66 protein-coding genes and 1 pseudogene (1 of these 67 running past the window's edge) are annotated in these 54,186 nt (G+C 71.3%); 42 read left to right on the forward strand and 25 right to left on the reverse strand.

All coding sequences use genetic code 11. The features are described 5' to 3' along the window. The first annotated feature begins 47 nt into the window (after positions 1-47). The 17 genes from ACH34T_RS30075 to ACH34T_RS30155 all read left to right on the forward strand — a co-directional run bounded on the left by ACH34T_RS30075 (position 48) and on the right by ACH34T_RS30155 (position 11,695). Complete coding sequence (locus ACH34T_RS30075; RefSeq protein ID WP_396024302.1) at positions 48-389, forward strand: hypothetical protein; 342 nt, start codon at positions 48-50, stop codon at positions 387-389. A gap of 3 nt (positions 390-392) precedes the next feature. Then, positions 393-968 (forward strand): head-tail connector protein, encoded by a 576-nt coding sequence (locus ACH34T_RS30080; protein WP_396024303.1) that lies wholly within the window; start codon positions 393-395, stop codon positions 966-968. After that, a complete protein-coding gene (locus ACH34T_RS30085) occupies positions 965-1,435 on the forward strand; it encodes a hypothetical protein (protein WP_396024304.1) in 471 nt (156 codons plus the stop codon). Before ACH34T_RS30080 ends, ACH34T_RS30085 begins: the two co-directional genes overlap by 4 nt. A 9-nt stretch (positions 1,436-1,444) precedes the next feature. Further along, a complete protein-coding gene (locus tag ACH34T_RS30090) occupies positions 1,445-1,690 on the forward strand; it encodes a hypothetical protein (protein WP_396024305.1) in 246 nt (81 codons plus the stop codon). Next, positions 1,690-2,718 carry a phage tail tube protein gene (locus tag ACH34T_RS30095; RefSeq protein WP_396024306.1) on the forward strand — a complete coding sequence of 343 codons (1,029 nt, stop codon included), beginning with the start codon at positions 1,690-1,692 and terminating at the stop codon, positions 2,716-2,718. The genes ACH34T_RS30090 and ACH34T_RS30095 overlap by 1 nt, the downstream gene beginning before the upstream one ends. A gap of 3 nt (positions 2,719-2,721) precedes the next feature. Further along, positions 2,722-3,228: a hypothetical protein gene (locus ACH34T_RS30100; RefSeq protein ID WP_396024307.1), complete on the forward strand. Its 507-nt coding sequence runs from the start codon at positions 2,722-2,724 to the stop codon at positions 3,226-3,228. Continuing rightward, entirely contained in the window at positions 3,225-3,719 is a 495-nt protein-coding gene (locus tag ACH34T_RS30105) for a hypothetical protein (protein WP_396024308.1), read from the forward strand. Before ACH34T_RS30100 ends, ACH34T_RS30105 begins: the two co-directional genes overlap by 4 nt. A gap of 93 nt (positions 3,720-3,812) precedes the next feature. After that, a complete protein-coding gene (locus ACH34T_RS30110) occupies positions 3,813-6,773 on the forward strand; it encodes a phage tail tape measure protein (protein WP_396024309.1) in 2,961 nt (986 codons plus the stop codon). Further along, a complete protein-coding gene (locus ACH34T_RS30115; protein ID WP_396024310.1) occupies positions 6,770-8,557 on the forward strand; it encodes a carbohydrate binding domain-containing protein in 1,788 nt (595 codons plus the stop codon). Before ACH34T_RS30110 ends, ACH34T_RS30115 begins: the two co-directional genes overlap by 4 nt. A gap of 9 nt (positions 8,558-8,566) precedes the next feature. After that, positions 8,567-9,199, forward strand: a complete 633-nt coding sequence (locus ACH34T_RS30120) for a hypothetical protein (protein WP_396024311.1) — start codon at positions 8,567-8,569, stop codon at positions 9,197-9,199. Positions 9,200-9,208: 9 nt separating this feature from the next. Continuing rightward, positions 9,209-9,703, forward strand: coding sequence for a hypothetical protein (locus tag ACH34T_RS30125; protein ID WP_396024312.1), 495 nt, complete (start codon positions 9,209-9,211; stop codon positions 9,701-9,703). A gap of 26 nt (positions 9,704-9,729) precedes the next feature. Then, positions 9,730-10,020: a hypothetical protein gene (locus ACH34T_RS30130; protein ID WP_396024313.1), complete on the forward strand. Its 291-nt coding sequence runs from the start codon at positions 9,730-9,732 to the stop codon at positions 10,018-10,020. Then, positions 10,017-10,217, forward strand: coding sequence for a hypothetical protein (locus ACH34T_RS30135; protein ID WP_396024314.1), 201 nt, complete (start codon positions 10,017-10,019; stop codon positions 10,215-10,217). Before ACH34T_RS30130 ends, ACH34T_RS30135 begins: the two co-directional genes overlap by 4 nt. After that, positions 10,214-10,537 carry a hypothetical protein gene (locus ACH34T_RS30140; protein WP_396024315.1) on the forward strand — a complete coding sequence of 108 codons (324 nt, stop codon included), beginning with the start codon at positions 10,214-10,216 and terminating at the stop codon, positions 10,535-10,537. The genes ACH34T_RS30135 and ACH34T_RS30140 overlap by 4 nt, the downstream gene beginning before the upstream one ends. Then, positions 10,534-10,674 (forward strand): hypothetical protein, encoded by a 141-nt coding sequence (locus ACH34T_RS30145; protein WP_396024316.1) that lies wholly within the window; start codon positions 10,534-10,536, stop codon positions 10,672-10,674. The genes ACH34T_RS30140 and ACH34T_RS30145 overlap by 4 nt, the downstream gene beginning before the upstream one ends. Then, positions 10,674-11,444 carry a CHAP domain-containing protein gene (locus ACH34T_RS30150; protein WP_396024317.1) on the forward strand — a complete coding sequence of 257 codons (771 nt, stop codon included), beginning with the start codon at positions 10,674-10,676 and terminating at the stop codon, positions 11,442-11,444. The genes ACH34T_RS30145 and ACH34T_RS30150 overlap by 1 nt, the downstream gene beginning before the upstream one ends. 2 nt (positions 11,445-11,446) lie before the next feature. Next, on the forward strand, positions 11,447-11,695 hold the full coding sequence (locus ACH34T_RS30155; protein ID WP_396024318.1) for a hypothetical protein: 249 nt from the start codon (positions 11,447-11,449) through the stop codon (positions 11,693-11,695). An 87-nt stretch (positions 11,696-11,782) separates the two neighbouring features. On the opposite strand, the gene ACH34T_RS30160 is transcribed toward ACH34T_RS30155, so the two are convergent. The 5 genes from ACH34T_RS30160 to ACH34T_RS30180 all read right to left on the reverse strand — a co-directional run bounded on the left by ACH34T_RS30160 (position 11,783) and on the right by ACH34T_RS30180 (position 13,939). Then, positions 11,783-12,151, reverse strand: coding sequence for a hypothetical protein (locus ACH34T_RS30160; RefSeq protein WP_396024319.1), 369 nt, complete (start codon positions 12,149-12,151; stop codon positions 11,783-11,785). Between the two features lie 465 nt (positions 12,152-12,616). Next, positions 12,617-12,916 carry a hypothetical protein gene (locus ACH34T_RS30165; RefSeq protein ID WP_396024320.1) on the reverse strand — a complete coding sequence of 100 codons (300 nt, stop codon included), beginning with the start codon at positions 12,914-12,916 and terminating at the stop codon, positions 12,617-12,619. Positions 12,917-13,245: 329 nt separating this feature from the next. Then, on the reverse strand, positions 13,246-13,458 hold the full coding sequence (locus ACH34T_RS30170) for a hypothetical protein (RefSeq protein ID WP_396024321.1): 213 nt from the start codon (positions 13,456-13,458) through the stop codon (positions 13,246-13,248). Next, on the reverse strand, positions 13,455-13,715 hold the full coding sequence (locus tag ACH34T_RS30175; RefSeq protein ID WP_396024322.1) for a hypothetical protein: 261 nt from the start codon (positions 13,713-13,715) through the stop codon (positions 13,455-13,457). The genes ACH34T_RS30170 and ACH34T_RS30175 overlap by 4 nt, the downstream gene beginning before the upstream one ends. Further along, on the reverse strand, positions 13,712-13,939 hold the full coding sequence (locus ACH34T_RS30180; RefSeq protein ID WP_396024323.1) for a hypothetical protein: 228 nt from the start codon (positions 13,937-13,939) through the stop codon (positions 13,712-13,714). The genes ACH34T_RS30175 and ACH34T_RS30180 overlap by 4 nt, the downstream gene beginning before the upstream one ends. 188 nt (positions 13,940-14,127) lie before the next feature. Here ACH34T_RS30180 and ACH34T_RS30185 point away from each other — a divergent pair, with 188 nt between their 5' ends. Together ACH34T_RS30185 and ACH34T_RS30190 are read left to right on the forward strand one after the other, a co-directional pair. Continuing rightward, positions 14,128-15,456 carry a transcriptional regulator gene (locus ACH34T_RS30185; protein ID WP_396024324.1) on the forward strand — a complete coding sequence of 443 codons (1,329 nt, stop codon included), beginning with the start codon at positions 14,128-14,130 and terminating at the stop codon, positions 15,454-15,456. 44 nt (positions 15,457-15,500) lie between these two features. Then, positions 15,501-16,025, forward strand: coding sequence for an NUDIX domain-containing protein (locus ACH34T_RS30190; RefSeq protein ID WP_396024325.1), 525 nt, complete (start codon positions 15,501-15,503; stop codon positions 16,023-16,025). 45 nt (positions 16,026-16,070) lie between these two features. Here ACH34T_RS30190 and ACH34T_RS30195 read toward each other — a convergent pair whose 3' ends face one another. From ACH34T_RS30195 to ACH34T_RS30225, 7 genes are all read right to left on the reverse strand, one after another. After that, a complete protein-coding gene (locus tag ACH34T_RS30195) occupies positions 16,071-16,493 on the reverse strand; it encodes a hypothetical protein (protein WP_396024326.1) in 423 nt (140 codons plus the stop codon). A 279-nt stretch (positions 16,494-16,772) separates the two neighbouring features. Then, positions 16,773-18,866, reverse strand: a complete 2,094-nt coding sequence (locus ACH34T_RS30200; RefSeq protein WP_396024327.1) for an AAA family ATPase — start codon at positions 18,864-18,866, stop codon at positions 16,773-16,775. Continuing rightward, positions 18,863-19,549: a DUF2637 domain-containing protein gene (locus tag ACH34T_RS30205; protein WP_396024328.1), complete on the reverse strand. Its 687-nt coding sequence runs from the start codon at positions 19,547-19,549 to the stop codon at positions 18,863-18,865. Before ACH34T_RS30205 ends, ACH34T_RS30200 begins: the two co-directional genes overlap by 4 nt. After that, positions 19,546-20,019 (reverse strand): DUF1707 domain-containing protein, encoded by a 474-nt coding sequence (locus ACH34T_RS30210; RefSeq protein WP_396024329.1) that lies wholly within the window; start codon positions 20,017-20,019, stop codon positions 19,546-19,548. Before ACH34T_RS30210 ends, ACH34T_RS30205 begins: the two co-directional genes overlap by 4 nt. After that, positions 20,016-20,342, reverse strand: a complete 327-nt coding sequence (locus tag ACH34T_RS30215) for a hypothetical protein (protein ID WP_396024330.1) — start codon at positions 20,340-20,342, stop codon at positions 20,016-20,018. Before ACH34T_RS30215 ends, ACH34T_RS30210 begins: the two co-directional genes overlap by 4 nt. Positions 20,343-20,424: 82 nt before the next feature. Next, positions 20,425-20,592, reverse strand: a complete 168-nt coding sequence (locus ACH34T_RS30220; protein ID WP_396024331.1) for a hypothetical protein — start codon at positions 20,590-20,592, stop codon at positions 20,425-20,427. After that, positions 20,589-20,891, reverse strand: a complete 303-nt coding sequence (locus ACH34T_RS30225; RefSeq protein WP_396024332.1) for a hypothetical protein — start codon at positions 20,889-20,891, stop codon at positions 20,589-20,591. The genes ACH34T_RS30220 and ACH34T_RS30225 overlap by 4 nt, the downstream gene beginning before the upstream one ends. Before the next feature lie 202 nt (positions 20,892-21,093). Between ACH34T_RS30225 and ACH34T_RS30230 the strand changes: the two genes are divergently transcribed. From ACH34T_RS30230 to ACH34T_RS30260, 7 genes and pseudogenes are all read left to right on the forward strand, one after another. Further along, positions 21,094-21,339, forward strand: coding sequence for a hypothetical protein (locus ACH34T_RS30230; RefSeq protein WP_396024333.1), 246 nt, complete (start codon positions 21,094-21,096; stop codon positions 21,337-21,339). A 694-nt stretch (positions 21,340-22,033) separates the two neighbouring features. Beyond that, a complete protein-coding gene (locus ACH34T_RS30235; RefSeq protein ID WP_396024334.1) occupies positions 22,034-22,483 on the forward strand; it encodes a hypothetical protein in 450 nt (149 codons plus the stop codon). A 114-nt stretch (positions 22,484-22,597) separates the two neighbouring features. Beyond that, the gene (locus tag ACH34T_RS30240; protein WP_396024335.1) at positions 22,598-22,735 is read left to right on the forward strand and encodes a hypothetical protein; all 138 of its coding nucleotides are present in this window, start codon (positions 22,598-22,600) and stop codon (positions 22,733-22,735) included. 63 nt (positions 22,736-22,798) lie between these two features. Further along, the gene (locus ACH34T_RS30245; RefSeq protein ID WP_396024336.1) at positions 22,799-23,005 is read left to right on the forward strand and encodes a helix-turn-helix domain-containing protein; all 207 of its coding nucleotides are present in this window, start codon (positions 22,799-22,801) and stop codon (positions 23,003-23,005) included. Positions 23,006-23,134: 129 nt separating this feature from the next. Next, a pseudogene (locus ACH34T_RS30250) lies at positions 23,135-23,422 on the forward strand (peptidoglycan-binding protein); the annotation flags it as partial. A gap of 106 nt (positions 23,423-23,528) precedes the next feature. Further along, positions 23,529-23,666 (forward strand): peptidoglycan-binding protein, encoded by a 138-nt coding sequence (locus ACH34T_RS30255; protein ID WP_396024337.1) that lies wholly within the window; start codon positions 23,529-23,531, stop codon positions 23,664-23,666. 444 nt (positions 23,667-24,110) lie between these two features. Further along, complete coding sequence (locus tag ACH34T_RS30260) at positions 24,111-24,359, forward strand: SCO4226 family nickel-binding protein (protein WP_396024338.1); 249 nt, start codon at positions 24,111-24,113, stop codon at positions 24,357-24,359. Between the two features lie 68 nt (positions 24,360-24,427). Here ACH34T_RS30260 and ACH34T_RS30265 read toward each other — a convergent pair whose 3' ends face one another. Next, positions 24,428-24,763: a hypothetical protein gene (locus ACH34T_RS30265; protein WP_396024339.1), complete on the reverse strand. Its 336-nt coding sequence runs from the start codon at positions 24,761-24,763 to the stop codon at positions 24,428-24,430. 257 nt (positions 24,764-25,020) lie between these two features. Beyond that, positions 25,021-25,638 carry a TetR/AcrR family transcriptional regulator gene (locus ACH34T_RS30270; protein ID WP_396024340.1) on the reverse strand — a complete coding sequence of 206 codons (618 nt, stop codon included), beginning with the start codon at positions 25,636-25,638 and terminating at the stop codon, positions 25,021-25,023. A 55-nt stretch (positions 25,639-25,693) separates the two neighbouring features. On the opposite strand from ACH34T_RS30270, the gene ACH34T_RS30275 reads away from it, so the two are divergent. Next, entirely contained in the window at positions 25,694-27,166 is a 1,473-nt protein-coding gene (locus ACH34T_RS30275; protein ID WP_396024341.1) for an amidohydrolase family protein, read from the forward strand. Between the two features lie 187 nt (positions 27,167-27,353). Here the strand turns inward: ACH34T_RS30275 and ACH34T_RS30280 are convergent, their stop codons facing one another. The 4 genes from ACH34T_RS30280 to ACH34T_RS30295 all read right to left on the reverse strand — a co-directional run bounded on the left by ACH34T_RS30280 (position 27,354) and on the right by ACH34T_RS30295 (position 29,687). Continuing rightward, positions 27,354-28,064 carry a phosphotransferase gene (locus ACH34T_RS30280; protein ID WP_396024342.1) on the reverse strand — a complete coding sequence of 237 codons (711 nt, stop codon included), beginning with the start codon at positions 28,062-28,064 and terminating at the stop codon, positions 27,354-27,356. 69 nt (positions 28,065-28,133) lie between these two features. Then, the gene (locus tag ACH34T_RS30285; protein WP_396024343.1) at positions 28,134-28,301 is read right to left on the reverse strand and encodes a hypothetical protein; all 168 of its coding nucleotides are present in this window, start codon (positions 28,299-28,301) and stop codon (positions 28,134-28,136) included. Positions 28,302-28,439: 138 nt separating this feature from the next. Next, positions 28,440-28,688 (reverse strand): DUF4873 domain-containing protein, encoded by a 249-nt coding sequence (locus ACH34T_RS30290; RefSeq protein ID WP_396024344.1) that lies wholly within the window; start codon positions 28,686-28,688, stop codon positions 28,440-28,442. A gap of 12 nt (positions 28,689-28,700) precedes the next feature. Then, the gene (locus ACH34T_RS30295; protein ID WP_396024345.1) at positions 28,701-29,687 is read right to left on the reverse strand and encodes an SDR family NAD(P)-dependent oxidoreductase; all 987 of its coding nucleotides are present in this window, start codon (positions 29,685-29,687) and stop codon (positions 28,701-28,703) included. 270 nt (positions 29,688-29,957) lie between these two features. On the opposite strand from ACH34T_RS30295, the gene ACH34T_RS30300 reads away from it, so the two are divergent. Beyond that, the gene (locus ACH34T_RS30300) at positions 29,958-30,767 is read left to right on the forward strand and encodes an IclR family transcriptional regulator (RefSeq protein WP_396024346.1); all 810 of its coding nucleotides are present in this window, start codon (positions 29,958-29,960) and stop codon (positions 30,765-30,767) included. Positions 30,768-30,812: 45 nt separating this feature from the next. Further along, on the forward strand, positions 30,813-31,430 hold the full coding sequence (locus tag ACH34T_RS30305; protein WP_396024347.1) for a TetR family transcriptional regulator: 618 nt from the start codon (positions 30,813-30,815) through the stop codon (positions 31,428-31,430). 63 nt (positions 31,431-31,493) lie between these two features. Here ACH34T_RS30305 and ACH34T_RS30310 read toward each other — a convergent pair whose 3' ends face one another. Then, on the reverse strand, positions 31,494-33,146 hold the full coding sequence (locus ACH34T_RS30310) for a class I adenylate-forming enzyme family protein (protein WP_396024348.1): 1,653 nt from the start codon (positions 33,144-33,146) through the stop codon (positions 31,494-31,496). A 240-nt stretch (positions 33,147-33,386) separates the two neighbouring features. Here ACH34T_RS30310 and ACH34T_RS30315 point away from each other — a divergent pair, with 240 nt between their 5' ends. The 10 genes from ACH34T_RS30315 to ACH34T_RS30360 all read left to right on the forward strand — a co-directional run bounded on the left by ACH34T_RS30315 (position 33,387) and on the right by ACH34T_RS30360 (position 43,882). Further along, positions 33,387-34,256, forward strand: a complete 870-nt coding sequence (locus ACH34T_RS30315; protein ID WP_396024349.1) for a MaoC/PaaZ C-terminal domain-containing protein — start codon at positions 33,387-33,389, stop codon at positions 34,254-34,256. Positions 34,257-34,293: 37 nt separating this feature from the next. After that, positions 34,294-34,881, forward strand: a complete 588-nt coding sequence (locus ACH34T_RS30320) for a MaoC family dehydratase N-terminal domain-containing protein (protein WP_396024350.1) — start codon at positions 34,294-34,296, stop codon at positions 34,879-34,881. Further along, positions 34,878-35,303 carry a Zn-ribbon domain-containing OB-fold protein gene (locus ACH34T_RS30325; RefSeq protein ID WP_396024351.1) on the forward strand — a complete coding sequence of 142 codons (426 nt, stop codon included), beginning with the start codon at positions 34,878-34,880 and terminating at the stop codon, positions 35,301-35,303. Before ACH34T_RS30320 ends, ACH34T_RS30325 begins: the two co-directional genes overlap by 4 nt. Beyond that, a complete protein-coding gene (locus ACH34T_RS30330; RefSeq protein ID WP_396024352.1) occupies positions 35,300-35,710 on the forward strand; it encodes a hypothetical protein in 411 nt (136 codons plus the stop codon). Before ACH34T_RS30325 ends, ACH34T_RS30330 begins: the two co-directional genes overlap by 4 nt. Next, positions 35,707-36,888: a lipid-transfer protein gene (locus tag ACH34T_RS30335; RefSeq protein WP_396024353.1), complete on the forward strand. Its 1,182-nt coding sequence runs from the start codon at positions 35,707-35,709 to the stop codon at positions 36,886-36,888. The genes ACH34T_RS30330 and ACH34T_RS30335 overlap by 4 nt, the downstream gene beginning before the upstream one ends. Before the next feature lie 63 nt (positions 36,889-36,951). After that, positions 36,952-38,166: a DegT/DnrJ/EryC1/StrS family aminotransferase gene (locus ACH34T_RS30340; protein ID WP_396024354.1), complete on the forward strand. Its 1,215-nt coding sequence runs from the start codon at positions 36,952-36,954 to the stop codon at positions 38,164-38,166. After that, positions 38,163-39,308: a steroid 3-ketoacyl-CoA thiolase gene (locus ACH34T_RS30345; RefSeq protein ID WP_396024355.1), complete on the forward strand. Its 1,146-nt coding sequence runs from the start codon at positions 38,163-38,165 to the stop codon at positions 39,306-39,308. Before ACH34T_RS30340 ends, ACH34T_RS30345 begins: the two co-directional genes overlap by 4 nt. Positions 39,309-39,319: 11 nt before the next feature. Next, entirely contained in the window at positions 39,320-41,539 is a 2,220-nt protein-coding gene (locus ACH34T_RS30350; protein WP_396024356.1) for an acyl-CoA dehydrogenase family protein, read from the forward strand. Between the two features lie 11 nt (positions 41,540-41,550). After that, positions 41,551-42,762 (forward strand): acyl-CoA dehydrogenase family protein, encoded by a 1,212-nt coding sequence (locus ACH34T_RS30355; RefSeq protein WP_396024357.1) that lies wholly within the window; start codon positions 41,551-41,553, stop codon positions 42,760-42,762. A gap of 1 nt (position 42,763) precedes the next feature. Further along, a complete protein-coding gene (locus ACH34T_RS30360) occupies positions 42,764-43,882 on the forward strand; it encodes an acyl-CoA dehydrogenase family protein (protein WP_396024358.1) in 1,119 nt (372 codons plus the stop codon). Between the two features lie 114 nt (positions 43,883-43,996). Here ACH34T_RS30360 and ACH34T_RS30365 read toward each other — a convergent pair whose 3' ends face one another. Genes ACH34T_RS30365 through ACH34T_RS30375 form a run of 3 tightly spaced genes read right to left on the reverse strand, consistent with a single transcriptional unit; the run spans position 43,997 to position 45,856 of the window. Beyond that, positions 43,997-45,292 (reverse strand): FAD-binding oxidoreductase, encoded by a 1,296-nt coding sequence (locus ACH34T_RS30365; RefSeq protein ID WP_396024359.1) that lies wholly within the window; start codon positions 45,290-45,292, stop codon positions 43,997-43,999. A gap of 38 nt (positions 45,293-45,330) precedes the next feature. Beyond that, positions 45,331-45,675, reverse strand: coding sequence for a VOC family protein (locus ACH34T_RS30370; protein ID WP_396024360.1), 345 nt, complete (start codon positions 45,673-45,675; stop codon positions 45,331-45,333). A 1-nt stretch (position 45,676) separates the two neighbouring features. Further along, positions 45,677-45,856: a ribbon-helix-helix domain-containing protein gene (locus ACH34T_RS30375; RefSeq protein WP_396024361.1), complete on the reverse strand. Its 180-nt coding sequence runs from the start codon at positions 45,854-45,856 to the stop codon at positions 45,677-45,679. A gap of 91 nt (positions 45,857-45,947) precedes the next feature. Here ACH34T_RS30375 and ACH34T_RS30380 point away from each other — a divergent pair, with 91 nt between their 5' ends. Next, positions 45,948-47,303, forward strand: a complete 1,356-nt coding sequence (locus tag ACH34T_RS30380; protein WP_396024362.1) for a HEAT repeat domain-containing protein — start codon at positions 45,948-45,950, stop codon at positions 47,301-47,303. A 15-nt stretch (positions 47,304-47,318) separates the two neighbouring features. Here the strand turns inward: ACH34T_RS30380 and ACH34T_RS30385 are convergent, their stop codons facing one another. Genes ACH34T_RS30385 through ACH34T_RS30395 form a run of 3 tightly spaced genes read right to left on the reverse strand, consistent with a single transcriptional unit; the run spans position 47,319 to position 49,509 of the window. Continuing rightward, positions 47,319-48,683, reverse strand: a complete 1,365-nt coding sequence (locus tag ACH34T_RS30385; RefSeq protein ID WP_396024363.1) for a hypothetical protein — start codon at positions 48,681-48,683, stop codon at positions 47,319-47,321. Continuing rightward, positions 48,680-49,108, reverse strand: coding sequence for a hypothetical protein (locus tag ACH34T_RS30390; protein WP_396024364.1), 429 nt, complete (start codon positions 49,106-49,108; stop codon positions 48,680-48,682). Before ACH34T_RS30390 ends, ACH34T_RS30385 begins: the two co-directional genes overlap by 4 nt. A 2-nt stretch (positions 49,109-49,110) precedes the next feature. Further along, complete coding sequence (locus ACH34T_RS30395; RefSeq protein ID WP_396024365.1) at positions 49,111-49,509, reverse strand: rhodanese-like domain-containing protein; 399 nt, start codon at positions 49,507-49,509, stop codon at positions 49,111-49,113. A 129-nt stretch (positions 49,510-49,638) separates the two neighbouring features. On the opposite strand from ACH34T_RS30395, the gene ACH34T_RS30400 reads away from it, so the two are divergent. Next, positions 49,639-52,212, forward strand: a complete 2,574-nt coding sequence (locus tag ACH34T_RS30400; RefSeq protein WP_396024366.1) for an ATP-binding protein — start codon at positions 49,639-49,641, stop codon at positions 52,210-52,212. Positions 52,213-52,391: 179 nt separating this feature from the next. Then, positions 52,392-54,186, forward strand: the 5' portion of a protein-coding gene (locus ACH34T_RS30405; RefSeq protein ID WP_396024367.1) for a DUF4132 domain-containing protein. The gene runs 854 nt beyond the window's last position; the window shows 1,795 of its 2,649 coding nt (coding positions 1-1,795); its start codon is at positions 52,392-52,394; the stop codon falls past the right edge of the window.

The raw sequence follows: 54,186 nt of genomic DNA on the forward strand, positions 1-54,186 counted from the left end.
CCCCGTCGCCCCCGATCGGGGGCCGTCCTCATGGAAGGAGGGACGAGATGGCGGATCACGACCTGGCGGCCGAGCTGGCCGGGTATCGCGCGGAGCTGGCGCACTGCGAGAAGTACGAGAAGACCGAGCGTGCCGAGCTGGTGAACGGCGAGATCGAGCGGGTCGAGGGTGAGGTTCGAGGCGTGGCCGAGTCGCTGGAGCGCGCGGCCGCCGACCACGAGGACGCCGGCCGCGACGTGCTGGCGGCACAGGCGCGTGTGGAAGCTCGCCGTTACCGGGAGCTTCTCGACGACGGCGAGGCCAAGCCCGCGTCCCGGCCGGTCAAGCGCGGCCCGGGTCGTCCCCGCAAGGAGACGGCCGAGGACAAGACGCCGCGAGAGAAGGCGTAACCGGTGGCCGCGACCGACCTCTTCACGCTCGCCGACGCCAAGGCGCAGCTGAACATCACCGACTCCGCTTCGGATGCGGAGCTGGCCGGGTTCGTCAGCGGTGTCACGCGCGTGGTCGAGCGGTACGTCGGCGCGGTCGTCAACCGGACCGTGACCGAGGTGTTCGACGGCGGCCGCTGCGAGCTGCTGCTGTCGAACATCCCGGTCGCCTCCATCACCTCGGTCACCGACAGCGGCACCGTCCTGGACGCCGGCGCGTACAAGGTGTCGAAGTCGGGGGTGCTGGCCCGGGTGGCGGGGACGGCTCGGACGCCGTTCCTGCCGGGGATCCAATCGGTGTCGGTCGCGTACGTAGCCGGGAAGGTCGCCAACACGGCGGCCGTGGCGACGGACCTGCCGGACGTCCGGCTCGCCGGGCTGATCATCGTTCAGCACATGTGGGAGACGCAGCGACCCGCCGCCCGCGGCCCCTTCTCGCAGGAGTCCGACGACTTCGACCCGCGGTACGCCTACTCGGTGCCGCGCCGCGCGCAGGAGCTCCTCGGCGTGGAGATGGGCGAGCAGGTGGGGTTCGCATGAGCACGCAGATCCCCGACGCGATCGACAAGCTCGTCGCTCTCTTCGAGGCCGCGCTGCCGGTCGGGACCGTCGTCGCCGATGGCCCGCAGGTGTCCTTCCCCACCGGGGAGTGGGCGGTGGTCGGCGGCGACGGCCCGGTCGACGAGGAGGAGGACGCGGCCCGCTCCACTCAGGCGTGGAAGGGGCTGGGCGCGATGGTGCGGGACGAGGCGATCGACGTCACGTGCGCGGTCGGGTCCTCGACGGGCAACGCTGAGACGACGCTACGGCCCCGCCGGGAGGCCGCCACGGCGCTGCTGCAGGCGATCGAGGACGGGCTGCGCGCCGACCCGGGCCTGGGCGGATTCACCACCGGCGGCGCCGCCGCGGTGACCGACGTGGCGCTGCGGTACCCGACCAACTCCCAGGGCCTGGCCGCGGTCCTGGTGTTCACGATCAATATCCCGGTCCGGTCCCGGATCACCTAGGAGAAGTCGATGCGCAAGAGGTTCATCGGCCCGGCGAACCCGGGCCGCGACGAGGCCGGGAAGCCGGTGCCCGACCTCGGTCACGAGATCAACGTCCGGGGCCGGTACCTGGGCAACGTCAAGGCGGGCGAGGTCCTGGACGTCCCCGACGAGCTGTGCGCCGGGACGAAGGACGATCCGGCGCCGGTGTGGCCGCAGCAGCTGTGGGAGGACGTCACCGGCGCCCCCGCCAAGACCAAGAAGGGTGAGGACTGATGACGACCCGGAGCGGTCTGGACGCGCAGCTGGGGTTCGCGGCCGAGTCGACGTTCGGGACCGGCGTCACCGTGACGCGGTTCCTGGAGTTCGACAACGAGGACATGAAGTTCATGCCCACGTGGCTGGAAGGTGAGGGGCTGCGCGCGGGCGGGAAGTTCAAGCGGTCCTCCCGGGTGTCGGTCAGCCGGAAGGACGTGAACGGCAAGTTCGACATCAAGGTCCCCAACAAGGGCCTGGGGCTCCTGCTCAAGCACATGATCGGCAGTTCGGGGACGGCGACGCAGATCGGCGCGACCACCGCCTACGAGCAGGTCCACACGCCCGGCGACATGTACGGCAAGAGCATGACCGTGCAGGTCGGCCGTCCCGAGCCGGGCACCGGCACGGTGCGTCCGTTCGGCTATACCGGCTGCAAGATCACTCAGTGGGAGATGACCGTCCAGGACGGCGATCACCTGAAGCTCAGCGTGACGCTGGACGGCCGCAACGAGGACACCACGACCGGGCTGGCCACCGCGTCCTACGCCAGTGGGGCGGAGCTGTACAACTTCTCGCACGCCACCCTGAAGCTCGGCGGCACCCCCGCCACCGCGAGCGGGAAGACCTCGATCACCGGCGGGGTCGCCGTCGCGACCGTCGTCAACCAGGTGCAGCTGAAGGGCGAGTCGCCGATGGCGGTCGACCGGTACGGCGTCGGGAACGCCGGGCTGAAGGCCGAGCCGATCGAGAACGACTACCCGACCGTGACCGGCACCCTCGACGCGGAGTTCGCCAAGACCGAGCTGTACGACGTGTACAAGGCGTTCAACGCGCTGGCGCTGGAGCTGACGCTGGAGTTCGGTGCGGCCGACACCGGGCAGCCGTTCCACCTGTCGTTCATCGCCCCGGCGATCAAGTTCAAGGAGTCCAGTCCCTCGGTGGACGGGCCGGGGATCGTCAAGGCGCAGATGGAGTTCGAGGTCTACGACAACGGCGTCGACCCGGCGTACCAGTTCCGCTACATCTCCACGGACACGGCGATCTGACCGGTGAACGTCTCCGTCTCGTCCCATGACCTGGCCCGCCTGGGCCGGGACCTTCAGCGTGCGGGCCGCAAGGACCTGAAGAAGGAAGCGCTGATGCGGATGCGGCGCGCGGTGCAGCCGATCGTGCCGGAGATCCAGCGGGCGGTGCGGGGAACGCCGGGCGGCACGTCGGATCTGCGGTCGGCGCAGGCCAGGGCGGCGCGGCCCCGGCGGCTCCGGGATGCCACGGCGCGCGGCGTTCAGGCCAAGGCCAGCCTGACGGGCAAGTACGCCGGGGTCCGGCTGCGGGTCGACCCCCGGCACTTCCCGGACGGGGAGAAGCACCTGTCCAAGTACTTGGAGGGGACCCTCCCACGGTGGCGGTCGCCGAGCTGGGGCCACGACCCGTGGAAGACGCAGCGGGCGCACCCCTACTTCTTCGTGACCATCCGGCCGCACATCCCTGCCGTGCAGGCCGAGGTCGCGAAGGTGATCAAAGAAGCGATGGATGAACTAGGCGGCGGCGGATGATCATCACGTTGAAGGACTGCCTTGTCCCCGAGTGTGCGGGCAAGGAGCACCGCTGGGAGTTCGAGCGGCCCACCCTGCGGGAGCTGGAGCGCATCGAGCACACCACCGGCATGGACGTCGGGGACTTCTTTCAGGGCCTGGTCGACGTCGAGGAGAAGGGCGTCACCGGCCTGGCGATCAAGACGCTGCTCGCGATGGTCGACGTCCTGCATCGCCGGGAGGGGATCCGCCCGCCGTTCGAGGACATCGACGTCGACTTCGTGAACTTGTCCTTCGAGTTCATGCCGGGCGAGACCGAGGGCGAGGGCGAGGCTGGCGAGGCGGAGGGCGGCGAGGGAAAAGACCCCGCCCCGGCGGCGCCCTCCCACCCCCAAGAGGAACCGGCGACGCCGGCGGCCGAGCCGGGATCTGGGCCCGAAGCCGCGGAGGCGTCCGAGCCCAGGTCATCCACTACGCCGACGGGCTCTGGCGGTGGTTCGGCCTCACCGTGATCACCGTCTGGGACCTGGCCCCCGACGAGTTCGTGGGCTTCGTCCAGTACATCGACCAGCGCAGACGCGACGAGGAGCGGGAGGAGGCGAACCGTGAGCAGCACTGAAACCCGGCGGATCCAGTTCGATTTCGTCGCCCGGGACCGGGGCGTGCAGCGCACCACCCAGGAGACCGGCGAAGCGATCGAGGACATGAACGAATCGACCGAGCAGGGCGCCGGGAAAATGGGCAAGCTCGGCGCGGTCGCCGCCAAGCTCGGCCCGATCCTCGGCGTGGTCGCCGGTGCCGCCGCGTTGATCGCGCCCGCGGTCGCCAAGGGGCTGGACGCGCAGGCCGCCACGGCGAAGTTCCAGGCGCAGCTCGGCCTGTCGGCCAAGGAGTCGCAGCGGATCGGCGGCGTCGCCGGGAAGCTGTACAGCTCCGCGTATGGCGAGTCGATGGACGAGGTCCGTACCGCGATCACGGCGGTGATCCGGAACATGGACGGGATGCGGACCGCCAGCAGCGCGGATCTGCAGGCGACCAGCGCCCGGGCGATGGACCTGGCCCAGGTGATGGGTGAGGACGTCGGCCCGGTCACCGTCGCGGTCGGGCAGATGATGAAGACCGGCCTGGCCAAGAACTCCAAAGAGGCGTTCGACATCCTGACGCGCGGCGCGCAGATGGGCGCGAACAAGGCCGAGGACCTGCTCGACACCTTCAATGAGTACTCGACGCAGTTCCGGGACCTGGGTCTGAACGGCGCGCAGGCGATGGGCATCATCCAGCAGGGCCTGCAAGGCGGCGCCCGGGACGCCGACATCGTCGCCGACGGCCTCAAGGAACTGAACATCCGGGTGCAGGACATGTCCGCGGCGCCCGGGCTGGAGAAGCTCGGCCTGAACGCCAAGGAGATGGCGGCCGCGTTCGGGAAGGGCGGCCCGACCGCGACCAAGGCCCTGGACCAGATCACCGACCGGCTCCGGAAGGTGAAGGACCCCACCCAGCGGTACGCGATCGCGCAGCAGATCCTCGGCACCCAGTCCGAGGACATGAGCAAGGCGCTGCTGAAGATCGACCCGTCCGAGGCGACCCGCAAGCTCGGCAAGTTCGGCGGTGCCGCCGACGCCGCGGGCAAGGCGATGGGGTCGACGTTCAAGGCGCGCCTCACCGGGTTCAAGCGGACGGTGGAGACGCAGGTCACCGACGTCGCGACCCGGGCCATGACGTCGGTGGTGAAGTTCGGCGGGCAGATCAAGAAGGGGTTCCAGCTCCCCAAGACCGGCAAGGCCGCGGGTGACTGGCAGAAGTTCGGCGTCGAACTGCGGAAGATCGCGGACTGGACGCGGACCAAGCTGATCCCGGCGCTGCGGGACCTGGGCGACTGGGTTGCCAAGAAGATCGCCCCGCAGATCGCCAAGTTCTACAAGACGGTGCTGAAGGAGCTGTTCGCCCAGCTCCGCCGGATCTACAAGGAGATCGACTCTGGCGACGTCCCGTGGAAGAAGATCCTGAACGTCCTGAAGAAGATCTACGAGTTCGCCGCGAAGTTCTTCCTGAAGCTGTGGTCGACGGAACTGAAGATCGCGTTGAAGATCGCGGGCACCTGGATCGTGTACGCGATCAAGAGTTTCAAGCTGCTGTGGCAGGAGGGCGAGCGGGTCTGGAAGAACCTCCGCAAGGGCGGCAAGGTCGTCCAGGACTGGTCCAAGACCGCACGGTCCGCGTTCGGCGGGTTCAAGACCGTCGCGATCAAGGTCTTGGCGGACGTGCTGCGGTTCTTCCTGGCGTTCGCGGCGCACCTGGTCAAGGGCGCGGCGAAGGCGTTCGGGTGGGTGCCCGGCCTGGGCGGCAAGCTCAAGTCGGCGGCGCGGGCGGTGGAGAAGTTCCGCAAGGACGTCAACGACGAGCTGAACAAGATCACGTCCAAGCGGAACGTGAGCGTGAAGGTCAACGCGGTCGGGAAGTGGACCGCACATGACCCCGGCCGCCGGATCCCCGGCCTGGCTTCCGGTGGCCCAGTTCCGGCGATGTGGGCGGGCGCGACCCGTTCCTACGACTCCCAGCCCGCGCTGCTGCGGGTGGACGAGCACGTGTGGACGCCCGAGGAGGTCGACGACGTCGGCGGGCACGGCTCGATGCTCCGGCTCCGCGCCGCCGCCCGCCGGGGCCTGCTGAAGGGCTACGCCGCCGGCGGGCAAGTGGCGCGCGGGATGGGCCTGACGGTGGACACCCCCGGCGCGAGGGCGCTGCGGCACGACTTCGCGCCGATCTCCGCCGGGATGCTGCGCATGTACCTGCAGATCGCCAAGGCGCTGGCGAAGATGTTCGGCGGTGCGAACGGGGTGGTCGGCGCCGCCCGGTCGATGATCGGGTACCCCTACAGCTGGGGCGGCGGCGGGAAGGGCGGCCCCAGCTTCGGGATCGGCCGCGGGTCGGGGACCTTCGGGTTCGACTGCTCCGGCCTCACCGAGTACGCGTGGTGGAAGGGCGCTCGGACGTCCATCGGCGGCGTCACCGGCCCCCAGTGGGCCAACTCGCACCCATCGTCACGACGGCCAGGCGCTCTCGGGTTCCCGCACATGGGACACGTGGTGCTCGCCAGCGACCGGCCGGGCTACATCATCCAGGCACCGTTCACCGGGTCCCACGTGCAGGAGATCCCCTCCAGCCGCGGCTACTCGTGGCGGTGGCCGGACGGCGCCCGGTTCTACACCGGTGGCCCCGTCGGGCAGGGCGCCGCCGCGGCGATGGGCGGCGCGGACTGGCAGCGCCGCAACGCTCAGGCGCTCGGGATGCTCGGCGACCCGGGACGGCGCCGGGCGGCCGGTGGGCGGGTCGCGTTCGGCGCCCCGTACCTGGTCGGTGAGAACGGCCCCGAGGTGATGGTGCCGGGCGGCGCCGGGCGGGTGCACAGCGCCGGGACGAAGGTCGTGCACGTCACGCAGAACGTCAACGTGACCGTGCAGGTGCCGCCGACCGCGAACAAGGGCGCCGTCGGCAAGGAAATCAACGACTGCCTGCTGGAGTACAAGCACCGCGGTGGCCGACTCGCTACGGCAGGTCGGCCATGACGGCGCAATTCCCCGAGCTGTCCATCCAGGCCGCGTTCCGTGTCGGCGCCTCCACCAGCACGCTACTGACCCTCGACGACCCCACCCGCGGGCGGCTGGACACCGGCACTTTGGGCGACGGGTCCGAACAGGACCCGGTCTGGGTAGAGCTCGCCGACCGGGCCACCGAAGGCAAGGGCATCGTGTCCCGCGGGTCACAGCGCATCGACTCCCCGATCGTGCAATACGAGCCCGGCACGCTCAGCGTGCCGCTGGCCAACCACGACAGGGACCTTGACCCCTCCAACCTGAACGGGCCCTACACCCAGGCCGCCGGGGCGCAGGACGGCACCACGTACGTCCTGAACGACAACCCCGGCTTCGAGGACGGACTGACCAGCTGGACGGGCATCGGAGGCGCCCTGTCCCAGGACACGACCGTGACCCATGCCGGTACCGCGTCGGGCAAAATCGTCCCCGATGGAGTGTCAGCCCTGGTCCGGATCGACTCGGACCCGGTGCCGGTGGAGGCGAGCCAGACCTACCGGGCGCAGGGCTGGGTACGGTGCGCCGCCGCCCGCAACGTCAGCCTGAACATCAACTGGTTCGACGCCAGTGGCGGCTACCTGGACACCAGCGTGAACGCGCAGGCGGTCGCCGCCGACACGTGGACGATCATGTCCGCAGATATGATGGCCCCGGCCGGAGCCGCCCAGGCCAACATCATCCCCACCCTGGACGGCACACCACCGCCGTCCGCCGTGCTGTGGGTCGACGAGGTCGAGCTGTCGCAGCAGCGAGCGACGCAGGTCACGGCGATGCGCGCCGTGCGAGTCCTGGCCACCTGGGCCAACGTGGTGTACGAGCTCTTCCAGGGAACCGCCGACGCTTGGGACGTCCACTACGAGGACCCGGGCCAGGCGATCACCACCCTCGCCGCCACCGACGGATTCAAGGTGCTGGCGGGGATCTCCCGCGCCGCCGCACCCGCCGCCGGCGAAGGGGAAACGACCGGGGCCCGCATCACCCGGATCCTTGACAGCGCGGGATGGAGCACCCAGGCCCGCGACATCGACGACGGTGACACCATCGTGCAGGCGACCACCCTGGACGGTGAGGTCCTCGCCGAACTCCAGATCACCGCCGACTCCGAGATCGGCGAACTGTACATCGACGGCGGCGGCCGGGTCCGGTTCCGGGCCCGGAACGCACTGCTCACCGACGCGCGATCCAACACGGCGCAGGCGGTGTTCGGCGACGACGGCGACGAACTGCCCTACAAGGACCTCGGTGTGTCCAGCGACGACGCGACGTTCTACAACGAGGTCCGGGTCACCCGCGCCGCCCGCGCCGACGAGGATCCGCCCGATGAACCGGTGGAACAGGTCGCCGACGACACCACCAGTCAGGCGCTGTTCTACAAGCGGACCTTCACCCCGCCGTCCGCGCCGATCCTGGACGCCGACCAAGACGCCTTGGCCTATGCCCAGTGGCTGGCCGCCGTGGCGTCCTACCCGGAGCTGCGGTTCACCGAACTGACCCTCGAACCCGCCGTCGCGGCGAACGAGCTGTGGCCGCACGCGCTCGGCCGGCAGATCGGCGACCGGATCACCATCATCCGCCGGCCGCCCGGCGGCGGCGACCCCATCGAAATGGACTGCTTCATCCGCGGGATCACGCACGAGTTCGGCGACGAGGAATGGATCACCAAATGGGCCCTGCAATCGGCGACCCGGTACGGCGGATTCCTCGTCCTCGATGACGCGCTACTCGGCCGCCTCGATGAGAACCGGCTGGCCTACTAGGAGGATCTGATGGGTTCGGGCTTTAAGGACTTCGCGGTCGGGGAGGTGCTCGGCTCCGCCGACGTCGACAACTACCTGATGAAGCAGTCGGTCATGTCGTTCGCCTCGGCGGCCGCGCGGGCCGCCGCGGTCACCTCCCCCGAGGAGGGCATGGTCGCCTACCTGCGCGACGTCGACGCCCTCACCGTCTACACCGGCGCCGCCTGGGTCATCGGCGCCTACCTCGGGGATGCGGCGACCTACACACCGGCGTGGACGGCGGTGTCCTCCAACCCCTCCCTGGGGAACGGGGCGGTCGTCGGCCGGTACAAGCAGTGGGGCAAAAGCGTGCAGGTGTACGCGCGGCTCACCACCGGCTCGACGTCCAGCTACGGGTCGGGCGGGTACCGGCTGTCGCTGCCGTCGGCCGCCGGGACGCCGTCCCTGACCACCGACCACCGCGTCCACACGCAGTACTTCGACGCCAGCGCCGGCGTCTACTACCCCGGGCACTGCCAGGTGTCGGACCTGGGCCACGTCAACCTGCAGTACTTCGGCGTCGCGGGCAGCCTCGTCCGGCTCAACAACGTCGACCCGACCGGCCCGTTCACCTGGGCGACCGGAGACATCATCTACGTCTTCGGCATGTACGAAGTCGCGTAAGGGGACCCGATGAGCACCGTTCAAACAACCCCCGGACAGGCGCCGACCGCGGTCATCGCCGACGACGGCGTGGTCACCGGCGCGATCCCGGTCGACCTGTCAGCGAACACGCCTGTCCGGGTGATGCGCGTCGTGGTCCCGGTCGCCGCCGGAGACTTCCTCGACATCACCGCCGAGGCCCGCGTCACCAACGACTGCGGGTACACGATCGGCGTCGGGTGGCGGCTCCAGTGGTACGACGTCGACGACGGGGTGCCGTGGCCGCACGTGACGCCCTGGCCCCAGATCGGCACTCCGTCAGGCGACAACGTCCCCGCGTCGCGGCACCACATGCCGCTGACGCTGACGCGCGCCTATCAGGTCCCTGCGAACTGGCCGGTGGATCACCGCATGGTGATCAACCTGATGGTCGACGCGCACTCCACGGCGTGGGAGGCGGGCGACTCATTGACGGTGGACGCGTACGGCCAGATGGTCGTGCGCCGCTGGAGCGCGACCTCCTAACCCGAGGCCAGAGAGGACGTGAGGTAGTGACGGCTGCGCTGGCCGCGACGCCGTGGCCAACGCTCATCGCGGGAGGCGTCGCGCTGCTGCTGGTGGCGGTGGTGGGTCTGACGATCCGTTCCATCATCCGGGGCGACCTGGTGCCCCGCCAGTACCTGAAGGACGTGCAGGCCGAACGCGATACCTGGAGGGAAGCGTGGACCGTACAGCAGGCCACTATCGCCGAGTTCCGGGGCCAGTTGGAGGCCAACACCGAGGCGCTGCGGTTCACGCAGCAGCTGGTGGAGGCGCTGGCGGCGAAGGGTCCGGCGCGGTGAGGGTCCCGTGGCGGCGTCGCGCCAATGGCGACCGGCGGTCGGCAGCCGACGAGGCGCTGGAGATCAGCAAGCGGCAGCGCGAGCACGCGCGTGAGCGCCGCCACGAGTTCGAGCACCTGACCCATCGGATACGGGAGATCCGCAAGGTGAACCACCTGGCCGAGGCGTTCGACAGGGCCTTCGGGGAGGGCCGGTGATTCAGGCGATCGGTACCGCGCTCGTGGTCGTCAGCGCGGTGCTGGCGTGGGCGGTGTGCGCGCTGTACCACCTGTCGGCGCGGTGGTGGGAGTCGGAGGCCGGCCGCCACCTGATGACGTTCACGGCCGTGCTGGCGCTGGTCCTGACGCTGTGGACGGTGGGCGCGCTGACGGCCGCTGCGCATGGCCGCTGGTGGGAGATCGTCCGGCTGGTGGCGTTCACGGGCGTGCCGGCCTCCCTGGCGTGGCGGCTGTGGATGGTGTTCCGGCTGCAGATCCGGCCGGGTCTGCGACGCAACGGAGAGCGAGAGAGGCGATGACGGAGAACGAGGAGCGGATGGTGGACGTGGACGTCCACCCGGACGCGCACCGCCCGACGGAGGGCGACGAGGAGCAGGTGCTCAAGGAGTTGTACGGCGAGCCCGATCAGTACGGCGTCTACAAGGGGGTGCACTGATGGGCTCCGCGGCCGCGATGTTGGCCGAAGCCCGCCGGTCCCTGGGCGTGCGCGGCCGGCCGAACTACATCACCAAGGACTACGCCAACCGGCACGGCAACGTCTTCCTGGATGCCGCGTGGTGCGACATGGCGATCACCTACTGGGCGCGGGCGTCCGGCAATGCCGCCGCGGTCCTGCCGGGCGGGGATCGCGCCTACACGGTCTGGCACGCCCAGGACTTCCAGAAGGCGGGACGCTGGCACACCGGCACCACGGCCGAGGTCGACCGCGCGGAGCCTGGAGACATCGTGTTCTTCGACTGGGGCGCGACCAACAGCGTCGGGGCGATCGACCACGTCGGCATCGTCGAGGTCGCGCTCGGCGGCGGACGGGTGCAAACCATCGAGGCCAACACCTCGGACGCGTGCCTGCGCCGCGTCCGGAGCGCCAGCGTCATCGCCGGGTACGGACGCCCGGCCTATTCCGGCTCGCTGAGTGGCGAGCCCGCGAGCGAGGAGGATCCCTTGATCGGACTGAAGAAGGGCGACTCCGGGCAGGCCGTCAAGGCCCTCCAGGAGATGATCCGCAACGCCGGCCAGGGCAACGCGCTCGGCGAGACGGACGGCGAGTACGGGCCGAAGACCGCCGAGGCGCTGCGGCTGGTGCGCAAGTCCGTGGGCTCGTCGGCCGGTAAGGGCTACGGCGACCAGGTGGACAGCTGGGCGTACGCCCAGCTGCATGCCGCCGTCGCCCGCCATCAGGGCAAGCTGACCTTGAAGAAGGTGTGACCATGTACGCCTATCTGATCCGAACCCTCGTCCCCCTGCTGGTCGGCGTCGTCGTCGGCCAGGCCGCCCGGCTCGGGCTGGACTTGGACGAGGCCGCCGTGTACGCGATCGTCACCCCGGCCGCGACGCTGCTGTACGGCGTTGCGTCCCACTGGGTCGAGACGCACTACCCGCAGGCCGGCCGGTTCCTGCTCGCGCTCGGCCTGACGTCCAAGACCCCCGAGTACAAGCCGCTAGCCCCACGGCAGTAGCCCGGCCTGGCAGGCGGGAGGGGAAGCCCGTCGCCATGCGAACGCCCTCGCCCCTTCTCGCGGAGGGACGAGGGCGTTCTAGTGCCCCTAGCCGATCACCCACTGCAGTGACCGCGCCGGCGTGTCCGTGTTCGTCGGCGTGTACGTGGTCCGGACTGGCCGCTTCCCCTTCGCTACCTCGAAGACGACCCACCCGCGCACGCAGTCCCCGACTCCGACCGACTTGTCGAGCTGCGGATACAGCGGCACCGAGAACGACTCGGCCACCGTGGTCGCGGGCTCGACCCTCGTGTCGTCGGCGTACGCGAGCGACCACGGATCGATCGATATCCCGGCCGGGGCACCGTCGGGGGTCTTCTTGAGGCACACGCCGGCGTCCAAGCCTGCGAATTCGTATCCGGGCCGGCTCGGTTCGTCCTGGCTGGCGAGAGGCTGCCGGTACCGATACGCGGTCACGGCGATCGTGTATCCCTGCACGGTGTGGGTCTGCGCCTTCCCAGGCCGTGCGGCGGCCTCTGCTGCCCGAGATGCCGTCGGGCTAGCCGCTGTGGTGGGCGCTTCACCCGGGACGGTGGGCGCGGAGTTCGGCGTTTGGGCGCCGGAACATCCGGTGATGAGCGCGGCAGCGGCAGTCGCGGCGAGCAGGCGAGATAGGCGCATGGATGGCTCCAGGGCTGGGGAAGTGCACGTGTGACGCGCACCTACGGCGTGTCCGTTCACCGGTGGCGCGAACCGGCCAGCCGTCCCGGCTACCCGTTCAATGCGGGGCGGGGGCGGCCGGGTGCCCCGCGCTAGGGTCCGGCCACCCCCTGATGAACGTCCGGTCGACGAGCCCGCCCCCCTTGTGGTCGGGCCGCGTCCAGACGCCCACTCTCTTGCAGGACGGCGAAGCCCCTGACCGGGTAGTCCTCGCCGTCCCGGTCACGCAGTTCCCGGCGGCTCATCCGTGGTGCTGGTCCCCGCGCCGAGCTCCTCGGCGAGCGCGTTCGCAGCTTCCTCGGCGTCGGCGGGCAGCGCCTTCCACAGGCCGTCCCCGCGCCGGTAGTGGTAGCACGCGCTATGCCACCTCGCCTCCAGCGGCCCGTCATGCCGGTAGGTGACGCGGACATGGCGCAGGCCGGTCTCCTCGTCGGGCACGATCGAGGCGGCGAGCTGCGGGGCGCGGCGGCGGATGGTCGCGACCAGCTGCTCCACCGGTCCCCAGTCGTCGAGATTCAACATCGGTCCTCCGGCTACTTGGACGGCTTGGGCGGGCGGCAGGCGAGGCACATGCCGCACCCGCGGCCGTCGGGTCCGGCGTTCGTGCACATGGCACCCATGGATCTCCTCTCGCGAAGGGGGGATGGGCCGCGGCCCCGGGCTCCCGCGCGTTCCTAGCCCGGGGCCGCGGCGTCTGGGCGTGCCAGCCGCGACGTGACCTGTTTGGGGACAGCACATCCACGACCGGCACGTGTCTAGAAGGGGTGGCGCGCCCGAGCCTCGGGGTTCACCCGGGCACGCCGCCCCGCCCGCAGCCCTGGCCGCCGCGTTGCCCCAGGGCCGCGGGAGTCTCATCGCCGCCGCCGCGCGGACTCGATCCGCTCGCCGAGCGCCTGCGGGGTCGTGGCCGCAACGAGTTGCTGCTTGCTGACCATCGCCCAGTACAGACCGGTGAAGGCACCGAACCAGGTCAGGACGCCGAAGCGGCGCTGCATCTCGGCGGCCGCGGCGGCACGGATCTGCTCCGGGGTGCGGAGGTCCCGCACGTACTCCGACGCGCTCACCGCACGCACCCCCCGCCGTCCACTGGGGCGTCGGCTCGCTTCCGCGCGGCCTCGATCTCCCCGGCCGCGGTGAGCATCTCGCGAAGCCGTTCCGCCGACTCGGCGCGGATCCAGGCGAAACACCCGCTGGGCGAGTACCGGTAGGGCCGCCGGTGCGCCTCCCAGCGCAGCTCGAACAGCGGCTCGTACCGGCACACCCACTCGGGAAAGTCGGCGCGGAGTCGGGCGAGCAATGCGGAGGTGTCGGGCGGGGTCACGTCGTCGCTCCGGTCTTAGTCGCGGGGGTGACAGGGGACTGCGCCACCAAAAGCGCGCTGAGTCCGGCTTCGGTCTCGGCGCGGAGGGTGTGGACCAGGCCCTCCCGGATCTCCGATTCGGTGAGAAGGCGTTTGCGGGTGGCCCACCAGGTCGTGACGCCCTCCTGAGCAGAAGTCCAGATCTCCCATTCGGCGGGTTCTGGCGGATCAGACAGGTGGGTCATCGGATGCGCTCCCTACGGTGACGAGGTGGCATTCAGCCAAGCTCGAAGCCGCAACCGCCGGGAGGTGTGACCAGGGACGGGTCGTGGCGAAGGGTTCACACGGGGTGTGAAAAAAGTGCCCGCAATGCAGGCTGCTACCGGACGCAACGCTCCTACACTGCCGGTAACCACCAGCAAGGAGGCGCGTCGTGGCCGAGGCGAATCTGCTGCTCGACGCCCTGATCGACGAGGCCGGGATGTCTTACGCCGGGCTCGCGAGCCGACTCAACCAAGGCCACGCGACCCGGTACGACCATGCCTCGGTGCGGCGCTGGATCCGCGACAACGCCATCCCCCGGGGCGACGCGCCGGAACGGATTTGCCGCGTCCTGAGCGGGACTCTTGGCCGGACGCTCACGCTCGCCGACATCGGGATGGACCACGCCCACCGCGGCGATCTATCGGATACGCCGCTGCGGACGGCGATCGACCAGGCCGCCGCCCTGTGGCGCGGAGACCACAAGCAACGCGAGGCCGTCGAGCAAACCCGGATGCTCGCAGGCAGCGCGGCGGTGGCGCCGGTGTTCGCGTGGGAGAACCCGCCGGACGACATCGACGTTTCCCATCGCGGCCCGCTCGCGGTCGGCGCTGGCGACGTTGCCCGGGTCCGTGCGGCTCGGGACCGGTATGAGCAGATGTATCGCCGGGTCGGGGGCATTCCGGTGCGGCCCCGCATCGTCGCCTACCTCAACAACCAGGTCGGGCCGTTGGTCCGCGGCGGGTACGACGACAACACCGGGCGGGAGCTGCTTCGCGCGACCGGCGGGCTCGTGGCGCTGGCCGGCGTCTCCGCATACGACGCCGACCGCCAGGCCCTCGCTCAGCGGTACCTGCTGCATGCGCTGCGTATGGCCAAGGCCAGCGGTCATCGCGGATTCGGTGGTTACTGCCTGGCGTTGCTGGCGAATCAGGCGATGTACCGCGGGGACTACCGGCGCGTGCTGCAGTACGCGCAGACGGCGCTGCGGGGTGCCGACGGGCACCTGTCCCCGGCCCTTGTGGTGGATCTGCACACGTTGCAGGCCAAGGCGCACGCGTGGATCGGCGACACTCGCGGCAGCCACCGGCACATGACGCAGGCCGAGGGCATCCAGATCCGGCCGGAGAACGAGCCGCCGGAGACCGGGTACGTGCAGCCTGGCTTGGTGGAGACCCAGCATGCCGAGGTGCTCCGTCGCCTCGGTGATCTGACCGCAGCCGAGACCTACGCCGAGCAGGCCGTCCGGGCGTCAAACGGGACGCACCTGCGCGGCCAGGCACACCGGCTCGCGACCTTGGCGCAGGTCCAGGGGGACCGCGGGAACGTCGAGAACGCCGCGGCGACCGGCCAGCAGATGCTGGACCACACTGCGGGCATGGAGTCGGGGCGCATACATGATCGCGTCACCGGCCTCGTCCGCGCCCTCGCCCCCTACGACACCGGAGACGTGCGAGCCTTTCGCGAACGCGCTGAGCTTCAGGTGCACCGCGACCAGTAGCGTGACGGGCGAGCCTGCGCCCACCGATCAAGGGAGCCCACCCCGTGCGCTGGAAGGTCCATTCCGAGAAGCCGCTCTACACCGACCCCTGGCTCGACATCCGCCTCGCCGACGTCGAGATCACCGGTGGTCGGCACCTGGACCACCGTGTCATCCGGTCGGAGGCTGGCGCCGGTGCGGTCGTGGTCGACTCGGAGCAGCGGGTCCTACTGGAGTGGCGGCACCGGTTCATCACCGACGCGTGGGGCTACGAGATCCCGATCGGCGGAATCCGGGACGGGGAGGCACCCGAGGCGGCCGCCGCGCGCGAGGTGGAGGAGGAAACCGGGTGGAGGCCCGGCCCGATGCGTCCGCTCACCATCGTGCACCCCACCCCGGGCATCAGCGACAGCCGCCACTACATCTTCTGGGCGGACGGTGCCACCCACGTCGGCCCACCGGCAGAGGACTGGGAGGCCGAGCGCCTCGAATGGGTGCCTCTCGCCGACGTTCGTGAGTTGGTGGAGACCGGGAGGATCGTCAGCGGTACGAGCATGGCCGCGCTACTACTGGCGGCGGCCGAGACCTGACAGTCCCCGCCCGTCCTCCACGCGAGGTCGGGCGCCAGTTCTGTCTCAAGACCTGATGAGCCACTGCTCGACGTCGTCCAGGTCCATGCCGGTGTCGTGCCCTGTGGCGAATGTGTTGTTGCTCGGGTCGACGATCCAGTACAAGCCGTAATCCACCGCCCGCACATCGCGGCGGCGGGACTTGCGGAGCCGATACCCCTGGCGTTCGGCCATCCGGCGCAGACGGTTCTCCCGCACCTTCGCCGCCATGGCCATCGCGTCCTCGTCGATCGCCTGCTGCTCTTGCGGCTTGAGGCAGTCAGGGCAGACGACCTGCGTCCCGTCGCCGAGGGCCTCCCATTCGAGGAACTCGTCCGAGTCCTGTGCGGGAACCTCGCGGAGACAACGGGCACAAGCTCGACCGTCCCTGCTCCGCTGAGTCGCCGCACGGATGCCGTCCCGCTTCCATGACCTGCTCTGTCCGCCCATGGCGTCGGATCACCTCTGCTCTGTGATGCTGTGAGTGATGCTGGAAAGCATACCTGAAGTGATGCGGGAAGCTTTCGGTAGGGTGCGAGTGGTTCATCCAACTCGAAACCGGTTTCACCCCTGGTATCGGGGTGACCTGCGTGGTTAACGGTTTCGGGGGTGCCCGCAGACCCTCGAAACTGGCCCCACGAGTCCCCTGCGGAACACCCATCCCGAAACCGTCACCGCTCCCGAGTTTCGTTACAGACGCCGCCCAGACGGGGGTTCGTAACGAAACTCTCACCGCTCTGGCAGGTCCTCCAGCCGCACCCCCTTCGCCGAGCCGCCCGCGCCGCGCCGGTTGATCTGCTGGGTGGCCACCCCGTACGGCTTCAGCGCGTTCGCGAGCATCGTCGAGGCGGATGTTCGGGCCTCGCGCTGCTCGTCCTCGTCGAGCCCGTCCAGGGCGGGGAGCCACCCGCCGTACAGGTCCGGCTTGTAGGTGGCGAGAGCCTCGACGAGCCGCGCGGAGTGGACGGCGTCGTGTCCGTCCGGCCACACCGCGCGCAGATGGTCGATCAGGTCGGTCTGCTCGGCGTCGGCGACCTTCTCGCCGGCGGCCTCGCCGGTGAGGGTCCCGGCTGCGATGCGTAGCGCGAGGGCCCGTTGCCCGATCTGCTCGGCTTCGGTCTGCTTGATGAACGCCGCCCGCACCGTGAGCCCGTCGCGGCCGCGGACGAGGATGCCGGTGCCCTGCTCGCTCGCCGAGATGTCCATGGCGCGCAGGCCGCGTTCGTTCGCGCCGGTGCCGAGCACGTTGTTGTTCGCGCGCCAGTCCATCACGGCCAGGCACAGCCGCGTCCCGACGCTGGACGACACCGACGACGGCAGCGACGGGGCGTCCGGGTTCTGCGTGAGCAGGATGAGGATGACGCCGTACGCGCGGCCCTTCTTGATCAGTCGCGTGCACAGCTCGGCGGCCTCGTCCTTGTAGTCGGCGTGGGTGAACAGCTCTTGCGCCTCGTCGATCACGATGACGCGGGGGCCGAGGTTCTGCTCCGGGTACCGCTCGACCAGGGCACGCGTGACGCGCCGCCCCTCGGCCGTCTCGGCGGCGGGCAGGCCCTTGATGAACTCGGCGCGGCGCTTCTGCTCGACGATCCCGGCGCGCAGGCCGTCGAGGGCGGCCTGCAGGTCCTCGTCGTCGTCGCCGCTGACGTAGCGGTGGCACACCGGGCGGACGGAGTCGAGATCGCCCGAGCCCTTCAGCTCGAAGACGTGCAGTTCCGCCGTGGGGTCGAGCGCGACGCCGAGGACGATGGCCAGCGCGCACGACGTCTTCCCGGATCCGGGGATGCCGCCGACCAGCAGGTTGGAGTACATCAGGGTGATCGTGACGAGGTTGCCGCGCGGGTCGAACCCGAACGGCAGCGCCCCGAACACGTCCGCCTGCCCTTCGTGCATCAGCGGCCAGATCTTCCGCGGCGCCTTGGCGGGGTCCTCCCGGGCGACCCACAGGACCAGGCGGCCCGGGTGCGCGGCCCGGTCGCCCTCCGGCCACACGGTGGAGATCGGGCGGCGCATCGCGGCGGCGAGGTCCTCGCGCTTGTCGAGCACCTTGTTCACGGTGACACCGCGGGGGAGGTCGAGCTCAGCGCGCCACCCGGGGCCGTCCACGCAGATCGGATTGATGAAGTCGACCCGGCCCTTCACACCGATCGCTTCGAGCGCCTCCTCGACCTCGCCGGAGTCCAGGCGGCGCTGCAGCTGCACGGCGACATACCAGTGGACGATCGGCCGGTCCGGGTCACGGCCCGCCCAGCCGAGCGCGGACAGCGCGGCCGCGCCGGCGGCCGTCAGCGCCCACCCCGGCAGCAGGATCGCGGCGAGCGTGACGAGCAGGACGACCGGCACCACGATCACGAGGGACGTGCGGCGGCGTGGCCCGGTGCGGCGGGTCTGGATGGTCACGAACTTCATCCAGGTGTCCGGGTCGGCCGCCGCCGCCTTGGCCTCGGCGGGGCGCGCCTCGGCGTCGGTGACCCACTGCCACCACTTGCGGGACAGCCGGACGGCGCCGCGTGGGGAACTTCCCCACAGGCGGCCGAGGTAGACCGGTGTGCGAACCCCGTAGTAGGCCCATTCGCGGCTGTACCAGCGGACGACGAACGCGGCGTTGTCGGCGAGCTGCGCCCGGTCGCGCAGCCACACCGGCAGGATCCGCGGGGCGTCGCCGAGGCGGCCGCGGCGGTCGGCGATCCACCCGTCCCCGGCGCCGGTGGGCTGGTCGACGGGGACGGCCTCGATGTGCTCGACCTCGACCGCGCCGACGTCCTTCACCAGAGGGACGCCCTCGTCGCCGGGGACGGCGTACAGGCGGGGAGGCTGCGTCACGTGGCGGCCGCCTCGTCCTGCATTTCCGTCCCGCTTTTCGTCCCGTGTTCCGTCACGGGCTCGACCTCGTCGGCGGGCGGTTCGTCGTGGTCGCGGACCAGCGCGCCGAGGCGGTTGCGGTTGATGCCGAACGCGTCGGCCACCTGCCTGCGGGACGGCTCGGCGCCGAGGCAGTCGCGAGCATGCAGGAACGCGACCAGGGCCGCGTCCTCGACGCCCTCGGCCACCCCGTGCGGGCACGCCAGCGGCTGCTCGCCTGTGGCCTCGGCAGGCCGGTCCTCGACGATCTGGTGACCGCGGCGCACCATTCCCATGAGGGTCTCGTAGGACAGCACCAAGGCCACCGGTGCCAGCGCGCTGACCAGCGCACCCCCGTACCCGTGATGCCATCCCGATGCCACGTTCATGGCCACCGTCGAGCAGATCCCGAACGCCAGCGATACGACGGCCAGCGGCGGCCTCGGCTGCCCGCGCTGCGCGGCGTCCAGCAGCGCCAGCGACGAGGCGAAGATCATGAGGTCGGCCACGACCGGGACCAGGTAGGCCACGAACCCGCGGGTGCCCGTCGCGCGGACCACCTCCAGGCCGTGCTGGTAGGAGATCACCGCCGTGATCGCGGCGAGCGCACCGAGCGTGAAGCCACCCATGAGCCGGGCGCCGCGCCCTGTCGGCTGCGCGGTCACCGGCCCGCCCCCTCGCTCGGCAGGTCCCGCACAACGTGGGTCAGGTCCTCGATCGTCTTGGCCGCGAGGGCGGCGGACAGCCGCTCGTCCAGCTCGGCGGCGTCCAGGCGCCCGGCGGCGTAGTGGGTGTGGAGCGCGGCGACGAACACGTCGCGTTCGGCGTCGCCGATGCGCTGCCCGGGGCGGCACGACGCGATCACGTCGGCCACGGCACCGCGCCAGCCGGTGAGGGCTTCACGGGCCAGGCGGTCCTGCGCGTCGTCGAGCGCGCGGAGCCGGTCCTGGTGGCGGTGGACGAGGTGCCGGTACCCGAACCAGGTCATGCCGCCGGTGGAGCCGAGCGGCCACAGGAGATTCACGGTGACCTCGGTCGTGAGCGCGTAGTAGAACCCGATGGCGATCAGGGCTGCACTGATGCCGATGAGGACGGTGAGGACGGTGTTCCACGCATCACGGTCGCGGGGGCTCATCGAGCGCCTCCAGCGGAGTCGTCCTTCAGGACCTCGTCGTTCATGATCTGGGCGGCACGACGGACGAGGTCGGCGAGCGCGGGCTGGCCGCACATCGTCAGCAACTCGGCCATGTCCTCGTGGTCCTCCTCGTGGACCGCGACGTACACCGCGCCGGAGATGACCACGGACGGCGTGTGGCTGGGCGTCTGGAGGACGACGACGCGGACGCCCTTGCCGTCGACTGTGACCGAGCCGACCTCGACGCGGTGCACCCCGCCGACGGGGTGAATGCCCGCACACCAGGCCGGGCACGGGTCGCTGGACTCGATACGGTTCTGCATGGGCTGGACCTCCCGGGGTCCGGTCAAGGCCCCCGCCGGGCGTTGCAGTCGCCGCGGCGGGGGCCGCTCTTGTGCGGGTGGGCTACTTGTCGTTCGGCCGGATGAGGTGGAGGTGCGGGCGGCCGGGCTCGGGGCGGCGCTCCCGTATGGCCGCCTCCAGCACGTCCGTCAGGATCCGCTCCAGCCGCTCGATGCGGCCCTCGGCGACCCCCAGCCGCTCGGCCAGGGACGCCACAGGCTCGGCGCTCACCTCTCGTCCAGCCGGGCCGCGGCCGCCTCCCAGTCGCCCGCTCCGACGAGGCGTAGCAGGTCCGTGCCCTCGTCCTCGGTGAGCGTCGGCGGCTCGTCCAGCACGGCGTTCAGGACGCGGAACATCGTCCGCGAGGCGAGCGGGCCGTACTCCCGTTCGATGCGCGTGACGATTCGGATTAGCTTTCGGTCGAACTCCTCGGCCTCGCGGACGAGGTCGGGCTCGCCGTCGGGCCATGTCCCCGGCGCAGTCGCCCCGGCCGCCTCCAGCGGCCCGGTGGCGTCAGTAGGGTTGTTCATGGGTCGGACCTCCTTGTCCGATCAAGGGCCCGGCCAGCGGGGCAATCGCTGCGTCCGGGCCCGCTTCCTGCGCGGGGGGACTTCGGGCGGGTTTTCCATCAGGTACCGCTCTAACCTTGTGGCCACAGCGTATATGGGAACCTTGTGGCCACACAAGAGCTGTGCCAAGATTCCTTGTAGCCACACGAGAGGACGCCTTGCGATGACGCCCGATCCGGACCACACCCCCATACGGAAGCTGCGCGTCTCTGATCCCCTCTGGGAGGCGTACGACAGCGTGTGTCAGCGGGTATTCGGCCGGACCCGGTCCGAGGACCTCGTCGAGCACATGCGGCAGGTGATCCGCGAGCACGGCAGCGCCGCCGAGCTGGCCCTGCTGGAGCAGGCCGAGAAAGAACTCGCCGAACGTCGCGCGCGCAAGGGCGGCCGACCGCCGAAGACAGGGTGAAGCGGCCGCGATCGACACGCCCACTTTACGCCCGCAATATGACCGAGAATCGCCGATGACAGCCAACGGCAACCCGCCACGGAATCGGGCTCCGGTACTGGTCAGGCCACGACTGCCAACGACAGTCCACAGTGACCGATCGCGCAGTCTGGAAGGACGCGGGTTCGATTCCCGCCACCTCCACTCTGAAAGACGTGTGCTCGGCCCGCTTCGCGGACCTTCGCCACGTCGTTCCGTTTTGCCTTTCGGGGGCGACCCCCGAGCCCCCGCTGTGAGGGCTCCGCCCTCACTCTCGTGTTCGCTAGGACGCGATTAGGTCCACCACCCACGATGCCGCCGGCCAGAGCACATCTGGCCGGCGGCTTTCCCGTTGCGCTCCCGGAATACTCCCGATTTACGTCCTTCCTCTGTGGAGCGCGACTGGCTCGGCGGACGTGGCCTGCCGCACGCGTTGCTGCGCTCAAGCTCACCGATGACGGACGAGCCGGGCCCGCCGGATCGTGGTCTGTTTGGAGGACCGGCATCGGTGTGGCGGGGGTGGGCATTATTCCGTCGTGGTGCAGGCTGTTGTTCCGCTTGCCGGGAGTAGGGGTCGAGCCCGTGACCGTGCTTCTGGTTGGTGGGGTGGGGCGTGGGCCGGGTGGCTGCGGGCGGAGCGGCCGTTCGTCGGTGCGGAGGCGCGGGAAGGATGCCCGTGATCACGACGGTGTTGCGCGGTGAGGACTATGAGACTCGGGATCGGTTCGATGCCTGGTGCGACCTGGTGGGTGGGATGCCGTGCCCGTACCAGGTGCGTTCCGAGCACGCCGCCGACTACGGTTTCACGTTGCGCATGGCACGGCTCGGCGCCGCCACGGTGGCGCACACCAGCGTCCCCTCGATCCATGCCATCCGTACTCCACGGATGATCCGGCAGGCCGACGATGGCGTCTACTCGCTGGAGTTGTGCGGGCGTGGCCGCATCGGTGCCGAGCAGTGTGGCCGCCAGGTGGAGGCGACCGTGGGGCAGTGGATCGTGCAGGATTCCTGCCGCCCGCACTCGTTGTGGTCGGTGGCCAGGATCATCGCCGTCCGACCGCGATCGGGCTGGCTTTCCCCAAGTCCGTGCTGGGGCTGGACGAGGCCACCGTGGCCCCGTTGCTGACCGGTCCGCTGCCGGGTGACAGCGGCATCGGCGGGGTGCTCACCGACGTGGTCACGCGTATCGTCCGCGAACCCGGCGCCTTCGGGCCCGCTGATGCCCCGCGCCTGGGGGGAGGTGCTGTGTGACCTGCTGGCTGCGATGCTCGCCCATGAACTGGACGCCGGTCACCTGCTGCCGGACGAGACCCACAGCCGAGCACTGATCCTGCGGATCCAGGCGTTCGTGCTCGCCCACCTCGGTGCCGTGACTTGACACCGGGGACGATCGCGGCCGCGCATCACATCTCGGTGGGTTACCTGCATCGGCTGTTCCGCCGTGACGGCCGTACGGTCGCGGGGCTGGATCCGGACCCAGCGGCTGGAGTGCGCCCGCCGTGACCTCGCCGACCTGGCCCAGCGCGCTACACCAGTGCAGGCTCTGGCCGCGCGGTGGGGTTTTGCGCACGCCTCGGATTTCTCCCGGGCGTTCCGCCGCGCCTATGGCATGTCGCCCCGCGACTACCGGGAAGACGCACGCAGGTAGGTCACTCAGGGTTAATCACTGTTCGCCTTGTGTCATGTACGGCCGGTTTCCGGGACGGGAGAGTTGGTCCCAGCGGGAACGGGTCCCAAGCCACAGAACACTCTGGCGCTGGGCCTTGCGGCCGCCGCGATGGCCGTTGGCGCCGCGGTCGGCGCACCAGGCACCGCCCATGCGGATGGTCCGACGGATCCGGCGGTCGCGCGGGCCATCGAGGCGCAGCCCTGGGTGGACCTGAAGGTCGGCGACCGCGGCTACCGGGTCGCGGCGGTGCGCTGCTTCCTGACCCAGTTCCGCTTCTTCAACGGTTGCGCGCCCGGGGCGCCCGGCGGGGACGAGTACACGCAGGACTTCGCCGAGGCGGTCAAGCGCTACCAGCGTGCGAAGGACCTGCCCGGCACCGGCGTCATCGACGCCGGGACCTGGGTCAAGATCAGGGACGACTTCGGCGTCCTGAAGGTGAACGACAAGCGCAGCCACCAGGCAGTACGCGCTGAAGGTCCTGCTTCCGCGTCCCGGCCTCAAGGTGGACGGCAATTACGGGCCCGACACCGTCAAGGCCGTGCGGGACTTCCAGCGAAAGAAGAAGATCGGAGTCGACGGTGACTTCGGGCCCCTCACCTTCAAGGCGGCCTACGGCAGCGGTGCCGAAACCAGCGGCTGAGCCGGTCTGCCGGGAAGTCCTCGCCCAACCATCCGCGAGGAGCGCCCGCCTGTGAGGGGAAGGTGGGCGCCTGGACGGGGCCTGGCCTTCTCATCAAGGGACTGCCTGTCCGTGCCTTGAGCACGGACAGGCAGTCGTTTCTTCAGCAAGGCCCCCGGCCCCTACTCGCATGGCGCTGCCACGCCACCGACACGGGGGAGACGGGGAGGGCGCGCCGAGGGCGCGGAGGAGGTGCTCCGGGTTGTGTGGACGGACCGACGCGGCTATCCGGTCCTGAGAGCAGTCAGGGCAATGGGAGGAAGGCAGTGGCCACGGCCGCGGCTTGACGCTCAGAAAGACGGCGGCGATACAGTGGAAGCGGCGATCGGTTTCAAGAGCACGGGGTCCCGCCTTGATCGTGAACCCGGCTTCGAGCCGGGTGTTCCAGCCGGGGGAGGGACAACAATGTCCAAGTTCATGGACGTTCACCACGGTATGACAGGGATATCCGCCGACCAGCTCAGGCAGGCCCACGCGGCCGACCTCGCCATCCAAGACGAAGAAGGTGTCGTCTTCGAGCAGGCGTGGGCCGACCCGGAGTCCGGCACGGTTTACTGCCTGTCGGAGGCTCCCGACGCCGCCGCCGTACAGCGTATCCACGAGCGCGCCGGTCACCGCGCGGACGAAATCCATCCCGTCCCCCTGAGCGTCTGACGGCCTGGTCGAAGCCGGATCGCGGGTCGGGCCGCCCGATCGCGGCTGTGACCGTACGAAACGATCATTCACCAGTCTCGCCATTGGTCTGTGAGTGCGGCCGGGGCGATGCCTTGTCGGCTTGCCAGCGCCTCGACGTCGATCCCGGCCCGAGTGAGCGCGTGGTCGATGTATTCGCAGAGTTCTTCACGGTCGATGGTGTCGAAACTGTGGTCGTCGGTGCCGTCGATCTGGTTCAGCGCGACGACAACGTGTTCGACCGTGGCCATGATGGCCTGGTCAGAGGTGACGTCCAGGGTCGTCAGCTCGGCTTCGAAAGCGAGCAGCGCTCGGTCGACCCGCTCCAGGAACGAGTCGGAAAGGGTGCCGAGCCGCCGCCAGTTCTGGGTCGGACGTGTGATCATGCGGGAACGGTAGCGAGCATCTCGGACGTCCGGGCTGCCAGGGCCGGACGTGCCCCCCGCAATCCACCATGTGCCATCCCGCTGATCCGGACCGGGTCGAGTTCGATGTGCTCGGCGGGGAGGGTGTCGAACAGCCTTCGTCCCTGTTCGAGGACGTGTCGTCGTAGTCGTGCAGGGCCGCCTGAAGTCGATCTTCGCCAGGTCCGGCGCCCGTTCACGCGGCGACCTGATCGTCCGGCTTTCGCGGACCATTCTTGTTATTGGGGGCGACTTCGCTTGTGTTCGCGGGGTGTTGCTCCGGTCAGGGCTATGTCGGTGAGTTGGTCGGCCAGTTCGTCGGTGAGCGGTGCGTGTCCGGAGAGCAGCCGGAAGTAGATGGGCCCGTAGAGGGTGTCGAGGAGGGCATCGAGGTCGATGTCGTCGCGTAGCTGCCCGGCTCGTTGGGCCGTGCGGAGTCGTTGCTTGCCGGCGGCGCGGCGGGTGGCCAGCCAGCGATCGCGCAGGGCCGCGGAGACGCTGGGGTCGCGTTGGGCTTCGGCGGTGAGGTCGGCGATGGCGCGCCCGTCGTCGCTATCGCGAAACCGCGCGAGGACCAGCCGCAGGTGCGTGGCCAAGTCGGTGTGGACGTCGCCGGTGTCGGGCGGGGCGGTGTCCGGGGTGTCCGCGCGGAGGAGCACTTCCAGGGCCAGGGCGCCCTTGGACGGCCACCACCGGTAGATGGTGGCCTTGCTGACCACGGCTCGGCGGGCGACCTCGTCCATCGTCAGGGCTGCCAGGCCGCGTTCGGCGAGCAGTTGCGCGGCCGTGGTCAGCACCGCGTCGAAGGACCGCTGGCTACGTGGTCGCCGTGGTGACGGATGGCTTGCCTGCGTCATGGGAACACCTTAGCCTGAGTACGAAACGTTCAGTACTACTGGTGGGTAGGTGTTGATGGTTTCGGATGAGGTGTCACGTTTCGCGGTGCCGCCCGGCCCCGGCGGACGCGCCGCGCCTGCGCCCGGCTGCGGCGTCCGGCGTGATGAGGCCGGCGACTCGCGTGCGTTGGAGTTGCTCACCCGGGCGAGCCGAGACCGGGATCGCCGGGTGCTGCTGACCGGCGGCACGGTGGTGACCATGGATCCGGCCATCGGGAACCTTGCCGGCGACGTGCTGGTGCGCGGGAACACGATCGCGGACGTCGGCGCCGACCTGAGCGCCGCTGGTGACGACGCGATCGTCGTCGACGCCACCGGCATGATCGTGCTGCCCGGCCTGGTGGATTCTCACCTGCACGCCTGGGAAGGTCAGCTGCGCGGTCTGGCGCCGGCGGTCGACCTTGAAACCTACATGGGGCTCACCCAAGGGAAGATGGGCCCGCGCTACCGTCCCCACGACATGTACGCCGGGAATCTTCTCACCGCGCTGCAGTGTCTCGACGCCGGTGTGACGACCATTCTCGACAACTCGCACAATGCCCGGACCCCGGACCATTCGAACGCGGCGGTGGAAGCTCTCATCGATTCCGGTATCCGGGCGGTGCACGCCTCGGGCGCTCCCATGAGCGGTGACGATGGACAGCAATGGCCCGCCGACGTCACCCGACTGCGGGACGAGTACGAAGGCCACCGTGTCACCATTCGCTTGTACGAGGGGACGCCCACCGTGCCGGTGTGGGAGTTCGCCCGGGACCAGGGCTTGCGGGTCTCGATCGAGATGGGAGAGCACGTCACCAATCTCGGGCAACTGCACGCGGCCGGGCTGCTGACCGACCAGCACACCCTCAACCACTGCTTTCACATCTCCAACGACGACTGGGCCCTCATCGCCGACGCCGGCGCCCAGGTCAACGTCTGCCCGCGTTCGGATGCCTCCTTCGGCCTGGGCCTTCCCGGTGAACCGCTCGGCAAGGCCCTGTCCTGGGGCATCCGCCCCGGCCTGAGCATGGACAACGAGATCAGCTATGGCATCGACATGTTCACCGAAATGCAGGTGCTGCTACTGGAGCAGCGCGCACGTGCTTTCACGGCCGCCCGCGCCGAGCAGACCACCACACCGGGTCACATCAAGCCGGAAGACGCCCTTGAATTCGCCACTGTCGGCGGCGCCCGCAACTGCCATCTCCAGGACACGGTCGGGTCGCTCACCCCGGGCAGACAAGCCGACATCGTGCTGGTCCGCACCACCGACCTCAACACCTTCGCAGCCGCCGGCACGCCGGCCGCGCTCGTGACCTTCGCCAACCGCGCCAACGTCGACACGGTGCTCGTCGCGGGTGAGGTCCGCAAATGGCGAGGCCGGCTCGTCGGCCATGACCTCACCAAGATCAAGGCGATCGCCGAAGCGTCCCGCGACCATCTGCTCGCCGCCCAGCGGTTCGATCCCGACCTGCTCGCCGGACATGAGCCGAACCCGACCACCACGTGACCGGCGCGACGGACGGCGCGCGGTTTCGCTCTCGTCCCGGCACCCGCGCCAGTTCGACACCTGCGCCAGTTCGACACCTGCGCAAGTTCGGCGCCCGCGCAAGTTCGGCGCCCGCGCCCAGTTCGTGTCCCTCGCCGCGCTCGGCGACGGCCTGGCCGGAGGCCGATCGCGGTGGGGGATCGGCGGACTACGGCACCAGGACCGATGCCAGCTCAACGCGGTGCCGCTCCACCCAGGCGTAGGCGGCCTGCACCTCACCTACGGCCCCAGCCTCGCGAAGACGGAGCATCGCCGGGTCGCCAGCTGCGGCAGCGGCCGCGATGCCGCGCCAGCAACGGTCCTGCCACCACAAGATCACATCGATCAGAGCTTCCCGATCGACCGGCCCATAGGCGTCACAGACCGTCCGGACTCGCCTAGCCGCTTCGCCGACGTCGACGATGTCGGGCCCCAGACCCACGTACTGCCAGCACACATGCGCGACGTCGTGGATCCGCCGTCCAGGAGCCGCCAGGTCCCAATCGATGAAGGCCACCGGCCGCAACCCGGCACCCAGGTCCCGGTACACCGTGTTCTTCGGCGACAGGTCGTTATGGCACACGACCTCTTCGCCGCCGGCCAGGTCCCTCGCGGCCGTCAGATCGTGAAACTCCCGGACCAGCTCGGCGACCCGCGCCAGGCTCTCCTCACCGCCGATCCCGGCGGGCTGAACCGGCTCCCACGCCACGTGACCGTCGACGAAGCTCAGCACCTCGCGACCTTGTTCATCCATCCCCAGCCACCGCGGCGCCCCGTCCCACCCGGCCCGCTCCAACAGGCCGAGGAGCCGATGGACGAACGGTGAACGCGCCGCAGGCCGCCGGCGCACCGTGTCACCGACACGGACGCCGACGTTCACGAACCCACCAGGCAGCGAGGACTCAGACACCGGGCCATCCCGTCCGGCCGTAACCGCGTGTAGTACCCGTCAGACCGGGTACCGGGTGGCTTCGTCGAGTTTGACATTTCCCGGGTCCGCGATCACCTGAGGTTTGGGCGGAACCTCCTGCATGGCCACCAGGTCTTCCAGAGGGGTCCGCGGAGGCAGCGTCCGCCACCGATCCGCCGTGTTCTCCTGCTGCTGATCATCGCTCATGTGACCATCATGCATCAGCCTCGCCCCCGTTCTTCATGGCGTGCGCGAGCAGTTGCCGGACGACGTCGATCGCGGTGACGCGGTCGACGAGCAGGTCGCGGGTCTCGTCGACCTTGCCGGGGTTACCTGCGGGTCTGGTCAGAAGGGCGGCGGACCGTTTCCGACCAGCGCGATGACGTCGGACCAGGCTGCCGAACCGCCGAGCGTGACCTGTGCTTCACGGCCGTCTGGAAGCCTCAGCGTCCGGTCGTGAAGACCGGAGGCGTCGAAGTCGCCGATGGTCGCGGTCCCGGACCACTCCCGCTGCTTGGCGCGCAGGTCGACGTAGACCTCGACCTCCTCTCCGTCGCTGCTGATCAGGGTGGCGGGACCGCGGTAGCGGCTCACGCTCGGGTCGTCTCAGGAGGGCTGCTGTGGCGTGTCTTCATGAAGACGCACCCTAGCGTCCGGTATCGACATTTCCGGGGGCATGGTCGTGGTGCGGGTGTCGTCGAGTTCGGCGACGTTGTGGGCGGCGTACGTCCGGTGTGGGCCCCGGTCCTGGAAGTAGGGGGTGAGCTGGGCGTCGAGGTCCTCGACGGAGAAGACGCCGTCGGGGGCGGTGAACTTCCGTTCGACGGTCGGCGCGGCCATCAGCGCGACCATGTCGCCGTAGACGACGAACACCTGGCCGCTGATCTTCTCGGCCGCGGGGGACGCGAGGTATCCGACGAAGCCGCCGACGCGTTCGGGCGCCATGACGTCGAGCCCGCCGGGGGCGGTGCCCGCGGCGAAGGTCTCCTCGGTCATCGCCGTGCGGGCGCGGGGGCAGATCGCGTTGGCGCGCACCCCGTACCGGCCCAGGCCCGCGGACGTCGACAGCGTGAGCGCGACGATGCCGGCCTTGGCGGCGGCGTAGTTCGCCTGGCCCGCGCCGCCGAACAGGAACGCCTCGGACGCGGTGTTGATCACGCGTCCGTAGCCGGGACCGTCCGCGGCCTTGGCGGCGGCGCGCCAGTGCGCGGCGGCGGCGCGCGAGACGGCCGCGTGCCCTTTCAGGTGGACGCGGATGACGTCGTCCCAGTCCGACTCGGACAGGTTGAACAGCATCCTGTCGCGCAGCACGCCCGCGTTGTTCACCAGGACGTCCAGCGAGCCGAAGGTGTCGACGGCGGCCGAGACCAGGGTGTCGCCCATCGACCAGTCTCCGACGTCCCCCTTCACGGCGACGGCCTCGCCGCCCGCCCTCCTGATCTCGGCGGCGACGTCGTCCGCGGCCGGGCCCTTGTCGTTGACGACGACGTTGGCTCCCCGCGCGGCCAGGGCGACCGCCTCGGCGCGGCCCAGCCCGGCGCCCGCGCCGGTGACGATGGCGGTGCGGCCCGCCAGGGAGAGGTCAGCGTTCATCGGGGCTCCCGGTGGTGATTCGCAGTGGCCCGACGACGCTAACGAGCGCTCCGGCGCCGCCCGCGGTCGCGTCCCACTGAGCGGATGCGATCACGGCTTGGCGGGGCGGAGTTCATCCTGACGCTTCCCTTCTGCCCACGTGAGCGCTACCTTTCGAAGCAGAAACCAGAATTCACTTTAGTTTTGGAGGTGGGCGGGATGACCTCAGCCGCCACGGTCGGGCGACCACGATGCCGCTCGCGGGAGCTTCCTCCGTCCATGGTCGAACGGATGACGCTCATCCTGGACCTGTTCCGCGGCTCGACCATGCGGCTGACCCTCGAAGAGATCGCCCAGTCGACGGGCCTCCCGAGGTCCACGACGCACCGGATCCTCGATCAGCTGGTGAAGACGGCATGGCTGGAGCACTCGCCGTCCGGCTACGCGCTCGGCCGGCGCTCCGTGCGGCTCGGCGGCGACGCCCAGGGTTTCGTCGATCTGCGCGCGGCCGCGGCCCCGGTGTTGCACGAACTGCTGCTCAAGACCGGAATGGTCGTGCATCTCGCCGTGCTGGACGACGCCAGCGTCCGCTACCTCGACAAGGCGGGCGGCCGGTTCGCCGCCGAGGTGCCCTCCCGGGTGGGCGGCGGCGCCCTGGCCCACTCCACCGCGCTCGGCAAGGCGATGCTGGCCTGGCTGCCGGTCGAGGAGGTCGACGCGCGGGTCGGTGACTCGATGAGCCGGCTGACCCAGCGCACGATCGGCGACCTGGGCACCCTCTACCAGGAGATGCACCGGATCCGCGTGCGCGGCGGGATCGCGTTCGAGCGTGGCGAGCACAGCCCTGGCATCGCCTGCGTCGCCGCGGCCGTGCGCGGCCCGGACCGTCCGGTCGGGGCCGTCTCGCTCGTCGGGGACGCCGAGTGCCGGCTGGAGACCGTCGCCCCCCTGGTGGCGGCCGCCGCCCGGACGATCTCCCAGGAACTCGTCTCGCAGCTGGAAGGCCGGCCCCGCCACCACGCCGGCGCGCCCGAGCAGACCTGGTCGGCCGAGACGCTGGCCCGCCTCATCGCGATCGGCCAGGACGGCGACTGGATCTGACCGGCTGGACCGGCAGAATCGACGGCATTGACCGAAGGAGACGCAGTGCCACGCATCGCCGATGCACGCCCGGCGGCGGAGCCGAGGTCGCCGCGCCAGAAGGACCGCCACGAGCGCATCCTCCGGGCGGCGAGAAAGCTCGGGTCCGTGCACGACCTGGACCGGGTCCAGATGCAGGACGTGGCCGACGAGGCCGGGGTCGCGCTCGCCACCCTGTACCGCTACTTCCCCTCGAAGATCCATTTGTTCACCGCGGTGAAGCGCAAGCAGATCGAACGGCTCTCGGAGGAGGCGTCCCGGTCGCGGCCGGCGCCGGAGGCTCCCCTCGAAGCCGTGGTGAATGTGTTGGTTCGGGCCAGGGAGCAGATGATGCGGCGTCCGCGGCTGGCTCGCGCTGTCCTTCAGGCGGACCAGACCGCGCAGACCATCGCGAACGGCCCCTGGTCTTCGGACCGCACGTTCCGCGACATGCTGCTGCGGGTCGCCGGCATCGATGCCCCGGAGCCCGCCGACGAGCGCCTGATGCGGCTCCTCGAATCGTGCTGGTACGGGGTGCTGCTGTCCTGCCTCAACGAAAGACTGTCCGCGGTGGAGGCGGATGCCGACATCCGTGTCTCCTGCGAGATGCTGCTCGGCGCGCGGCTGGGCGGCACGGCGTCCTGACGGTCAGCGGCCCGCACCCCGGCCCGACGCCCCGCCAGACGTTGCGCCGGACGCCGCGGGTGACTACGCCGGGTCGGTGACGGGCACGTCTCTGCGCACGACCTTGCCGGTCGCGTTGCGGGGGAGCGGTTCGGTCGTGATCCGCCATCGTGCCGGGACCTTGTAGTAGGCGAGGGCCGCGCGGGCATGCTCGGTCAGCTCCGTCTCGGTGACGCTCGTCCTGTCCCGGGTGAGCACCACGGCCAGTACCTCCTGGCCCAGTTCCTCGTGCGGCACGCCCAGGACCACGCACTCCGCCACCGCCGGGTGCTCGGCCAGCACGCCCTCCACCTCGGCGGGGTAGACGTTCTCCCCGCCGCGGATGATCAGGTCCGAGCGGCGGCTGCTCAGCCGCAGCCGGCCGTCGTCCAGGACGCCGAGGTCCCCGGTGTGCAGCCACCGGTCGGCGTCGATGGCCCGCGCCGTCGCGTCGTCGTCGTTCCAGTAGCCGAGCATGTTGAACGGGCTGCGGACGCAGACCTCGCCCTCGACGCCGTCCGGGACGGGCCGGTCGTCCGGGCCCCTGATCTCCAGTTCGACGGTCACGATGGGCCGTCCGAGGGTCCCCGGCCACCGCGCCAGGTCCTGGGCCGTGGCGACGGTCACCGCGGTGCACGACTCGGTCAGGCCGTAGCTGTCCACCAGCGAATCGGCGGCGAAGGGGAGTCCTCGCCGCAGCCGTTCCTTGAACGCGGGCGACGACGGCGCCGAGGACAGGGAGAAGGCCGTGAGGGACGACAGGTCGTAGCGGGACAGGTCGCCGTGGTCCAGCAGCCGGTGCGCCATCGTCGGCATGGCGCCCCAGTGCGTGACGCGTTCCCGCTCGATCAGCCGCAGGACGCGGTCGGCGTCGAAGGCGCCGGTGTGCATGACCACGGTGCTCCCGGTGGCGAGGCGCGGGACGGCGAGGTTGTGCAGGCTCGCGATGTGGAAGAGCGGGGACGCGAGCAGATACCGCTTGTCCTCCGGCGCGACGGGGCTCCCGAGGGCTTGCGCCAGCGCGTCGTTCAAGCGGTGATACTCCACGACGGCCAGCAGGTTCCGGTGGCTGTGCACGGCGCCCTTGGCCCGCCCGGACGTGCCGCTGGTGAACACGATGACGGCCGGGTCGTCCTCCCCGGCCGCGGACGACGGCAGGGGCGCGCCCGCGTACCCGGCCGTCAGGGCGTCGAGCCCGGCGGGAAGCTCGATGACCGGGACGGAGGCGTCGCCCAGGAGGGCGGCACGGCGTTCGTCGGCGACGATCACCCGCGGCTCGGTCAGGTCGAGCGCCCACGCCAGCTCGCGCCGCGACCACCAGGCGTTGCACGCCGTCGCCACGGCGCCGATGGAGACGCTCGCCCAGAACACCGTGATCCAGGCGGGGCTGTTCGCCGCGGCGATCGCGACCCGGTCGCCGGGACGGACGCCGTACTGGTCGCGTAGGGCGCGGGCCACGGCCGACACGGTGTCCACGAACCGCGCGAAACCGATCCGCTCGGTCGCGGTCACGATGTAGTCGCGGTCGCCCCTGGCGGCGGCCTCGGCGAGCACCTCGTGCAGGGCGCGGTACCGGCTGGGAAGCGCGGCGAGCCGGGCGCCCAGGATCCGCGTGGCCACCGGCTCGAACTCACCACCCGGCCCGGTGAGCGCACCCATGGCCTCGGCGGCGCCGGGGAACTCGGCTGCGGAATCCATGGGCTGCTCCAGACGTCGACGGCCGGGGTGTCCGGACGGCCGATCCTGGCCGGGCCGCCCGCGCCCCCGCGCTCCGCTCCCGCTGAGCAAGACGGCGGGATGGCCAGGGAATTCACATTCTCGGTTACGCGGCCACCGCCGCCACTCAGTGGGATCCGGGTCCGCTTCCGGGCGGCCGCTCGGCAGGCTGCGCGTATGGCGCTGAACCGTGACGTACCGCCGAGACGCGGGATCTGAACGATGGGCATTGACATCGACAGGGCGCTGTCCGCCGCCCCGGCCCGCAGAACGCTGGCCTGGAACCGCCGCGACGTGCTGCTCTACCACCTGTCGCTGGGCGCCGGCCGGGACGCGGACGCCGACCCCGAGCTGCGCTACACCTTCGAGCGGGACCTGCGCGTCCTGCCCACCTTCGCCATGGTCGCCGGGCAGGGCGTCTCCTCCGGCGACGGGGGCGTTCCGGCGATGAGCCTGCCCGGCATCGACATCGACCTGCGCCGCGTCCTGCACGCGGGGCAGGCGCTGACGGTGCACCGTCCGCTCCCCGTGGCCGGTGAGGCGACCGTGTCGTCGCGCGTGACGCACGTGTGGGACAAGGGGAAGGCGGCGTTGATCGTACTGGAGGGCGCTGCGAGCGCCCCCTCCGGAGAAGCGCTGTGGACGACCGAGACGCAGATCTGGGCGCGCGGCGAAGGCGGCTTCGGCGGCGAACCGGGGCCGGACGCCACCTGGTCCGCACCCGAGCGCCCGCCGGACCACGTCCTGGAGTCGCGGACGACCCCCGGCCAGGCCCTGCTCTACCGCCTCAACGGCGACCTGAACCCGTTGCACGCCGACCCGGAGTTCGCGAAGGCGGCCGGTTTCGAGCGGCCGATCCTGCACGGGCTGGCCTCGTACGGCATCGTCGCCAAGGCCGTCGTGGACGGCGTCCTGGACGGCGACACCGACCGGCTGCGGAGCGTCGGCGCGCGCTTCGCCGGTTCCCTCCATCCGGGCCAGACGATCCGGACCTCGGTGTGGCGCGACGGGAACACGCTGACCCTCTCCGCCACCTGCCCCGAGCGAGGGGACGCGCCCGTGCTCACCCACGCCGTCGCGCACGTCGCCTGACGGCGTCCGGCGGCGGCCGACGATTTCCAGGAGGTTCATGGTGCACGAAGTGGAGGCGCGCTGCGCGCCGTTCGCGGGCCAGGTGGCGGAGCCGCCCCGCGTCGCGAGGTACGACGTGAACGCGGCGATGATCCGGAACTGGGTCGAGGCGCACGACGATCTCAACCCGGTGTACGTCGACGCGGAGGCCGCGCGCGCGACCGGCCGCCGCGACGTCGTCTGCCCGCCCGCGATGATCTCGACCTGGGTCATGGCCGGGTACCGCCGCCACCGGGAGATCCACCGGCTCCGGGCGGAGGGCGCGAGCGAGGACTTCGCCTACTCGCGGCTGCTCGCGGTGCTGGACGAGGCCGGTTTCACGTCGGTCGTGGCGACGAACGTGGAACAGGACTACGTCCGGGAGCTGCATCCCGGCGACCACGTGACCGCCCACTTCACCATCGAGGACGTCTCGCCCGTGAAACGCACCGGGCTCGGCGACGGGGTGTTCATCACGCTGCACAAGCGCTACGTCGACCGGCACGGCGACCTGCTCGTCGAGGAGCGGTTCCGGCTGCTGCGGTTCGACCCGGGCACCGTCACCCCGGGCACCCGCACCCCGGGCACCGAGGAGGAGGGCCGATGAGCGACGCCGTCCGCACCGCCGTCCCCCATCTGATCATCACCCAGGACAACGAGTTCTGGTTCACCGCGGCCCGCGCGGGCCGCCTGGCGATCCAGCGCTGCACCGGCTGCGGCACGCTGCGGCATCCGCCCGCGCCCGCCTGCGCCTCGTGCCGGTCCCTCTCCTGGGACAGCGTCGACGCCAGCCGCCGGTGCACGCTGCACAGCTACACCGTCCTGCACCACCCGAAGGACGGCGCGTTCGACTACCCGCTCGCCGTCGGGCTGGTCGATCTGGAGGAGGGCACCCGGCTGGTGGCCGACATCTCCGGCGTCGGCCTCGACGAGCTGAAGATCGGAATGGAGCTGGAGGTGGGGTTCGCCGAGCACGCCCACGGCGAGATCCTGCCCCGCCTTACCCTGCCCGGAGGTGACCGGGCATGACCTTCCCGGACTGCGCGGTCGGCACGCCGCTGCCCGTCCTGGACCTCCCGCTGGACCGGACGCTGATCGTCGCGACCGCGATCGCCTCCCAGGACTTCGAGGACGTCCACCACGACCCCGGCAGGGCCGAGGAGCGGGGCACGCCCGACATCTTCATGAGCATCAACTCCACCAACGGCTTCGTCGACCGCTACATCACCGACTGGACCGGTCCGCGCGCCCGGATCGTCCGGGTCGCGCTTCGCCTGGGCGTGCCCAACTTCCCTGGCGACACGATGCGCCTGTCCGGCGAGGTGACCGACGTGACGGGCGGCTCGGTGACCGTCCGGGTGACCGGCCGGAACTCGCGCGGGACCCACGTGACCGCCGACGTCGTCGTGGCACCGATCCAGGGAGGGGAGCGATGAGGGGCGGATTCTCCGGGGCCGCGGCGATCGCCGGGATCGGGGCCACCGAGTTCTCCAAGAACTCTGGCCGCAGCGAGTGGCGGCTCGCGTGCGAGAGCGTCCTCGCCGCCCTCGCGGACGCCCGGATCGGCGTCGAGGAGGTGGACGGGTTCGCGCTGTTCACCATGGAGACGAACCCGGAGATCGCCGTGGCCCGCGCCCTCGGCATCCCGGAGCTGAAGTTCTTCAGCCGGATCCCGCACGGCGGCGGAGGCGCCTGCGCCCCCGTGCAGCAGGCCGCGCTGGCCGTCGCCGGCGGCGTCGCCGACGTGGTCGTGGTCTACCGGGCCTTCAACGAGCGGTCCGGGCACCGGTTCGGCGCCGGCCCGCCGCCGTTCGCCTACACCGCGAGCACCGACCAGGAGTACCGCAACTGGATCAACCCGTACGGGCTGCTGACCCCGGCGCAGCAGGAGGCGTTCCTGGCCAGGCGCTACATGGAGAAGTACGGCGCCACCAGCGAGGACTTCGGCCGGGTCTCGGTGCTGTCCCGCGCGCACGCCGCCCGCAACCCGAAGGCGTGGTTCTACGAGCGTCCGATCACCCTCGCGGACCACCAGGACTCCCGGATGATCGCCGACCCGCTGCGGCTCCTCGACTGCTGCCAGGAGAGCGACGGCGGGCAGGCGCTCGTCATCGTCAGCACCGAGCGCGCCCGCGACCTGCCGCACCCCCCGGCCGTCATCACCGGGGCGGCCCAGGGCGTCGGCCCGCAGCAGATCTCGATGAGCAGCTACTACCGTCCCGACATCGACGAGATGCCGGAGGTGGAGCTCGTCGCCCGGCAGCTCTGGAACCAGGCGGGCGCCGGCCCGGACGGCATCGACGCGGCCGTCCTCTACGACGCGTTCACCCCGATGGTGCTGCTCCAGCTGGAGGAGTACGGATTCTGCGGACGGGGCGAGGCGAAGGACTTCATCGCCGCGGGCGAGGTCGGTCTCGACGGTCGTCTCCCGATCAACACGCACGGCGGCCAGCTCGGCGAGGGCTACATCCACGGGGTCAACGGCATCGCCGAAGGCGTGCGCCTGATCCGTGGCACGTCCGTCAACCAGCCGCCGAAGGAGCTCGGCAACGTGCTCGTCACCGGTGGCTCGCCGGTGCCGCACAGCGCGATCGTCCTCACCGCCGACCGCTGACCGCACTGCCCACCTCGGACCGCCGACCGGCCGCGCACCACCATCAACGACGAGGAGCCCACCGTGACCGAACGCATCACCTATGCCCGCGCGACCCACGGGGAGGAGGAGATCCAGGCCGTCGTCGACGTCCTGCGCGGCGGCCCCCAGGGGCTGCGGATCGGCAGGAACGTGGCGGAGCTGGAGACCCGGATCCCCGCGCTGTCGGGCAAGCGGTACGGGGTCATGTGCAACTCCGGCTCGTCGGCGCTGTACCTGGCCGTCGAACTGCTCGGCCTGCCCAGGGGAAGCGAGGTGATCACCTCGCCGCTGACGTTCTCCACCGACGTCGCGCCCCTCGTCCGCGCGGGCCTGGTCCCGGTCTTCGCCGACGTCGAGCCGGACACCTACAACGTGGACCCCGGCGGGATCGAGGCGCTGGTCACCGACCGGACGCGGGCCGTGCTGTTCCCGAACCTGGGCGGCAACGCGCCGGACTGGGACGCGATCCGCGCGATCGCCGACCGGCACGGCCTCAAGGTGATCGAGGACTGCTGCGACGCGCTCGGGCCGAAGCTGCGCGGCACCCCCACCGGGACGCGCGCCGACATCAGCGTCACCAGCTTCTCGATGGCGCACATCATCACCTGCGCGGGCACCGGAGGGATGGTGATGGTCGACGACGAGGAGTCGCGGGACCGTGCGCTGCTGCTGCGCCGCTGGGGCCGCCGCTCCGAGCCGAACCTGTTCGGCGGCGGCGCCGGCCGGGTGTTCCGCGAGGACCTCGACGGCGTCGAGTACGACAACGACTTCATCTTCGACCTGCTGCCGTGGAACTTCGAGCCGTCCGAGCTCGGCGCGGCGTACGGCGTCGTCCAGCTCGGCAGGCTGGAGGCGAACCACAAGCGCCGCCGCGAGATCTTCGACGCCTACACCGGCGCCTACGCCGCCTACCCGGGCTTCTTCACCACGCCGCGGCAGACCGCCGACCTCGACACCGCCTGGCTCTGCTACCCCGTGATGGTCGACGCGGACGCCCCGTTCTCCCGCGGCGACCTGCAGGAGGCGATGGAGTCCGACGGCATCGACACCCGGACCGTCTGGAGCGGCAACATCACCCGCCATCCGATGATGGCCGGCGTCGAGCACCGCGTCCCCGACGGGGGGCTGCCCGTCGCCGACGCGGTGTTCGAGCGCGGCATGACCCTCGGCATGAGCCACGGGCTGACCGACGAGCACGTCACCCGCATCGTCGAGTCGATCCACCGCTTCGCGAGCGCGAAGGCGATGGCGGGATGAATCCGGTGGTCATCGATGCGGTTCGCACGCCGTTCGGGAAGCGCGCGGGGTGGCTCTCGGAGCTGCACGCGGCCGAGCTGCTCGGTCTCGTCCAGCGCGGCGTCCTCGACCGGGCCGGGATCGAGCCCGAGCTCGCCGAGCAGGTCATCGGCGGATGCGTGACGCCCGCGGGCGAGCAGTTCGGCAACGTCACCCGCACCTCGTGGATGCACGCGGGCCTTCCGCCGCGCACCGGGGCGACCACGATCGACGCCCAGTGCGGCACCGCCCAGCAGGCGGTGCAGCTGCTGGCCGGGCAGATCGCGATGGGCGCGCTGGACGTCGGCGTCGCCTGCGGGGTCGAGGTGATGTCGAGCGTCCCGCTGGCCGTCGCCGGCGAGATCAAGCTCGGCAAGGGCTCGCCCCGGCCCGCGACCTGGAACGTCGACCAGCCGGACCAGTACACCGCGGCGGACCGCATCGCCGCGGTCCACGGCATCACCCGCGAGGAGATCGACGCCTTCGGGCTGCGCTCGCAGGAACGCGCCCAGGCGGCCTGGGCGGCCGGGGCCCTCGACCGGCAGATCGTCCACGTCGAGGCTCCGGACGGCGAGGGCGGCCGCACGCTCGTCACCCGCGACCAGGGTCTGCGGGAGACCGGCATGGAGGCGCTGGAACGGCTGCGGCCGACCGTCCCGGACGGGCTGCACACGGCCGGGACGTCCTCCCAGGTCTCCGACGGGGCGAGCGCCGCGCTGCTGATGTCGGCGGAGCGGGCCCGCGAGCTCGGCGCGACGCCGCGGGCGCGGCTGCTCGCCCAGTGCGTGGTCGGCGGGAGCACCGAGCTGCTGCTCGACGGCCCCGTCCCGGCGGCGCGCAGGCTCTTCGAGCGGACCGGCATGACAACGGCCGACATCGACCTGTTCGAGGTCAACGAGGCGTTCGCGTCCATCCCCATGGCGTTCGCGCGCGAGCTGGACGTGCCCGAGGACCGGCTGAACGTCAACGGCGGCGCGATCGCGCTCGGCCACCCCGCCGGCGCGACCGGCATCCGGCTGCTGGCCACGGCGATCGACGAGCTGGAACGCCGCGACGCCCGCACCGCGATGATCGCGATCTGCGCGGCGGCGGCCACCACCTGCCTGATTCTCGAACGACTCTGACGAGGACCGCCATGCCGCTCCCCCTTGAGGACGACCACCGCGCGCTCGCCGACTCGGCCGCGGCCTTCGCCCGGCGCCACGCACCCGTCGCGGCGACCCGCGACGCCCTCGCCGACCTGGCGGCGGGCAAGCGCCCCCGGTCCTGGGACGCCCTCGTCCGGCAGGGCCTGCACGCGGTGCACCTGCCCGAGGAGCACGGCGGCGCGGGCGCCGGGCTCATGGAGCTGGCCGTGGTGGCCGAGCAGCTGGGCCGGGCGCTCGTTCCGGGCCCGTTCCTGCCGACCGCGATCGCCGGCGCGGTCGTGGCCGCGTCCGGAACGTCGGCGGTCCGGAACCGGCTGCTCGGGGCGTTCGCCGGCGGCGCCACCGGGGCCCTGGCGGCGACGCCCGGCCTGGTCGCGACGCGGCGGGCGGACGGCTGGCGGGTGGACGGCGCCTCCATGCCGGTGCTTGGCTTGCCCGGGGCAGAGGAGATCGTGGTCCGGGCCGCCGTGGCGGACGACGCCCGCCGCGTCCTGTGGTTCCGGCTCGTATCGGCGGAGACCGCCGTCGTGCACGTCGACGAGGGCGTCGACCTGACCCGTCCGGTGGGGCGGCTGGAACTGGCCTCCCACCGGGTGTCTCACGGCGACGTCCTGGACCCGCCGGACCAGGCGCGCGCCGACCTGATCGTCAACACGGCCCTCGCCGCCGAAGCGGCCGGGATCGCGTCGTGGTGCCTGGCCACCGCCGTCGAGTACGTCCGGGAGCGTGTGCAGTTCGGCCGGCCGGTGGGCGCCTTCCAGGCCGTCCAGCACAGGGCGGCCCTGATGCTCGTCCGCGCCGAGACGGCCTGCGCCGCCGCCTGGGACGCGGCACGCGCCGAGCACCAGCCGGCCGAGCAGCAGCGGCTGGCCGCCGCCGCGGCCGCGGTGACGGCCCTGCCGGCCGGGATCGACGCGGCCTTCGACTGCGTCATGCTGCACGGCGGCATCGGCTTCACCTGGGAACACGACGCGCACCTGTACTGGCGCCGCGCGCTCAGCATCGCCTCGGCCTGCGGCGCCGAGGAGGAATGGGCCCGCCGGCTCGGCGAAGCCGCCCTCACCGGCGCCCGCGACTTCACGTTCGTCGACGAGGACGCGTACCCCGAACTGCGGGCCGACGTGCGCCGCGTCCTCGACGAGATCGAGGCCCTGCCCGCCGCCCCCGGGGAGAACGAGCGCTTCGCCGCGCGCGGCGGACCGCGCCGGGCGCGCCTGGCCGAGGCCGGGCTGGTGGCGCCGCACTACCCGCCGCCGTACGGCCTGGGCGCCGGTCCCGGCGAGCAGTCCGTGATCGCCGGGGAGTTCGCGCGGCGCGGCGTCGTCCAGCCGACGACCGTCATCGGCGAGTGGGTGCTGCCCACGATCCTGGCGCACGGCACGCCCGAGCAGCGGGAACGCTTCGTCCAGCCGACGCTGCGCGGCGAGATCGTGTGGTGTCAGTTGTTCAGCGAGCCCGGCGCGGGTTCGGACCTGGCGGCGCTGTCCACGCGGGCGAGGAAGGTCCCCGGCGGCTGGTCGATCACGGGCCAGAAGGTGTGGACGTCCTCGGCGCACGAGGCCGACTGGGGCGTCTGCCTCGCCCGCACCGACCCGGCCGCGCCCAAACACCGGGGCCTGTCGTACTTCCTGGTCGACATGGGGACGCCCGGCGTCGACGTCCGCCCGCTGAGGCAGGCGACCGGGCGTTCGGAGTTCAACGAAGTCTTCCTCGACGACGTCTTCGTGCCCGACGCGTGCCTCGTCTCCGAACCCGGCGACGGATGGAGACTCGCCACGACGACGCTGTCCAGCGAGCGGCTGAGCATGGGCGGCATGGTGACCCACGGCTCCGCCGGGCTGGTCCGCGCGATGATCGAGCGGGGCGACCACGCCGCGTCCCGCGCGGAGGCCCTGCGCGTGCTGGGCCGCAACACCGCCCGCGAGGCGGCGCTGTCGGCCCTCGGCCTCCGCGGCGTCCTGGCCCGGCCGTCCGAGCACGACCCCGGCGCCGGGACCAGCGTGCGGAAGGTGTTCAACGCGATCGCGCAGCGGGACGGCTCCCGCGCGCTGATCTCCCTGCTCGGACCGGCCGGGACCCTGACCGCAGGCGGTTACGCCGCCGACCACATCGGGCTCCCGTCCGTCCTGTTCGGCGGCGGCACGATCGAGATCCAGCTCAACGTCATCGCGCGGCGGGTCCTCGGGCTGCCGCGCCAGGACACCTGAAGGAGCGACCATTGCACCCCGACCTGTCGGCGGAGTCGAAGCGGCTGCGCGCCGAGCTGCGCGCCTACCTCGCCGAGATCATCACCGCCGAGGACCGCCGCGAGCTCGTCCACCAGACCGAGGGCGGGCCGACCTTCAGCCGGATCCTGCGGCGCATGGGCGCGGACGGCCGGCTCGGGCTCGGCTTCCCCGCCGAGCACGGCGGCCGCGGCGAGGACCCCGAAGCGCTCTACGTGTTCTACGACGAGGTGATCCGGGCCGGCGCGCCGCTGTCGCTCGTCACCCTGAACACCGTCGCCCCCGCGCTGCTGAAGCACGGCACGCGCGAGCAGAAGGACTACTTCCTGCCCAGGATCCTCGCGGGTGAGCTGATCTTCGCCATCGGCTACACCGAGCCCGGAGCCGGGACGGACCTCGCCTCGCTCCAGACCCGCGCCCGCGTCGAAGGCGACGACCTCGTCGTCAACGGCAACAAGATCTTCACCAGCGCGGCCGTCTTCGCCGACTGGGTGTGGCTCGCGGTGCGCACCGACCCGGACGCGCCCCGCCACCGGGGCATCTCCGTCGTCCTGGTCCCCACGGACACGCCGGGGTTCTCCGCCACCGAGATCAAGACCGTGGGCGGCATCAGCACCGCGGCGACGTACTACGAGGACGTCCGCGTGCCGCTGACGAACCTGGTCGGCGAGCTGAACGAGGGCTGGCGCCTGATCACCGACCAGCTCAACCACGAGCGCGTCGCGCTCGCCGCCCGCGGCGGCATCGCCAACGAGCTCTTCGACGAGGTCCTCGCCTGGGCCATGCGGGAGCGGCTCGGCGACGGCGTCGTCCACGACCTGCCGTGGGTGCGCCACGCCCTGGCCGAGGTGTACGCCCTCCTCAGCGCCGCGGAGCTGTTCAGCCTCCGCCTGGTCGCCGACGTCGCCGCGAACACCCTCGGCGGCGGCGACTCGGCGGCCGCCAAGATCTTCGGCACCGAGGCGGTGGTGACCGCCTACGGCAGGCTCCAGGAGGTGCTCGGCGCGGCCGGCCTGCTGCGGCCCGGCACGCCAGGCGCCGCCCTGGAGGGCCGGGTCGAGGCGCTCGGCCGCCGGGCGCAGAACAACACCTTCGGCGGCGGCACCAACGAGGTGATGCGGGAGATCGTCGCGGCCAGGAGCCTCGGCATGACGCTCGCCGCCCGCCGCCGCCCCGAGGCGAACACCGCCCCCGGAAGGAGCTGACATGGACTTCGACCTGGACGGCGACCTCGCCGCCGTACTCGACCTTGCGGGCGACATCTTCGCCGACCTCGCGACCCTGGACCGTGTCGTGCGGGTCGAGAACGACGAGAACGGCTTCGACCGGACCCTGTGGCGGACGCTCGCCGACGCGGGCCTCCTCGGCGTCGCGCTGCCCGAGGCGGCGGGCGGCGCCGGCCTGGGCATGCTCGGCCTGGCGGCCGTGCTGGAGCAGCAGGGCCGGCGGGTCGCGCCGGTCCCGGTGTGGCCGGTGGTCACCGCCGCCCTGACGATCGCCCGGTTCGGCACGCCGGAACAGGTCCGTGCCTGGCTGCCCCGCGTCCTGGACGGATCGGCCCCGATCACCTCCGCGCTGGAAGAGAGCACCGGTGCCGCGGGACTGACCGGAACGCGCACCCCCACCGGACTGTCGCTCACGGGAGAGCTCCTCTCCGTCCCCGCGGCGCGGGAGGCCGCCGCGCTCCTCGTCCAGGCCAGGCTGGACGACGGAACGACCGCGATGGCGATCGTGCCCACCGGCGGCGCGGGCCTCACCACGACCGGGCTCGCGGCCACCAGCCGGGAGAGCCGCGCCGCGGTCCGCTGCGACGGCGTGGTCGTCGAGACCGCGAACCTGCTGCCGGCGGACGGGACCGAGGTGCTCACGTGGGCCCGCCGCCGCGCCCGCGTGGCCCTGTCGGCGTTGCAGACGGGAGTCTGTGAGGAGGCTCTGCGGGTCACGGCGGAGTACACGTCCCAGCGCGAGCAGTTCGGCCGCCCCCTGTCGACGAACCAGGCGGTGGCGGTCCGCGCCGCCGACGCCTATCTCGACACCGAGGCGATCCGGCTGACCACGCAGCGGGCGGCGTGGCTCATGGACACCGGCCAGGAGGACGCCGCCGAAACCGCGGCGCTGGTCGCGAAATGGTGGGCGTCCCGGGCGGGGCTGCGGGTCGTCCACGCCACCCAGCACCTGCACGGCGGCATCGGCGCGGACGTCGACTACCCCGTCCACCGCTACTTCCTGTGGGGACGGCAGATCGCCTTCTCCCTGGGCGCCGCCGACGCCACGGCCGCCGCGCTCGGCGACCGCCTAGACCGCGCCCCGCGCATCGGAGCTTGATCCCCGCGCGGGACCGGCGGGCCAACGAGGCAGGGGGCCGGGAGGGGTCCCGGCCCCCTGCGGAGGACGATCTGCCCCGACCGATCGCAATGGCTCCGATGATCGCTGGGGGCGCTAGGTGAGGACGCTGTGGTTGGCGCGGAAAACACCGTGCGGGTCGCGGGAGCGCTTGAGTTCGCGCAACCGGGCGAGGGCGGGTTCGGGAAATGCGTCGGCCGCCGTTTCTCCGGGGGCCAGCAGCGTGTACGGCTTGCGTCCGGAGGCGGTGGCGCCGAGCCGATCGGCGATCTGCGCCTGTCTGGTGCGGGCGGCGTGCGCGAGTTCCGGATCGGCACCCAGACCGATCATCTGGAGCAGGTAGGGCTCGGCCAGTGCTCCGCCCGGACCGTGGCCCGGCTCGGCCAGCGCACCGCCCAGATGCCGGACCTGGACGGCGATCAGCGAGTCGATCGGCTCGGTCGCCAGGGCCTCGTCCGGGTCGGTCAGCAACTCGGCACGGGTCATCGCGGGAGTCGGGGTGGTCGGCTCGTCGGTGATCTCACCCAGGTCGGCCATCGCGACGACGCCGCGGTTGTCGCTGATCACGCCGTCGACGGTGTCGATCCGGCGCACCAGCGCCGCCCCTTCGCGCGGGTCGCCGAGGTAGGTCAGATCCAGGCCCGCCATCGGCGGGGCTCCGGGGAACTGGAACCGGTTGAACCAGATGGTCAGCTCCGGTGGCGCCTGTTCGGTCATCGTCCGGAAGACGTCGAACACCTCGGCGCTGCGCGCACCCGGCCAGATGACGCGGCCGCCGTACACCGACGACGCCGGATGCAGATCGAATTCGAGTGACGTCACCAGTGCGAAGTCGCCGCCGCCGCCTCTCAGTCCCCAGAACAGTTCCGGGTCTGAGGTGTCGCTCACCCGGGTCCGGTCGCCGTCGGCGTCGACGATGTCGAAGGCGCGCACGCTGTCGGCGGCCCAGCCGTATCTGCGGCCGAACCAGGACAGGCCGCCGCCCAGCATGTATCCGGTCACGTTGACCACCGGTGAACTGCCGGGCAAGGCGGTCAGGTTCGCGGGCCCGGCCTTCGCCAGCACCTGCCCCCAGTTCACGCCCGCGCCGACCTGGGCCCGCCGCTCCCGCTCGTGCACCTGGACGCCGTCCAGACGGTTGGTGCGCAGCAGGATCACCCCTTCCACGTCGCCTGAGGCGTCGTGGCCGTTGGCCTGGGCGGTGACCGTCAGCCCCGACCGCCGCGCGTACCGGACCAGCGCGGCCACGTCTTCGGCGTCCTCGGCCTGCACCACGGCCGCCACCGGCTGCTCGACGGCCAGGTTCCAGGGCTTGCGGGCGGCGTCGAAGCCGTCGTCGCCGCGCTCCAGCACCCGTCCCTTGACCGCTCCCCGCAGATCACTGCCGATCATCTGAGAACTCCCCCTGTAGTTCATGTCGCGGACACGCGTCAGCTCTTGGGCGGGGCCTGCAGGCTCCACAGCCGTCCGTCCGGATCGCGGACGGTCATCTCCCGGGTCCCGTAGTGGGTGTCCTGGAACGGGGTGACCACCTCGACGGCCGGATCGGGGTCGAACCGTTCCGCGTCGGCCACCTTCAACGCCACCTGCATCCCGGGCTGCCGGCCCTCGGGGCTCTCGGTGACGATGAGATAGGGGCCCTCGCCGCGGCGGAACACGCCGGAGCCGTCGCCGGTGGCGATCTCCAGTTCGAATCCCAGTGCCTGGACGAACCTCGCGGTCCTGCCCCAGTTGCGGGTCTCCAGGAACACCGCCTCGATCCCTTCGGTCGCCATGTCATGACCCCTTCCCGGAAGTGTGCTCCTGCTGCCCGCGGGCGTCGTCGAGGTAGGCGCGCAACGCGTCGGCGACCAGCGCCGACAGGGACATACCCGTTTCGATCGCGTGATGTTTGACCTGCTTGATCAGCGGCACCGGCAGGTACACGTTGAACTGCTTGACCTCCACCTCACCCATGAACCGATGCTAGCATACTAGCTAGTTAGCAACTTAGCTCGCTGAGCGGTCGGTGTGGTGCTTTGATCGACGGGTCGAAGGCGGGGTGGGGATGTCCGGTTGGATTCATTTGCTTTGCCGCGAGGCGCTCGGTGGGGTGACCGCCGCTCGGCTCCGGGACGGGATCACCGGTGGCGATCCCTGGGCGCTGGCCGGTGTCGACTATCTGACCCTGGCTGAGGACTATCCGGTCGGTGACGCGCCACAGCTCACGGACGTCGTGGCCGACGCGCTGGGGCGGTTGACCGTTGAGGAGGTGGACGGCGCCGACGACGGTCTGGCATTTCTGGTCGGCTACGGGGCTTGGCCTGTGCGTCCCTTGGCGATCCATCGGTGGGATCTGCGGCAGGCTCCTGACGTCCTCGGTTCGGTGTTCGGCGGGGGGTTGGCCGACGGCGCTGCGGAATTCGCTGAACTCGTCGGGATTCGCTTGTGGCGTCACCAGCTCTCGGATATGGGACTCGTCCTCGGCTATGAGGTCGCCCGGTATCTGGGCCAGTTGGGCAGAGCCGTTGTCGTGCCCGAGGCGGGGAAGCCGTTCGAGGTCGAGGACGGCGGCTGGAGACCTTCGGCGTTCGCTTTCCCGAATCGGGCGCCGTCCATCGGGAGTTCGCTGGCGGATCTCCGTGTGGAGTCGGGTCGCGGTGGCGTGCTCATCGAGCGGGCCCGTGCTCTTTCACTGCGCACGGGCGGTACTTCGACTGAGAAGGCGACGACTCTCGCCGCGATCCAAAAAACTGGACCGCACGTGGGGGGCGCGCCTTTGTTTCTCGATCGGCTCGCCGACGAGGCAATGGACGACGGTGGCGTGAACGCGTTCTTCATGTCGTCCGACGTTCTCGCGCTGGTGCACCAATATCTGATCTGTCTGCCCGATCGCCGTGCCGAAGCCCTCATCGCTCCGCCCGGCGGAGTCCGATGGCGATTCCTCCTGGACCGGCCGACGCCCTACGTCGTCGGCCGCGCGATTCAGGAGGTCGCCGACTGGCCGCGGGTGGCGAACATCTATGTCCGCGACCAGGCGATTCATGCTCTTCTTCGCCTCGACGCGAGCGCGGTGCCGGAGCTCGTCGAAGCGCTGGAGAGCCGCCGTCCGCAACGTCTGGTCCTCCTCGCCGCGCTCGCCGCCATCGCCTCCCCGGACGGGTTGGAGACGCTGGTCGCGCATCTGGCCGACCCTCTCGACAGGGTCCGCGCCGTCGCGCAGTGGGGTGTGCGCCGTCTCGGCTCCGACATCGCGCGTCCACGAATGGTGCTCGAATCACGCTGGTGTCCGGGATGCGGCCTGCTGTTCGGCGACCATTCCTACCCTTGCTCGTGGTGCGGCAAGGAATTGCAGACGCCGCCGGCACTGCCGTGGCGGGCGCTCGCGGCGCCGGAATGCCCTGTGTCCCTCAGCCAGAAATGACGCTGCCTGCGCGGCTCATTGGTGTTGGCCCGCTTCGCCCTGGAGCGCCCCGTGTGCTGCTTTCAGGTTGTCGGCGCGGAATCGGGTCGGGGCCGTGGCATGCATGGCCCGGCCCGCGGCGGAGGTGAACGCCGCCTCGGGCACCGCGTCGGCACCCGGAGGGACGAATTTCAGGGCCTCGTCGAGTGCCGCGACCGCCAGCGCGGCGGGCACGGCGGGGTCGTCCGCGACCGTGAGCCACTCACCCGGGTCCAGCAGGCGGGACGGCTCGGAGCCCCCGAACGGCAGGCCCGCCGCCATGCCGGGCCGTCCTCCGGGCGGGAGCCGGAACCCGAAGGCCCGCTGCCTGCCGCAGCCCGCGCAGGACCCGCTGTAACACCCGGCGAGGTTCTCCCCGGCCACGGCGAGGAAACTTCGGCGCGGGAAGCGGTGCTCCCCGCATAGGCACGGCCGCAGGTCCATGTAGAGGTGGGCCTCTGTGGTGGTACGGGCCAGTCCGGCGACGCTCACGAAAGAGGTGGCGAGGTTGCGGCTGGGCATGCTCTGGTGTCCCGTCCAGCGGTGCCGACGAACGAGAGCGTCGCGCGACGGTGGCCATGCCTCGACATCGAACGGCACCCTCAGCCATTTGGGTTCGCCGTACGCCGAGACGAGTTCCGAGCCCTCGGGCGGCAGTTCCGCATAGACCACGGGACGAGCCTCGAATACCCCGTAATCGTGCCGGGAGACCGGGCGCGGCAGCGGATCGCAGGGATTGCCGCGCAGGTCCAGCACTTCGGTCTCGGCCAGCCAGGGCGAGGCGGCGAGCGCCTCGACGCCGGTCCTGCCGATCCGGTTGCCCGCCAGCGACAGGCAGGGCAGGCCGCGGAGGAGCTCGGAGAAGGCGATGGCCACGGCGTCCTGGTCGTCCAGCCCGAGCCCGTCGAGGGACAGCGAGGTCAGCAGGCTCAGGTGCGGGTCCCGCAGCGCCGAGCGCAGGTCCGTCCGCCAAGCCGGGCTCCGGTGTGCCGGGCTCTGCTGTGGTGAGCCCTGCTGCGGCGGGCTTCGGCGGGGTGCGGTGAGGGCGACGTGCCGGACGGGCGCCAGCGCGAGCACCCGGTCGATCACGTCGCCGAACCGGTCCAACGGCACCGCGACCTCGGTGACCAGCCCCTCGTGGACGGTGTATCCCTCGACCAGCTCGTCCAGCGGCGCCGCGAACCCCGGTCCGTGGACGGCGCGCTGCTCCGCCTCGGCCAGGCGGAGCAGATCGACCGCGCGGTCCTGATCGGGTCCGGCGGAGGCGCGGCGCAGGGCGTGGTCGTCCGGCCTCGCCAGCACCGCGCGGTACCGCTCGAACTCGTCACCTTCCACTTGGCCTGAGCCGGTCACTCCGGTCATGGCCGCGCCGGATCACCGGCGTCGACGTCGGTGTCCGCGTCGGCGTCGGCGTCGGCGGGGACAGGACGGAATCCCGAGCACAGGACGCGGAGCCAGGTGATCTGCTCGCCGTCCGCCACGTAGTACGCCTGCTGCTCGACCAGATAGCGGACGGTCCCGTTCCGGATCCGGAACCGGTAGGCGACGTGTTCGCGATCGCCCATGCTTCCGGTGGTGACCTGGACGAGGCTCTCGATGTGGTCGCCGGGCTCGAACCAGCGCCCCAGCATGATCTCGTCGACGACCTCCGCCGCGGCGGTGGCCTCCCAGGGACGTCCCGGTGTGAGGGCCCTGAAGTCGATCCGGGGATCGAGCAGCGCGTGAAGGGCGTCGCGGTCCTTGGCCGCGAGCGCGCGCGCGAACCTCTCGCCCAGATTCACGCTCATGGTCAGGCGCCCTCGGGCGCCTGGAACGTCACGGGACGGCCCTGGTCCTTCCACGCGGCCAGCCCGCCGTCGAGATGGGCGACGTCGGCGTAGCCGAGTTCCTCCAGCGCCAGCGCGGCGAGCGCGGAACGTCCGCCGGACGCGCAGTACAGGATGGTCGTCGCGGCGGGATCGAACTCGGCGCGGTGGTACGGGCTCGCCGGATCGGCCAGGAACTCCAGCATTCCGCGCGGCGCCAGGACGGCCCCGGGGACGTGGCCCTCGCGCTCGACCTCGCCGGGTTCGCGGAGGTCGACGAGCGTCACGTCGCCGGACTCCAGGGCCAGCGAGACCTCGGCGACGGTCAGGTTACGAACCCGCGCGCGGGCATGGGCGATCATATCGGTGACGGAGGTTCCCATCGGTCTGCCCTTCTCGGAGACGTTTCTCGGGGACGTTCGCCATCTCACAGCCCCGGACGGGGACGGCGCATCCGTGCTCAGTACGGAAATCCACCGTGCTCGGTACGGAAATCCACGAGGAGGAGCGCGGTGGGGGACGTCGAGGGGGAACCGCGCAACGTCGAGGGCGAATTGCGGGACGCCGGGGTCACCCGGCGGGAGGCCGAGGTCTTCTGGCTGGTCGCCGACCGGCTCGGCAACCGGGAGATCGCCGACCGGCTCCGGTTGTCGGAGCGGACCGTGGAGAGCCATGTGTCGGCGCTGCTGCGCAAGCTCGGCGCGGACACCAGGAAGGCCCTGATCGACCAGGCGGGACGGCTACGGCGGCGGGATCGGGCGCTCCCGCTCCCGCTGCCGCTGCCGCTGTCGTCGTTCGTCGGCAGGGAACGCGAACTCGCCGACCTCGCCGGGCTCGTCACGACGCACCGCCTGGTGACCCTGACCGGCCCCGCCGGGATCGGCAAGACCCGTGTCGCCCTGCACCTGGCCCACGCGACGACCGCGCTCCCGCAGGCGGTCCTCGTCGATCTGGCGTCGGTCCCGCCGGGGCAGCCGGTCGAACGTTCCTTCGCGGACGCCCTCGGGGTGGAGGGCGGCGGCCGCGCGATCGGCCCGCTGATCCGGTCCGCGATCCGGGCGCGGCCGTGGTGGCTCGTCGTCGACAACTGCGAGCACGTCACCGCGGCGACGGCCGCGCTGGTCGCCGGGCTGCTGACCGCGGCCGAGGGGCTGCGCGTCCTCGCGACGGGGCACGGGCCGCTCGGGGTGGCGGGCGAGTTCGTCTACGAGATCCCGCCGCTGCCGTCCGGCGCCGAGGACGACGATCCCGCCGCCGTCCTGGACGCGCCCGCCGTCCGGCTGTTCCTCGACAGGGCGACCGCCGCCGCGCCCGGCTTCACCGGGGACCCGGCGGACGTGGCGCGGATCGCGAAGATCTGCAAGGGGCTGGACGGGCTGCCGCTGGCCATCGAGCTGGCCGCCGCCCGCGTCAGGGCGTTCTCTCCCGCGGAATTGCTGGACCGGCTCGACGACCGGTTCGCGCTGCTGACCGGCGGGGCGCGGCCCGGCCGCCACCGGGCCCTGGAGGAGGCGCTGCGCTGGAGCTACGACCTGCTCGACGACGACGAGCGCCTGCTGCTGGAACGCTGCTCGGTGTTCCCGCAGGAGTTCGACTACGACACCGCGTCCAAGGTCCTGGCCTGGCCGCCGCTGACCGAGGACGACCTCGCGCGGGTCTTCCCCCGGCTGCTCGACCGGTCGCTGGTCTCCTCGCGCCGCCGGGGCGACACGACCCGGTACCGGCTGCTCGACAGCGTCCGGCAGTTCGCCCTGCGCAGGCTCACCGAGCGCGGGCTCGGCGAGCACGAGGTGGCCCGCGACCGGCACGCCCGCCACCACCTGGAACACGCCGTCGCGCTCGTCCCCGACCTGCGGGGCCGGGACCAGCGCGCCGCGCTCCGCTGGTTCGACCACCGCTGGACGGATCTGCGGACGGCCATGCGCCGGGCCCTCGACACCGGCGACACCGCCGCGGCGTGGCGGTTCCTGGCCGGGATCGGCACCGGCTGGGAGGTCCTCGGCGCTCGTGGCGAGCTGTTCGACTGGCTGGAGGCCCTCCTCGTCCGGCCGCTCCCCGAAGGCGGCGAAGGGGTGCGCGCCGCGGTCACCTGCTGCGTCCTGTTCTGCTACCGGGACACCGGACGGGCGCGGGAGTTCGCCGAGCTGGCCGCCGACCGCGCCACGGACGGCGAGGACCGGGCGCTCGCCGCGCTCGCCCTGGGCTGGACGGCGGTGCACGGCCGCGACCGCGACGCGACGGTACGGCAGCTCGACCGGGCCGCCGCGCTCTTCGAGGAGCTGGGCGACGACTGGCACCGGGCGCTGGTCCTGTCGTTGCACGGGCTCGTCGCGCCGGACGTCCGCACGGCCGTGCACCGGCTGGCCGCCGCCGCCGACCTGTTCGGACGCCTCGGCGACCACGTCAAACGCGCCAACTGCCTCAACCACATGGCGTTCACGGTCATCGAGGATGGCACCCGCCTCGACGAGGCCGGGGCCTGGCTGGACGAGGCGACCGAGCTGGCCCTGCGCGCGGGGAGCGAGCACGAACGGCTGCACGCCGCGCTGCACCGCACGAGCCTCGCCCGGCGCCTGGCGGACCACGCGGCGGCGGAGGCGGGCTTCGCCGACCTCCTGCCCGAGTTCCTCCGGATCGGCGACCTGCGCTGCGCGACCCGCTGCCGTTTCGGCCTCGGCCTGACCGCCGCGGCGGCGGGCGACCACGAGCGGGCGCGGACGCTGCTCCTCGCGGCCGCGACCACGGGCATCGCCACCCAGGACCACCGTCTCATCGCGACGGGGCTGCGCCTGCTCGCCGAGGCCGAGCACGCGCTGGGCCGTCCCGTCCGGGCCGCCGAACTCCTGGCCGCCGTCCCGGAACCGCTGACGGACGACGGCCCACCCGCCTCCGACGACGGCCCGCCCGCGGCGGACGACGGCCCGCTTACCGCCGACGACGGCTCGCCCGCCGGCGACGGCCTGGTCGCCGCGCTGCGAGCCGAGCTGGGCGAGGCGGCGTTCGCCTCGGCCTCGGCCACCGGACGACGCACACCGCCCGCCGAACTGCTGGAGGCTGTGTCGGAAGGGCGTGAGCCTGGAGAATGACGCGCGGTCAACGCGGATTCTCGCGCAGGGCCACCAATGCCTCGTGCATCGCGTCCGGGTCGCACGGCTCCGTCTCGTCGAGGACCTCCTTACCGAAACCCGTGCTCGGTACGGATGTGCGTCCCGCCCGCGCCGGTGTCCAATGGCGGGACCATGATCCTCGTGGACGGCGGCACCGCTTGACCGAACACCGCATCACCGAACACCGCATTGTCGAACAGAGCCTCGACGAGGACGCCCTCGTGATCCCGCATCTCTGGCGGCATTATCTGCACCCTTGGCGTGGCAACGCGAACACCCGCATTGAACCAGGGGCGGAAAAGGTCGTCCTGGACCTTTTCGCGCGGGACGACGCCATAGCCGCGCTGCTGCTCGGCGAGCACGGAGACCCTGAACTCGCCCAATCGGCCCGGCGCTACCGCGGCGGACGGCCCGACCCGGTGGGCGCGGCGGCGGTGGCGTCCGTCAGTCCGCTTCACGCGCAGCGGGCGTACGCCGACTTCTGGACCGCCGAGCACGGGATCGCGTTCGCCGCGTGCGCCCTGGTGGAGACCGTCGGGATGCGCACGGTGGAGGTGCGCGGCAGGTCGCAGCTGTATGACGGAGTGGTCGTCCACCATGACGCCGTCCATCGTGGCGATCGTGGCGCCGCCGCCTTCCGGCACAAGCACTGGGAGGGGGCCAGGCGCTGCCGCGCTCTGCTGGCCACCGCCGACGACGGCGACTACGCGGACACGGTCCGGCAACTGGCGAGCCACCGGCAGACCACGGCAGGACGGCGGCTGGTGTCCTACCTGGTGCCGACCCGTCAGGACTGGGTGACCGAGTGCTGCACCGACTCCCTCAATGGCGGCACCGTCCACACGACAGTGATGAACAGGCGGCTCCTGTTCAGCTCCCTGGCCCGGCCGGAACAACTCGACACCCCTGCGGTCCTGGACGGTTTCGCACTGGGCCAACTCGACCCGAGCCTTCTGGCGACGATGGTGGACGGCCTGGGCCGAGACGTACTCGCGTGTTTCCTCGCCCGCGTCCACGACCCGCGATCCACCGGCACCGATCGTGGCCACCTCTACGAAGCGATCGCCGTGCTGCCGATCGACGAAGCCTTCCAGGCCCTTATGGCGGACGACGAGCACGCACGGCCCGCATTGCGCACGGCGATGGAACGCTTTCCCAAGCGGGCCCTGCGACTGCTGGCCGAAGCGGAGTCGCCGCTACTGAACGAGCACGTGACCGCCCACGCCGAACTGATCGTCGCGGTGCTCCCCGACCTGCCGGGACGGATGCGCGCCGCCGTCCAACCGATCTTGCCGCCGGTTCCCGCGCACCCCGGGAGCCGCCTCCTGCTCGGCCCGCTCCGAGAGCGTCCGCCGGCACGGGGCATCGCTGGCCTGCGCGCGCCGATCGTGGAGGCGGACGCCGACACGGCGCTCGCCATGGGGGCTGCGCTTGCCACGGGCACGGCGCAAGGGGTCGTCGCCGGGGAGTGGCTTGATGGGCAGGGGACGGCGGTGGTTCCGCTGCTGGTCCCGGCAGCGTTCGGCGGCGAACCCGAGCCGCGCCGGGCGGCCGAGCAGGCGCTGGCCTACCTGCGGTGCCGGTACGGACTGGACGCCGTGGTCAGGGCGGCGAACGCGCATGGCGCCGAGGCCGCGGAAGCCGTCGAGGCCCTGCTCGCGGAGCATCCGGTCGAGACGGGGCTCGTCCGGCCGCCGGAGATCGGGGACTGGCTTCTCGACAACGTCCTGCCGCGCGTGCTCTGGCGCGACGGCGAACGGCCCCTGCCGCCCGGGGCGACCAGGCGCCTCGCGGGGCTGCTGGCCTTGCCGCCCGCGTTCGCGATGGACGCACTCCGCCAGGCGCTGGACCCCGCGTCGCTGGCCGAATTCGGTTGGCAATTGTTCACAGCGTGGGAACGGCCTCGCTGGGACCAGGCCAATGCCGTATGGGTGTTCCGTCCGCTCGCCGAGG

Source organism: Actinomadura sp. 9N215 (assembly GCF_044326345.1).
Taxonomy (GTDB): Bacteria; Actinomycetota; Actinomycetes; order Streptosporangiales; family Streptosporangiaceae; genus Spirillospora.

Bases quoted from the DNA above. Each gene is read 5' to 3' on its own strand.
- ACH34T_RS30075 (WP_396024302.1), top strand. From the start codon at position 48: ATGGCGGATCACGACCTGGCGGCCGAGCTGGCCGGGTATCGCGCGGAG.
- ACH34T_RS30085 (WP_396024304.1), top strand. From the start codon at position 965: ATGAGCACGCAGATCCCCGACGCGATCGACAAGCTCGTCGCTCTCTTC.
- ACH34T_RS30090 (WP_396024305.1), top strand. From the start codon at position 1,445: ATGCGCAAGAGGTTCATCGGCCCGGCGAACCCGGGCCGCGACGAGGCC.
- ACH34T_RS30095 (WP_396024306.1), top strand. From the start codon at position 1,690: ATGACGACCCGGAGCGGTCTGGACGCGCAGCTGGGGTTCGCGGCCGAG.
- ACH34T_RS30105 (WP_396024308.1), top strand. From the start codon at position 3,225: ATGATCATCACGTTGAAGGACTGCCTTGTCCCCGAGTGTGCGGGCAAG.
- ACH34T_RS30115 (WP_396024310.1), top strand. From the start codon at position 6,770: ATGACGGCGCAATTCCCCGAGCTGTCCATCCAGGCCGCGTTCCGTGTC.
- ACH34T_RS30120 (WP_396024311.1), top strand. From the start codon at position 8,567: ATGGGTTCGGGCTTTAAGGACTTCGCGGTCGGGGAGGTGCTCGGCTCC.
- ACH34T_RS30125 (WP_396024312.1), top strand. From the start codon at position 9,209: ATGAGCACCGTTCAAACAACCCCCGGACAGGCGCCGACCGCGGTCATC.
- ACH34T_RS30145 (WP_396024316.1), top strand. From the start codon at position 10,534: ATGACGGAGAACGAGGAGCGGATGGTGGACGTGGACGTCCACCCGGAC.
- ACH34T_RS30150 (WP_396024317.1), top strand. From the start codon at position 10,674: ATGGGCTCCGCGGCCGCGATGTTGGCCGAAGCCCGCCGGTCCCTGGGC.
- ACH34T_RS30155 (WP_396024318.1), top strand. From the start codon at position 11,447: ATGTACGCCTATCTGATCCGAACCCTCGTCCCCCTGCTGGTCGGCGTC.
- ACH34T_RS30165 (WP_396024320.1), bottom strand. From the start codon at position 12,916: ATGTTGAATCTCGACGACTGGGGACCGGTGGAGCAGCTGGTCGCGACC.
- ACH34T_RS30180 (WP_396024323.1), bottom strand. From the start codon at position 13,939: ATGACCCACCTGTCTGATCCGCCAGAACCCGCCGAATGGGAGATCTGG.
- ACH34T_RS30195 (WP_396024326.1), bottom strand. From the start codon at position 16,493: ATGGGCGGACAGAGCAGGTCATGGAAGCGGGACGGCATCCGTGCGGCG.
- ACH34T_RS30210 (WP_396024329.1), bottom strand. From the start codon at position 20,019: ATGAGCCCCCGCGACCGTGATGCGTGGAACACCGTCCTCACCGTCCTC.
- ACH34T_RS30215 (WP_396024330.1), bottom strand. From the start codon at position 20,342: ATGCAGAACCGTATCGAGTCCAGCGACCCGTGCCCGGCCTGGTGTGCG.
- ACH34T_RS30225 (WP_396024332.1), bottom strand. From the start codon at position 20,891: ATGAACAACCCTACTGACGCCACCGGGCCGCTGGAGGCGGCCGGGGCG.
- ACH34T_RS30230 (WP_396024333.1), top strand. From the start codon at position 21,094: ATGACGCCCGATCCGGACCACACCCCCATACGGAAGCTGCGCGTCTCT.
- ACH34T_RS30260 (WP_396024338.1), top strand. From the start codon at position 24,111: ATGTCCAAGTTCATGGACGTTCACCACGGTATGACAGGGATATCCGCC.
- ACH34T_RS30265 (WP_396024339.1), bottom strand. From the start codon at position 24,763: ATGATCACACGTCCGACCCAGAACTGGCGGCGGCTCGGCACCCTTTCC.
- ACH34T_RS30270 (WP_396024340.1), bottom strand. From the start codon at position 25,638: ATGACGCAGGCAAGCCATCCGTCACCACGGCGACCACGTAGCCAGCGG.
- ACH34T_RS30275 (WP_396024341.1), top strand. From the start codon at position 25,694: ATGGTTTCGGATGAGGTGTCACGTTTCGCGGTGCCGCCCGGCCCCGGC.
- ACH34T_RS30285 (WP_396024343.1), bottom strand. From the start codon at position 28,301: ATGAGCGATGATCAGCAGCAGGAGAACACGGCGGATCGGTGGCGGACG.
- ACH34T_RS30295 (WP_396024345.1), bottom strand. From the start codon at position 29,687: ATGAACGCTGACCTCTCCCTGGCGGGCCGCACCGCCATCGTCACCGGC.
- ACH34T_RS30300 (WP_396024346.1), top strand. From the start codon at position 29,958: ATGACGCTCATCCTGGACCTGTTCCGCGGCTCGACCATGCGGCTGACC.
- ACH34T_RS30310 (WP_396024348.1), bottom strand. From the start codon at position 33,146: ATGGATTCCGCAGCCGAGTTCCCCGGCGCCGCCGAGGCCATGGGTGCG.
- ACH34T_RS30315 (WP_396024349.1), top strand. From the start codon at position 33,387: ATGGGCATTGACATCGACAGGGCGCTGTCCGCCGCCCCGGCCCGCAGA.
- ACH34T_RS30320 (WP_396024350.1), top strand. From the start codon at position 34,294: ATGGTGCACGAAGTGGAGGCGCGCTGCGCGCCGTTCGCGGGCCAGGTG.
- ACH34T_RS30325 (WP_396024351.1), top strand. From the start codon at position 34,878: ATGAGCGACGCCGTCCGCACCGCCGTCCCCCATCTGATCATCACCCAG.
- ACH34T_RS30330 (WP_396024352.1), top strand. From the start codon at position 35,300: ATGACCTTCCCGGACTGCGCGGTCGGCACGCCGCTGCCCGTCCTGGAC.
- ACH34T_RS30335 (WP_396024353.1), top strand. From the start codon at position 35,707: ATGAGGGGCGGATTCTCCGGGGCCGCGGCGATCGCCGGGATCGGGGCC.
- ACH34T_RS30345 (WP_396024355.1), top strand. From the start codon at position 38,163: ATGAATCCGGTGGTCATCGATGCGGTTCGCACGCCGTTCGGGAAGCGC.
- ACH34T_RS30350 (WP_396024356.1), top strand. From the start codon at position 39,320: ATGCCGCTCCCCCTTGAGGACGACCACCGCGCGCTCGCCGACTCGGCC.
- ACH34T_RS30360 (WP_396024358.1), top strand. From the start codon at position 42,764: ATGGACTTCGACCTGGACGGCGACCTCGCCGCCGTACTCGACCTTGCG.
- ACH34T_RS30365 (WP_396024359.1), bottom strand. From the start codon at position 45,292: ATGATCGGCAGTGATCTGCGGGGAGCGGTCAAGGGACGGGTGCTGGAG.
- ACH34T_RS30370 (WP_396024360.1), bottom strand. From the start codon at position 45,675: ATGGCGACCGAAGGGATCGAGGCGGTGTTCCTGGAGACCCGCAACTGG.
- ACH34T_RS30375 (WP_396024361.1), bottom strand. From the start codon at position 45,856: ATGGGTGAGGTGGAGGTCAAGCAGTTCAACGTGTACCTGCCGGTGCCG.
- ACH34T_RS30380 (WP_396024362.1), top strand. From the start codon at position 45,948: ATGTCCGGTTGGATTCATTTGCTTTGCCGCGAGGCGCTCGGTGGGGTG.
- ACH34T_RS30385 (WP_396024363.1), bottom strand. From the start codon at position 48,683: ATGACCGGAGTGACCGGCTCAGGCCAAGTGGAAGGTGACGAGTTCGAG.
- ACH34T_RS30390 (WP_396024364.1), bottom strand. From the start codon at position 49,108: ATGAGCGTGAATCTGGGCGAGAGGTTCGCGCGCGCGCTCGCGGCCAAG.
- ACH34T_RS30395 (WP_396024365.1), bottom strand. From the start codon at position 49,509: ATGGGAACCTCCGTCACCGATATGATCGCCCATGCCCGCGCGCGGGTT.